The 57,076-nt window shown below is 46.7% G+C and carries 65 protein-coding genes, 1 tRNA gene, 1 other RNA gene and 2 pseudogenes (1 of these 69 cut by a window edge); 46 read left to right on the forward strand and 23 right to left on the reverse strand.

From position 1 onward, the window contains the following. The 3 genes and pseudogenes from prmA to mrcB all read right to left on the reverse strand — a co-directional run. On the reverse strand, positions 1-807 hold an 807-nt coding region (prmA, locus tag NK638_RS00005; RefSeq protein WP_274631412.1), incomplete at its 3' end, for a 50S ribosomal protein L11 methyltransferase. Between the two features lie 191 nt (positions 808-998). After that, on the reverse strand, positions 999-1,841 hold the full coding sequence (locus tag NK638_RS00010; protein ID WP_274631413.1) for a tetratricopeptide repeat protein: 843 nt from the start codon (positions 1,839-1,841) through the stop codon (positions 999-1,001). A 29-nt stretch (positions 1,842-1,870) separates the two neighbouring features. After that, positions 1,871-4,278: pseudogene (gene mrcB, locus NK638_RS00020) on the reverse strand (penicillin-binding protein 1B). Positions 4,279-4,672: 394 nt separating this feature from the next. Here mrcB and NK638_RS00025 point away from each other — a divergent pair. Then, the gene (locus NK638_RS00025; protein ID WP_274631416.1) at positions 4,673-7,459 is read left to right on the forward strand and encodes a heavy metal translocating P-type ATPase; all 2,787 of its coding nucleotides are present in this window, start codon (positions 4,673-4,675) and stop codon (positions 7,457-7,459) included. 78 nt (positions 7,460-7,537) lie between these two features. Here NK638_RS00025 and NK638_RS00030 read toward each other — a convergent pair whose 3' ends face one another. Continuing rightward, positions 7,538-8,260, reverse strand: a complete 723-nt coding sequence (locus NK638_RS00030) for a Bax inhibitor-1/YccA family protein (protein ID WP_075102647.1) — start codon at positions 8,258-8,260, stop codon at positions 7,538-7,540. A gap of 4 nt (positions 8,261-8,264) precedes the next feature. On the opposite strand from NK638_RS00030, the gene NK638_RS00035 reads away from it, so the two are divergent. The 3 genes from NK638_RS00035 to NK638_RS00045 all read left to right on the forward strand — a co-directional run bounded on the left by NK638_RS00035 (position 8,265) and on the right by NK638_RS00045 (position 9,959). Then, positions 8,265-8,486 (forward strand): hypothetical protein, encoded by a 222-nt coding sequence (locus NK638_RS00035; protein WP_274631417.1) that lies wholly within the window; start codon positions 8,265-8,267, stop codon positions 8,484-8,486. An 85-nt stretch (positions 8,487-8,571) separates the two neighbouring features. After that, the gene (locus NK638_RS00040; RefSeq protein ID WP_274631418.1) at positions 8,572-9,576 is read left to right on the forward strand and encodes an NAD(+) kinase; all 1,005 of its coding nucleotides are present in this window, start codon (positions 8,572-8,574) and stop codon (positions 9,574-9,576) included. 68 nt (positions 9,577-9,644) lie between these two features. Then, positions 9,645-9,959: a YeaC family protein gene (locus tag NK638_RS00045; protein WP_192994976.1), complete on the forward strand. Its 315-nt coding sequence runs from the start codon at positions 9,645-9,647 to the stop codon at positions 9,957-9,959. A gap of 140 nt (positions 9,960-10,099) precedes the next feature. On the opposite strand, the gene NK638_RS00050 is transcribed toward NK638_RS00045, so the two are convergent. From NK638_RS00050 to NK638_RS00075, 6 genes and pseudogenes are all read right to left on the reverse strand, one after another. Then, positions 10,100-10,474 carry a HopJ type III effector protein gene (locus NK638_RS00050; protein WP_075101716.1) on the reverse strand — a complete coding sequence of 125 codons (375 nt, stop codon included), beginning with the start codon at positions 10,472-10,474 and terminating at the stop codon, positions 10,100-10,102. A gap of 232 nt (positions 10,475-10,706) precedes the next feature. Beyond that, positions 10,707-10,874, reverse strand: a pseudogene (gene csrA, locus NK638_RS00055) (carbon storage regulator CsrA); the annotation flags it as partial. 398 nt (positions 10,875-11,272) lie between these two features. Beyond that, positions 11,273-12,559 (reverse strand): aspartate kinase, encoded by a 1,287-nt coding sequence (locus tag NK638_RS00060; protein WP_198336954.1) that lies wholly within the window; start codon positions 12,557-12,559, stop codon positions 11,273-11,275. Between the two features lie 361 nt (positions 12,560-12,920). Next, positions 12,921-15,593: an alanine--tRNA ligase gene (gene alaS, locus NK638_RS00065; RefSeq protein ID WP_274631419.1), complete on the reverse strand. Its 2,673-nt coding sequence runs from the start codon at positions 15,591-15,593 to the stop codon at positions 12,921-12,923. Positions 15,594-15,779: 186 nt separating this feature from the next. Continuing rightward, positions 15,780-16,874: a YkvI family membrane protein gene (locus NK638_RS00070; RefSeq protein ID WP_198336952.1), complete on the reverse strand. Its 1,095-nt coding sequence runs from the start codon at positions 16,872-16,874 to the stop codon at positions 15,780-15,782. Between the two features lie 222 nt (positions 16,875-17,096). Further along, on the reverse strand, positions 17,097-18,806 hold the full coding sequence (locus NK638_RS00075; RefSeq protein WP_274631420.1) for a TIGR00341 family protein: 1,710 nt from the start codon (positions 18,804-18,806) through the stop codon (positions 17,097-17,099). Positions 18,807-19,196: 390 nt separating this feature from the next. Between NK638_RS00075 and NK638_RS00080 the strand changes: the two genes are divergently transcribed. Continuing rightward, on the forward strand, positions 19,197-19,409 hold the full coding sequence (locus NK638_RS00080) for a hypothetical protein (RefSeq protein ID WP_192994967.1): 213 nt from the start codon (positions 19,197-19,199) through the stop codon (positions 19,407-19,409). 156 nt (positions 19,410-19,565) lie between these two features. Here the strand turns inward: NK638_RS00080 and NK638_RS00085 are convergent, their stop codons facing one another. Continuing rightward, positions 19,566-20,981, reverse strand: coding sequence for a L,D-transpeptidase family protein (locus tag NK638_RS00085; RefSeq protein WP_274631421.1), 1,416 nt, complete (start codon positions 20,979-20,981; stop codon positions 19,566-19,568). Positions 20,982-21,347: 366 nt separating this feature from the next. On the opposite strand from NK638_RS00085, the gene prmB reads away from it, so the two are divergent. Continuing rightward, the gene (prmB, locus tag NK638_RS00090; RefSeq protein ID WP_274631422.1) at positions 21,348-22,523 is read left to right on the forward strand and encodes a 50S ribosomal protein L3 N(5)-glutamine methyltransferase; all 1,176 of its coding nucleotides are present in this window, start codon (positions 21,348-21,350) and stop codon (positions 22,521-22,523) included. Positions 22,524-22,626: 103 nt separating this feature from the next. Then, positions 22,627-23,730 (forward strand): chorismate synthase, encoded by a 1,104-nt coding sequence (aroC, locus tag NK638_RS00095; RefSeq protein ID WP_274631423.1) that lies wholly within the window; start codon positions 22,627-22,629, stop codon positions 23,728-23,730. A 102-nt stretch (positions 23,731-23,832) separates the two neighbouring features. Here the strand turns inward: aroC and NK638_RS00100 are convergent, their stop codons facing one another. From NK638_RS00100 to NK638_RS00110, 3 genes are all read right to left on the reverse strand, one after another. Next, positions 23,833-24,033, reverse strand: a complete 201-nt coding sequence (locus NK638_RS00100; RefSeq protein ID WP_105243788.1) for a hypothetical protein — start codon at positions 24,031-24,033, stop codon at positions 23,833-23,835. Between the two features lie 116 nt (positions 24,034-24,149). Further along, a complete protein-coding gene (gene creC / locus NK638_RS00105) occupies positions 24,150-25,904 on the reverse strand; it encodes a two-component system sensor histidine kinase CreC (protein ID WP_274631424.1) in 1,755 nt (584 codons plus the stop codon). Between the two features lie 180 nt (positions 25,905-26,084). Further along, positions 26,085-26,900, reverse strand: coding sequence for a response regulator (locus NK638_RS00110; RefSeq protein WP_274631425.1), 816 nt, complete (start codon positions 26,898-26,900; stop codon positions 26,085-26,087). Positions 26,901-27,211: 311 nt separating this feature from the next. On the opposite strand from NK638_RS00110, the gene NK638_RS00115 reads away from it, so the two are divergent. After that, on the forward strand, positions 27,212-27,883 hold the full coding sequence (locus tag NK638_RS00115) for an alpha/beta hydrolase (protein WP_274631426.1): 672 nt from the start codon (positions 27,212-27,214) through the stop codon (positions 27,881-27,883). 196 nt (positions 27,884-28,079) lie between these two features. Then, positions 28,080-28,438: a transfer-messenger RNA gene (gene ssrA, locus NK638_RS00120) on the forward strand. Positions 28,439-28,510: 72 nt separating this feature from the next. Here ssrA and NK638_RS00125 read toward each other — a convergent pair. From NK638_RS00125 to NK638_RS00165, 9 genes are all read right to left on the reverse strand, one after another. After that, on the reverse strand, positions 28,511-28,822 hold the full coding sequence (locus NK638_RS00125; protein ID WP_274631427.1) for a hypothetical protein: 312 nt from the start codon (positions 28,820-28,822) through the stop codon (positions 28,511-28,513). A 10-nt stretch (positions 28,823-28,832) separates the two neighbouring features. After that, positions 28,833-29,927, reverse strand: coding sequence for a tyrosine-type recombinase/integrase (locus NK638_RS00130; protein WP_274631511.1), 1,095 nt, complete (start codon positions 29,925-29,927; stop codon positions 28,833-28,835). Continuing rightward, positions 29,822-30,190, reverse strand: a complete 369-nt coding sequence (locus NK638_RS00135; protein WP_274631513.1) for a hypothetical protein — start codon at positions 30,188-30,190, stop codon at positions 29,822-29,824. Before NK638_RS00135 ends, NK638_RS00130 begins: the two co-directional genes overlap by 106 nt. A gap of 164 nt (positions 30,191-30,354) precedes the next feature. Continuing rightward, a complete protein-coding gene (locus NK638_RS00140; protein WP_274631428.1) occupies positions 30,355-30,918 on the reverse strand; it encodes a hypothetical protein in 564 nt (187 codons plus the stop codon). A 17-nt stretch (positions 30,919-30,935) separates the two neighbouring features. Next, complete coding sequence (locus NK638_RS00145) at positions 30,936-31,157, reverse strand: TraR/DksA C4-type zinc finger protein (protein ID WP_342454217.1); 222 nt, start codon at positions 31,155-31,157, stop codon at positions 30,936-30,938. 84 nt (positions 31,158-31,241) lie between these two features. Further along, a complete protein-coding gene (locus tag NK638_RS00150; RefSeq protein WP_274631429.1) occupies positions 31,242-32,063 on the reverse strand; it encodes a DUF2303 family protein in 822 nt (273 codons plus the stop codon). Positions 32,064-32,109: 46 nt separating this feature from the next. Continuing rightward, entirely contained in the window at positions 32,110-32,448 is a 339-nt protein-coding gene (locus tag NK638_RS00155; RefSeq protein WP_274631430.1) for a hypothetical protein, read from the reverse strand. Positions 32,449-32,520: 72 nt separating this feature from the next. After that, the gene (locus NK638_RS00160; RefSeq protein ID WP_274631431.1) at positions 32,521-32,811 is read right to left on the reverse strand and encodes a hypothetical protein; all 291 of its coding nucleotides are present in this window, start codon (positions 32,809-32,811) and stop codon (positions 32,521-32,523) included. A 154-nt stretch (positions 32,812-32,965) separates the two neighbouring features. Further along, entirely contained in the window at positions 32,966-33,736 is a 771-nt protein-coding gene (locus NK638_RS00165) for a hypothetical protein (RefSeq protein ID WP_274631432.1), read from the reverse strand. A gap of 125 nt (positions 33,737-33,861) precedes the next feature. Here NK638_RS00165 and NK638_RS00170 point away from each other — a divergent pair, with 125 nt between their 5' ends. The 37 genes from NK638_RS00170 to NK638_RS00350 form a co-directional block, all read left to right on the forward strand. After that, entirely contained in the window at positions 33,862-34,122 is a 261-nt protein-coding gene (locus NK638_RS00170) for a transcriptional regulator (RefSeq protein ID WP_274631433.1), read from the forward strand. Positions 34,123-34,189: 67 nt separating this feature from the next. Beyond that, positions 34,190-34,642: a phage regulatory CII family protein gene (locus NK638_RS00175; RefSeq protein ID WP_274631434.1), complete on the forward strand. Its 453-nt coding sequence runs from the start codon at positions 34,190-34,192 to the stop codon at positions 34,640-34,642. Next, positions 34,635-34,895, forward strand: coding sequence for a hypothetical protein (locus tag NK638_RS00180; RefSeq protein ID WP_274631435.1), 261 nt, complete (start codon positions 34,635-34,637; stop codon positions 34,893-34,895). The genes NK638_RS00175 and NK638_RS00180 overlap by 8 nt, the downstream gene beginning before the upstream one ends. 41 nt (positions 34,896-34,936) lie before the next feature. After that, positions 34,937-35,638 (forward strand): phage antirepressor KilAC domain-containing protein, encoded by a 702-nt coding sequence (locus tag NK638_RS00185; RefSeq protein WP_274631436.1) that lies wholly within the window; start codon positions 34,937-34,939, stop codon positions 35,636-35,638. Next, the gene (locus NK638_RS00190; RefSeq protein ID WP_274631437.1) at positions 35,638-37,044 is read left to right on the forward strand and encodes a YdaU family protein; all 1,407 of its coding nucleotides are present in this window, start codon (positions 35,638-35,640) and stop codon (positions 37,042-37,044) included. Before NK638_RS00185 ends, NK638_RS00190 begins: the two co-directional genes overlap by 1 nt. Beyond that, positions 37,041-37,523 (forward strand): DNA adenine methylase, encoded by a 483-nt coding sequence (locus tag NK638_RS00195; RefSeq protein WP_274631438.1) that lies wholly within the window; start codon positions 37,041-37,043, stop codon positions 37,521-37,523. The genes NK638_RS00190 and NK638_RS00195 overlap by 4 nt, the downstream gene beginning before the upstream one ends. Continuing rightward, entirely contained in the window at positions 37,520-37,852 is a 333-nt protein-coding gene (locus tag NK638_RS00200) for a DNA adenine methylase (protein ID WP_274631439.1), read from the forward strand. The genes NK638_RS00195 and NK638_RS00200 overlap by 4 nt, the downstream gene beginning before the upstream one ends. Positions 37,853-37,985: 133 nt before the next feature. Continuing rightward, the gene (locus NK638_RS00205) at positions 37,986-38,378 is read left to right on the forward strand and encodes a beta-sandwich lipoprotein (protein ID WP_274631440.1); all 393 of its coding nucleotides are present in this window, start codon (positions 37,986-37,988) and stop codon (positions 38,376-38,378) included. Further along, positions 38,378-38,863 carry a hypothetical protein gene (locus tag NK638_RS00210; protein ID WP_105243771.1) on the forward strand — a complete coding sequence of 162 codons (486 nt, stop codon included), beginning with the start codon at positions 38,378-38,380 and terminating at the stop codon, positions 38,861-38,863. The genes NK638_RS00205 and NK638_RS00210 overlap by 1 nt, the downstream gene beginning before the upstream one ends. Before the next feature lie 2 nt (positions 38,864-38,865). Further along, positions 38,866-39,048 carry a hypothetical protein gene (locus NK638_RS00215; RefSeq protein WP_075101688.1) on the forward strand — a complete coding sequence of 61 codons (183 nt, stop codon included), beginning with the start codon at positions 38,866-38,868 and terminating at the stop codon, positions 39,046-39,048. Positions 39,049-39,064: 16 nt separating this feature from the next. Then, the gene (locus NK638_RS00220; protein ID WP_274631441.1) at positions 39,065-39,574 is read left to right on the forward strand and encodes a DUF6378 domain-containing protein; all 510 of its coding nucleotides are present in this window, start codon (positions 39,065-39,067) and stop codon (positions 39,572-39,574) included. After that, a complete protein-coding gene (locus tag NK638_RS00225; protein WP_274631442.1) occupies positions 39,571-40,395 on the forward strand; it encodes a hypothetical protein in 825 nt (274 codons plus the stop codon). The genes NK638_RS00220 and NK638_RS00225 overlap by 4 nt, the downstream gene beginning before the upstream one ends. 108 nt (positions 40,396-40,503) lie before the next feature. Continuing rightward, a complete protein-coding gene (locus tag NK638_RS00230) occupies positions 40,504-41,046 on the forward strand; it encodes a hypothetical protein (protein ID WP_274631443.1) in 543 nt (180 codons plus the stop codon). 29 nt (positions 41,047-41,075) lie between these two features. Further along, positions 41,076-41,252 carry a hypothetical protein gene (locus NK638_RS00235; protein WP_274631444.1) on the forward strand — a complete coding sequence of 59 codons (177 nt, stop codon included), beginning with the start codon at positions 41,076-41,078 and terminating at the stop codon, positions 41,250-41,252. Between the two features lie 415 nt (positions 41,253-41,667). Next, positions 41,668-41,740, forward strand: a tRNA-Ile gene (locus NK638_RS00240). Positions 41,741-41,809: 69 nt separating this feature from the next. Beyond that, positions 41,810-42,028: a hypothetical protein gene (locus NK638_RS00245; protein WP_274631445.1), complete on the forward strand. Its 219-nt coding sequence runs from the start codon at positions 41,810-41,812 to the stop codon at positions 42,026-42,028. Next, entirely contained in the window at positions 41,986-42,330 is a 345-nt protein-coding gene (locus NK638_RS00250) for an HNH endonuclease (RefSeq protein WP_274631446.1), read from the forward strand. Before NK638_RS00245 ends, NK638_RS00250 begins: the two co-directional genes overlap by 43 nt. 122 nt (positions 42,331-42,452) lie before the next feature. Next, positions 42,453-42,929, forward strand: coding sequence for a phage terminase small subunit P27 family (locus NK638_RS00255; RefSeq protein WP_274631447.1), 477 nt, complete (start codon positions 42,453-42,455; stop codon positions 42,927-42,929). A 38-nt stretch (positions 42,930-42,967) separates the two neighbouring features. Next, the gene (locus NK638_RS00260; RefSeq protein WP_274631448.1) at positions 42,968-43,255 is read left to right on the forward strand and encodes a hypothetical protein; all 288 of its coding nucleotides are present in this window, start codon (positions 42,968-42,970) and stop codon (positions 43,253-43,255) included. A 74-nt stretch (positions 43,256-43,329) separates the two neighbouring features. Continuing rightward, complete coding sequence (locus NK638_RS00265) at positions 43,330-45,033, forward strand: terminase large subunit (protein WP_274631449.1); 1,704 nt, start codon at positions 43,330-43,332, stop codon at positions 45,031-45,033. After that, a complete protein-coding gene (locus NK638_RS00270; protein ID WP_274631450.1) occupies positions 45,030-46,271 on the forward strand; it encodes a phage portal protein in 1,242 nt (413 codons plus the stop codon). The genes NK638_RS00265 and NK638_RS00270 overlap by 4 nt, the downstream gene beginning before the upstream one ends. Continuing rightward, positions 46,252-46,926 carry an HK97 family phage prohead protease gene (locus NK638_RS00275; protein WP_274631451.1) on the forward strand — a complete coding sequence of 225 codons (675 nt, stop codon included), beginning with the start codon at positions 46,252-46,254 and terminating at the stop codon, positions 46,924-46,926. Before NK638_RS00270 ends, NK638_RS00275 begins: the two co-directional genes overlap by 20 nt. 9 nt (positions 46,927-46,935) lie before the next feature. Beyond that, a complete protein-coding gene (locus NK638_RS00280; protein WP_274631452.1) occupies positions 46,936-48,135 on the forward strand; it encodes a phage major capsid protein in 1,200 nt (399 codons plus the stop codon). Positions 48,136-48,242: 107 nt separating this feature from the next. Then, entirely contained in the window at positions 48,243-48,476 is a 234-nt protein-coding gene (locus NK638_RS00285) for a hypothetical protein (protein WP_274631453.1), read from the forward strand. A 6-nt stretch (positions 48,477-48,482) separates the two neighbouring features. After that, positions 48,483-48,686, forward strand: coding sequence for a hypothetical protein (locus NK638_RS00290; RefSeq protein ID WP_274631454.1), 204 nt, complete (start codon positions 48,483-48,485; stop codon positions 48,684-48,686). Between the two features lie 2 nt (positions 48,687-48,688). Further along, complete coding sequence (locus NK638_RS00295) at positions 48,689-48,997, forward strand: head-tail connector protein (RefSeq protein ID WP_274631455.1); 309 nt, start codon at positions 48,689-48,691, stop codon at positions 48,995-48,997. A gap of 29 nt (positions 48,998-49,026) precedes the next feature. Continuing rightward, positions 49,027-49,257, forward strand: a complete 231-nt coding sequence (locus tag NK638_RS00300) for a hypothetical protein (RefSeq protein WP_274631456.1) — start codon at positions 49,027-49,029, stop codon at positions 49,255-49,257. 2 nt (positions 49,258-49,259) lie between these two features. After that, entirely contained in the window at positions 49,260-49,619 is a 360-nt protein-coding gene (locus tag NK638_RS00305) for a phage head closure protein (RefSeq protein ID WP_274631457.1), read from the forward strand. Positions 49,620-49,621: 2 nt separating this feature from the next. Continuing rightward, complete coding sequence (locus NK638_RS00310) at positions 49,622-50,074, forward strand: HK97-gp10 family putative phage morphogenesis protein (protein ID WP_274631458.1); 453 nt, start codon at positions 49,622-49,624, stop codon at positions 50,072-50,074. Further along, on the forward strand, positions 50,071-50,433 hold the full coding sequence (locus NK638_RS00315; RefSeq protein ID WP_274631459.1) for a DUF3168 domain-containing protein: 363 nt from the start codon (positions 50,071-50,073) through the stop codon (positions 50,431-50,433). The genes NK638_RS00310 and NK638_RS00315 overlap by 4 nt, the downstream gene beginning before the upstream one ends. A gap of 45 nt (positions 50,434-50,478) precedes the next feature. Then, a complete protein-coding gene (locus NK638_RS00320) occupies positions 50,479-50,964 on the forward strand; it encodes a phage tail tube protein (protein ID WP_274631460.1) in 486 nt (161 codons plus the stop codon). Between the two features lie 83 nt (positions 50,965-51,047). Continuing rightward, positions 51,048-51,404, forward strand: coding sequence for a phage tail assembly chaperone family protein, TAC (locus tag NK638_RS00325; RefSeq protein ID WP_274631461.1), 357 nt, complete (start codon positions 51,048-51,050; stop codon positions 51,402-51,404). 20 nt (positions 51,405-51,424) lie between these two features. Beyond that, entirely contained in the window at positions 51,425-51,691 is a 267-nt protein-coding gene (locus tag NK638_RS00330; protein ID WP_274631462.1) for a hypothetical protein, read from the forward strand. A gap of 73 nt (positions 51,692-51,764) precedes the next feature. Then, positions 51,765-52,466 carry a hypothetical protein gene (locus tag NK638_RS00335; protein WP_274631463.1) on the forward strand — a complete coding sequence of 234 codons (702 nt, stop codon included), beginning with the start codon at positions 51,765-51,767 and terminating at the stop codon, positions 52,464-52,466. A 145-nt stretch (positions 52,467-52,611) separates the two neighbouring features. Beyond that, positions 52,612-55,905: a hypothetical protein gene (locus NK638_RS00340; RefSeq protein ID WP_274631464.1), complete on the forward strand. Its 3,294-nt coding sequence runs from the start codon at positions 52,612-52,614 to the stop codon at positions 55,903-55,905. Then, the gene (locus NK638_RS00345) at positions 55,895-56,233 is read left to right on the forward strand and encodes a phage tail protein (RefSeq protein WP_274631465.1); all 339 of its coding nucleotides are present in this window, start codon (positions 55,895-55,897) and stop codon (positions 56,231-56,233) included. The genes NK638_RS00340 and NK638_RS00345 overlap by 11 nt, the downstream gene beginning before the upstream one ends. A 9-nt stretch (positions 56,234-56,242) precedes the next feature. Beyond that, positions 56,243-57,076, forward strand: partial view of a hypothetical protein gene (locus NK638_RS00350; protein WP_274631466.1) — the 5' portion only. Its footprint extends 93 nt past the window's final position; the window shows 834 of its 927 coding nt (coding positions 1-834); its start codon is at positions 56,243-56,245; its stop codon lies off the right edge, out of view.

A 57,076-nucleotide genomic window follows, 5' to 3' on the forward strand; every position in this document is an offset into this window, starting at 1 on the left:
TTCAATCAAGCCTGCCAGTACGATACGGCTGCTGGGTTTGACCAATGTAGCAAAGTACGGGGCTAAGCCGATCAGGGGTTTTGCCAAAATATTGGCGACCAGTACTTCGACTGGCACAACTTCATGCTCAGCACAGTATTCATTAAATGCTTCTGGCAAAAATGCTTGCAGACGATCACCAACTTGGTTGCGCTCTGCATTTTGATTGGTGGCCAGCACTGCTTGTGGATCGATATCGATAGCGTAGACTTTTCGTGCGCCTAGCAGCAAGGCGGCGATGCCCAAAATACCTGAGCCGCAGCCATAGTCAATCACTACCTTGTCTGTTAGGTCTTGCTCTGTGAGCCAGTCGAGGCATAAACGCGTGGTGGCATGATAGCCAGTACCAAACGCCAAACCTGGGTCCATAATGATGTTGGTCGCTTCAGGTCTCGGCGGCGTAAGCCAGTTGGGCACAATCCAAAGATCGTTGGCGCATTCTATCGGCTGGTAGTTGCTCATCCATTCGCGTTCCCAGTCTTTATCGTCGACAGCGGTCAGCCAAATGCGGCTGGCTTGTACTTGTGCGGCGATTTCGTGGCTTAGCTGCTCGACGGCCTGCCGACTGCCGTCATCAGTGCTCGCATCAAAGAGCCCAGTCAAAATAACCTCGTCCCAAAGTGGCGACTCACCAGGCAGAGGCTCAAACAAAGGTTGATCGCCTGCGTCATCGAGCGCGATTGAGAGCGCGCCTGCTTCTAATAGCAGCGCTTCGGCCAAATCAACGTTTGCCTTTTCGCATTGTAAATGTAGTTGTTGCCATGCCATAACGATACCCTTAAATAAAAGAAAAAAGTGAGAAAAATAAATACGTATTTTAACAAGAAACAGTAGTGAAAAAGCAGCTCATGTATTGCTACGATGGCTACTTGATATCTATTGAGATAGGTGGGCTTGACCTCATTTGCGATATTTTACGTGTGTGCTTTTAGCTGCTGAGGTCATACGCTGACGCCAGATTAACGCAGTGCTCGTTTTGCTTCGTTAATCACTCGCCCATTGCCCTGAGCTTGCCCTGATTGCAGGATGACTTGCCATAGCGCACGTCTACGACTGGCGTCTTGCGACACGCTAAGGCCGCGGCGCGCCATGGCTTCTGCTTTACGTGGTTGGTTCTTTTTTAGTGCAACTTGTGCCAGATAAAAATAGACGGCAGAGGATCTGGGTGCCAAGCGCTGGGCACGGGTAAAACTGTTTTCGGCATTGGTCAGGCTGCCAGCTTTGAGCTGACTGATGCCCGCTTGCATCAGATTGCGAAATGCAGGCAGGTCGCTGTTATTGCTGGTGGTACTCTGGCTGCGTTGTTGTGAGTTTTTTCTAGCGCGCTCTAGCAGCTCATTGTGTGAGGGTGCTGCAGGCTCAGAGATCATATAGTCTTCACGAGAAGGCGTGAGAATGACCACATCTGGCTGACTGACGATGGGATCTTGGCTGGGTAGGTGGGCCTGCGGCGTATCTTTTGTCAGTGGGTTTGCTGACTCAGAAGAGCCGTCCTTTGGGTAAGCACCAGCGCTGCCTGTGCCGTCTTGTTTGACAATGGGGGCTTGTGTCACCGGATAGGTCGTGTCATGTCGCGCGGGGTTGGCGGTGCTTGATGCCCCTGATGGCGTCTGTTTAGCTGAAGTGTGCGCACCAGCAGGCGTGCTGGGTACCGTTTGACAAGCGCTCAAACTCAGCATGCCTATCACAGCGCTAGAAAAAACCAAACGGCGAGTGGACTTGACGGTACTCAATGTGGTTTTTGCAGAGGTTGGCATCAGGCGATGGTTACCTAAGACAGTGTATTTGATCAATGACAGCATAGAGAGCCCCTTTATAAATTACCAAAATATTAAAACCATTCAACAGCGCGGTCATACCATGTATCTGCACGACTTTGTGCGTCATTGCTGTCAGCTTGATCCTCATCATTATCAGAATCGACCGCTTCGCCATTTGGAATATCCAAACCTTCGCGGCGACGTTGTTGATTGATGACGCCTTGCTGGCTTTGCCATTGCAGCTGCTCACGCGCTCGCTCTTGCTGGTATAATCCAAGGGCACAGGCACTGGCTTCTTTTGGTAGGTGCGCGGATAAGACAGGCAAATAGCGTGCATCGGCACAGCGCTCATCAGAGAGTTTGCCTGAGTTGTTTTCTAGCCAGAGTTCATGTAGTCAATCCAAACGGGTAGGGCGCCAGTACCACCGCTCAAGCCGATAGGTTTGTTGTCATCACGGCCAACCCATACCACGCTGACGTAGTTGCCACTATAGCCGGCAAACCAGGCGTCGCGATAGTTGTTGGTCGTACCTGTCTTGCCCGCCAGATTTAAGTGACTACCTAGCGACTGGGCGCGTCTGGCCGTACCGTTTGACACCACTTGTTGTAAGGCGTAATTGGTTAAAAAGTTGGTCTCAGGCGGGATGCTGCGCTCCGTGTTTAGCCCCGTACGCTGCAAAATCCGGCCACGATCGTCGATCACCGTACGAATACTATGAATGGGCGTACGAAAGCCGCCGGTGGCAAAGACTTGATAAACACCGAGCATATCCATGGGACTTAGATTGACAGAGCCCAATAATGCTGAAGGGTAAGGCGGGATTTTTTCTTGTACACCCAGACGACGCAGCTGTCTGGCAAAAGTGTCGACACCAAACTCCATGCCCAAACGTACCGTGCTTTGGTTATAAGACTTGGCAAGAGCGGTGGTCAAGGGGACATAGCCATGATCACGGTTTGAGTAGTTTTTGGGGCTCCACTTGGTGCCATCGCCTAGGGTGACGGTAATCGGCGAATCATCTACTGGACTTGCCAAGTTATAACGGCCACTTTCGAGCGCGGTCATATAAATGACTGGTTTTAATAAAGAGCCGACTTGACGTTTGGCATCGACCGCACGGTTAAAGCCTGTAAACTCACTGCCACTGCCCACCACAGAGACCAGCTCACCTGTTTCAGGGTTGGCACTGACCAGTGCACCTTGTAGATCTTTGGTTTTACTACTATTACGGCGCAGCTCGCTCAGTTTTTTGTCGACCGCCTTGTCAGCGGCCAACTGAGCAATAGGGTCTAAGGTGCTGATGATGATCAGACCTTCGTTTTTGAGATCATCAGCATAATAAACAGTATTTAGCTCACGCTTGACGATATCTAAAAAGTCAGGGAATTGGCTTTTGCCTTCAACTGGCTTATCCACCACGCCCAGCGGCTGCTCCAAAGCTTTTTCGTAGTCTTCTTGGCTCAAAGTACCCATTGCCAGCATGTTATTTAGCACGACGTCACGGCGCGCTTTTGAGTCGTTTGGATGACGGCGCGGATTATAGATACTAGGGCCTTTTGCCATACCGACCAGCATGGCTTGCTGATCTATACGTAGCTCTTTTAGGGGTTTGTCAAAATAAAACTGTGATGCCAATCCAAAGCCGTTAATAGAACGGTTGCCGTTTTGACCCAAATAAATCTCATTAAGATACGTCTGCAAAATCTCATCTTTGCTGTAGTGCAGCTCCAATAAAACCGCCATCAATGCTTCGTTGGCCTTACGTTTGAGCGTGCGATCTGAGTTGAGATAAAAGTTTTTGATAAGCTGCTGGGTGATGGTCGAGCCGCCTTGCATCGAGCCGCCAGAGAAGTTATTGAGCACGGCGCGCGCGATACCGCGTATCGAGACCCCTTTATGCTCATAAAACGCTCGATCTTCGGTGGCAATCAGCGCATCAATCAATGGCTGCGGCACTTCATCTAACGACACCACCAAGCGATCTTCGTTGCTGTCTGGATAGATACCGCCGATATTTACTGGCTCCAAACGAATGATGCCACTTTTGGCCGGCAGTGTGCTTTGAATAGACGCAACCTTATTGCCTGAGATGGTCATCTTAATGACTTGCTCGGCGTCTTTGTCATTGGCACTGTAGGTAAAGCCGCGCGTGTGAATAAAATAAGTATTGCCCGAGCGGTGATAAGTCCCTGTGCGATCATAGGATTTGTTGCTTTGATAATTGAGCAGCTCAAGCCAGGTCTTCATCGTTTCGCGATCGACATTTGCCCCTTGGTATAGCTCAAGCGGCTGCGAGTAGACTTTGGCCGGAATATCCCAGCGCTTACCCTCAAACTTATGAGTAATAGTGCGATCAAGTTTGATCAAATAGAGCGCCAACAACACCATGCCTGCGATGATAACAAGTAAAATACCGATAGCAGGTCTAGAAGACTGAGGCAAAGTGAGAGTAGATCGCTTAAAATTGGATTTTTGCACTGATGTCGCACCGTTTTGGGATAAAAAAACTGCCTCATAATGACGCAAATTGACAAATTTTTCAATCTATCATCGTCAACGACAGTATTCATGGGTATTTAGCGGTCAGTAGTTACCGCTGCTTGAGGGAGCTGCTTATAGTATAATCGATAGTCAAACTGCACAGTGATTCTAAGCTAATAAACACTAAGCTGATACAGGTCATACCCTCGTCACCAGCAGAATTTTACGGGCAGTCTAAAGAGCATGTCAGCTGCTAACACACGATAGCAGTTTGTCTAGGCGACCATGATGTAATTTTTATGAATCCGCGGCAGCGTGGCCTACTTATTTACAATGCAGACACGACCTAGTCAGTTTATGTAACGCAAATTTAAAGCAAATAAGGGCGATTATGTCTAGTGTTCCATCACAAACGGCATCTACCAGTCAACGCTATGAAGATAGCTCTATCACCGAAGGTTTGGTGTTGCCTCTTGCAGGCCACTGTTTTCACTGCGGAGACCCTGTGCCTGAGCCGCCATTTTATACTGAGATATTGGGCCAATCGCGTGAAATGTGCTGTATGGGGTGTCAGCTTGCTTCTGAGAGCATCGTAGAGGCTGGGCTTGAGCAGTATTATTTGGACCGCTCAGAGATCAACCGCACTGCCAGCCTACCTACGCAGCTGACGCGTCTTGAAGCCTATGATCATGAAGAGATCAAATCACAATTTGTCTACGCACAAGACGGTATGTCGGTGGCTGAGCTGTCGGTCAACAACCTGCGCTGCGCCGCCTGTACTTGGCTGATTGAGTCGCGCTTAGATGAGCTAGAGGGCATTAGCAAATGCCAAGTCAACTTGACCAACCAGCGCATGCGTGTGATCTGGAATGAAAGCCGCCTACCGATCAGCCGTATTTTGGCAGTCATCAACGAGATCGGCTACGAAGCCAGGCCATACCGTCAAGATACTCACGAGGCAATGCTGGCACGTCATAACAATCAAATGCTCCTGCGCTTGGGTATTGCAGCGCTGGGCTCGATGCAAGCGATGATGTATGCCGTTGCGATTTATTTTGGGGAATACAGCGATATGCTGATATTTCAGCGTGATTTTTTGCGCTGGGTGTCATTGTTTGTCAGTACGCCGGTTTTCTTTTATGCGGGTATTCCGTTTTTCACCTCGGCATGGTCTGCGGTTCGTGCCCGTCAGGTGAATATGGATGTGCCCGTCAGTATCGCACTGGTTGTCACTTTTTTTGCCAGTCTGTACGCCACCGTCACTGGACAAGGCGAGACATACTATGATTCGGTCAGTATGTTTATTTTCTTTTTATTGGCGGGGCGTTATATCGAGCATAATGCTCGCCTAAAAGCGGCGACCATGGCCAATGACTTGGTGGTGGTTGAGCCGGTATTGGTACAAAAAATTGCTGAAAACAAGGATGCCGCTGCACAGATATTACAGCATTTTGAGCAAAGCCCCTCGATACAAGATGGCGCGAAAAACCCCTCAAGTGCTGCTAAACTTGGTGACGCGAGCATAGCAGCGGCCCAAAAAGACACAGGCGGCGCATCAGAGGCCATCGCGGACTTTACCCAAAGTATGGATACCAGTCTGCAGCAGCTGACAGTGCGCATCGCGCAAGCGTGGCAAGCACAGCGCGCAAACGCTGCATACGATACAGAAGACAAGCAGATGGTCACCGCGCATAGCTTGCAAGTGGGCGATATTATTTTGGTAGAGGCAGGCTCTGAGATCATCAGTGATGGGATATTGCTCAGTCAGACAGCCACCGTCTCGCAGAGTTTGTTGACCGGTGAGGGCGATTTGATTCTCAAAACGCAAGGCGACTATATCGTCGGCGGCGCACAAAACGACAGTCAGCCGTTTGAGATGTTGATTACCGCCTTGCCAAAAGACAGCCAAATCGGCTTGATCGATAGACTGATGAACCGCGCCATGAGCGAAAAACCCAAGCTTGCTCAGCAGGCAGATAAGCTGGCACGCTGGTTTGTGGCGCGTATCTTAGTACTGTCGGTATTGGTGTTTGTCGGCTGGTATATCGTCGATCCTAGCCAAGCGATTTGGGCAACGGTCGCAGTACTAGTGGCGACTTGTCCTTGCGCGCTATCTTTGGCCACGCCTATTGCCTTGACGGTTTCGACCAACCGTTTGGCAAGCTATGGGTTTCTGACCACGCGTGGACATACGCTACAGACGCTTGCAGAGATTACTCATGTGGCGTTTGATAAAACAGGTACCCTAACGTACGGCAAGCCTAACTTATTAAATATTGAGCTGATGACTCTGTTGCCAGACAGTGAGCAAGCAGGGCAGACGCACGCTGAGCAAAAAGACAAAGTGCTGGCGATAGCCGCCGCCTTAGAAGTAGGTAGCCGTCACCCGATTGCCCATGCGCTATTGAATGCAGCGTATCAGTTGCATCTGCCTACCACTCAGTTGTTGCAGTACTATCCTGCAGGCGGCGTCGAGGCGGTGATTGATGATGTACGCTATCGTATTGGTCATGTGGATTTTGCCTTAGACAGTACAGATCATGGGCGACATATTGACTTGGTGGCTGAGCGAGCAAGCTCGGCGGTGGTGCTGTCTTGTCAGCAAAGTGCGGGTGCGTCATGGCAAGCGTTGGCCTGCTTTTATTTTAATGACAAAGTGCGTGATAGTGCCAAGCCGATGCTCGATGCGTTAAAGGATTTGGGTATCGAATCCGTCATGCTGACAGGTGACCCAAGCCCGCAAGCGCTGCGTATGGCTGAGAGTTTGGGCATGCAGGCCGCCTACAATGGTTTGTCGCCGACAGATAAGGTCGATCATATCCAAAGCCTACAGGCACAAGGGGCGGTGGTGCTGATGGTCGGAGATGGCATCAATGATGCGCCAGTGCTTGCTGCTGCCGATGTGTCAACCTCGATAGCAGGCGCGGCAGACTTAGCACAGGTATCGAGTGATAGTATTATTTTGGACGGTCAAATCGAAGCCATTACCGCAGCCAAGCGTATCGCTGATAAAACCGAACGCATCATCAAACAAAACTTTCGCTGGGCAATTATTTATAATGGCAGTGTGCTGATACCAGCGGCGCTCGGTTATGTACCGCCATGGTTAGCGGCCATTGGCATGTCGCTTAGCTCTTTGTTTGTGGTGTTAAACGCCCTGCGGCTAAAACGCGCGTAGCTGCCACCGAGTCACTGGGACTCTATCAGCTTATGCATAAAAAAACGTTTTGTTCACGGTGATAGCGGTATGTATCATTTAGTCTTGTAGGTAGCTTAATAAGCGCATAAACTCAATGTACATCCAGACTAGCGTGGCAAGAATGCCGATACTAAATAACCACTCGTAATCCTCTGATACGCCCATTGCCACACCGCGATCGATATTATCGAAGTCTAGTAGCAAGGTAAAAGAAGCAATGACGATGACAAATAAGCTAAAACCAATAGCGATAGCGCCGCCCTCAAACAAGAAAGGCAAGGTCGAGCCAAATACCAACGACAACACCCACTGCGCGACATAGACAAGCATAATGGCAATGACCGCTGAGGTGACGATAGAGCGGAACTTTTCAGTGACCTTTACCAGCCCTGAGCGGTATAGCCCCAGCATCACCGCTGCCGTCACAAACGTCGCACACATCGCCGTAACAGGCACGCTTGGGTACATGCGCATAAAAAACAGCGAGATACCGCCCAAAAACACACCCTCTAACAGAGCATAAGGGACAGCAAACGTCTTGGCTTTTTGTGGTTTAAAGGTGATAAAAATGGCAAGACCAAACGCGGCAAACATACTTACCATGGCGGCCATCGTGATAAAGCCTTGTGATAGGCCTGCCATCAGTGCATAAAAGAAAAAACCCACACCAGTGATGGCAGATAACCCGAGTAGCAGACTGGTCTTTTGAATCACGCCCTTGACCGTCATTGGGTTACCGCCGATCGCAAGTTCTGCGCGACTGACAATAGGATTGGCCATACATATGTCCTTAATTAAATATAAAAATAGTAATGTCAGCTACTTTAGCAAAACCGCCATCATTGTCAACTGTGTTTGCGTGATGAAAAGCAAGGCTGCGCGGCGTTATAAAGCGCTGATCTACACCCAGCAGTGGCGGCATTTTGGTAGCCAAACAAGCACAGCTACAAACTCATCTAGTGGTAGCGTGCACTGGTTTTTATCTGGGGTCGATTACGACTGTTAACAACGATAATGCATAAACATGCTAGTCTAAGCACGTATTTATCGCTATCATGAACTGGTATTTTACCGTTATACCGAGTCTTTTTATGGAAAACTCAGCGCAGTCTGCAAGATTGCCACATTTACACGAATCCGAGCTGTTCCACGCCATCAAAAACCCAGCTTTTCGGCGTATTGGCCTCATGGGGCGTGCCGGCAAGCGCAGTGTGACCCAAAGTCTGGTGCAAATTGCCCAAACCATCAATGATATGAACTTGACGTTGATCATGGATATGCAAACCGCCAACTTACCGACGTTAAACCTTACCGAAATCGAAAAAGTCAAAATCGTCAAACGCAGCTTGATCGGCGAGATTTGTGATTTGGTTATTGTCGTCGGTGGGGATGGCTCTATCCTGCATGCGGCCGAGGCGTTGGCACGCTACCGTGTGCCTGTTCTTGGGGTCAACCGCGGTCGCCTTGGGTTTTTGGCGGACGTAAAGCCGGACGAGGCGGCCTTTAAACTGCGCCAAGTACTGATGGGTAATTATCAGCTGGATCATCGGTTTTTATTGACCATGGAGATACGAGAAGGGCGCAACATCATTCATGAAGACATGGCACTCAACGACGTGGTGCTGCATGCCGGTAAGTCAGTCCATATGATCGACTTTCAGATGAAAATCGATGGTCAAGATGTCTATCGGCAGCATAGTGATGGCTTGATCGCGGCGACGCCGACCGGCTCTACAGCCTATGCGTTATCAGGCGGTGGCCCTATCATCCATCCAAGTATGGATGCCATTTGTCTGGTGCCCATGCATCCTCATACGCTCTCGAGCAGGCCGATTGTGGTGAGCGGAAACAGTGAGGTGTGTATTCGCATACATGAAGACAACCGCACCCAGCCGATGGTGAGCGCAGATGGCAAGCCAAGCGTACCCTTAGATCAAGAGCAGCGCCTATATATCCGTAAGCACCCCGACAAATTGACGCTACTGCACCCGCCAGGTTTTGATTTTTATGAGGCATGTCGCACCAAGCTACACTGGAACGTCCATGCTGAAGAATTCAGTCTGGATGTCGATGATGATATCATAGACGATGAATAAGCGTTTTTAAGACACAAATATCTTAGATGATAAAAAACACAGTCAGACATAGTGAGAGAGTAGGCACGATGGATAAAGAAACGATATTAGCGAGTTTGACGCCAGAGGTGGTCGATAAGTTTCGTATGGCGATTGAGCTGGGTAAATGGCCAGATGGTCGTAAGCTAAGCGCGGAGCAGCGCGAGACTTGCATGCAAGCGGTGATGGTATGGGAGCACGAGCATCTGCCGCCCTCTGAGCGTACCGGCTATATTCATAAGCCAGTAAAAGACGATGGCTCAGTCGTTGGGGCAGAGTGTGATGTCGAGCATGATCATCACTATCCAAACATGCCCAATCCCAAAGGCGCGGTACAGCCTGTGAAGTTTCGCAATAAGCAGTAAACTAAACAGACCGTGATAAGCAAAATAAGCGCTCAGTTGATTGTGTATTAAAGTTATCTTCGTATTGAGTTGACTGAGGAGCACACAGCAAAAAGTCCACGCTCATGAGCGTGGCTTTTTTTGGTTCGATAGATTAGGTTTTAAAGTGCAGTGGTATCCACACTAGGGCGAACCGTTAGTGGGTTTTTTTGCATCAAAAACCCTTGCCAGCCCCAATGTAAAAAGTTGCGAATATTGGCATGATCTGTGCCGTTAGGCGTCGCTAGGACTTTGGCATAATGCTCGCCAAACAGTTTTAGCGTGTCTAATTGGTTTAGGCCATGATGCTTGGCAAACCCAAAAATCTTGGCACTGCCTTCGTTTTCACCAGCAGCATTATGTACCATACCGTTGACAAAAGGCGCTGGCGCATAACGATAAAAATCATCAATAAAACTGATGACATCATTGAATCCAATGGCTTTTTTGTCCAAACCATTAAGTAGGGCCGATACATCTGATTGGCGGATACTCATAAATAAATGACCTCAGAGCAGATTAAAAAATAAACCTAGTTAGATTATATAGTTATAAAAACGACAGTACTTCTAAAAACACAGCGTATTTATAAAAACACACTTCTAATAGATGCTCAATGATTATTCGTGATTAATCGTTCAGTTTTATCGCTCAACGATTAAAATAGTCTTCGTCATCAAATGAAGGCGCAAAATTGCCTTGCTCAAGATGCTGCATTTGCGACTGTACAGAACGCTCATGCTGAATACGTTGGTAAATCTCTTCGCGGTGTACGGCAATATCTTTGGGTGCGTTTACACCGATACGTACTTGATTGCCTTTGACACCAAGGACAGTCACACTGACCTCATCACCAATCATTAGCGTTTCGCCCACGCGGCGTGTCAAAATTAACATGCGTCACACTCCTTATGTCGCATCAACAAATTATTACTCATCAGATTACTTCTCGATTGCAGGACATCGCCGCAGCACAAAACAAACCATGTGTTGATCACAACATAATGATTGTGCCAATAACGGCGATGATAGGTAGATTCATTTAGCCCAAATGAAGCCCCCATTATAGGGGGCATAACAGTTACTGTCACGGGTTTTCACAAAACTATTGGGTAAATACGCAGCCTAGTAATAATAAAAAATAAAAATAGGATCTAAAAAGACCCTATTTTATTAAATATATTAGACAAAGTAGTTGATACTGATTTAATTGATAACTGTTGATGCTAAGTTGATAGGTTTAATGGTTTAAAATCAATGACAGTTTCATCAATAATGGTGATATCAATTATGAATTATAGCCCAGCGACTTTGCTATCGCCATCGTCGCGGTCTAGACCGAACGCTGTATGCAATGATTTGACCGCTTTTTCTAGATGCTGATCTTGAATCAAGACAGAGACTTTGATTTCACTGGTCGAGATCATCTGAATGTTGATGTTGTGCTCGGCCAAGGTTTGGAACATCAGGCTTGCAACCCCTGCGTGTGAGCGCATGCCCACACCGACCAAAGATACTTTGACCACTTCACTGTTACCCAAAATTTCTTTGGCACCGATGTCGTCTTTGACCTCGTCATTTAGCACTTTCATGGCTTTGTCTAAGTCAGTACGGTTGACGGTAAAGGTGAAGTCAGTGGTGCCTTGATCCGACAGGTTTTGTACAATCATATCGATTTCGATATTGGCACGTCCAATCGGGCTTAAAATAGCAGAGGCAATACCAGGGTGATCAGGTACGCCGCGCACTACAATTTTTGCTTCGTCTCGGTTAAAGGCGATACCTGAGATGATTGCCTGTTCCATACTGTCTCCTTCGTCTATCGTAATTAGGGTGCCGACATTGTCTTGAAATTCTTGGTCAAAGCTACCGTCAGTATTTTCATCAAAGCTAGATAGCACACGCAGCGGCACGCCATATTTACCAGCAAACTCTACCGAACGAATCTGTAGGATTTTGGAGCCAAGGCTTGCCATCTCAAGCATTTCTTCAAAGGTAATTTTTTCAAGCTTTTTGGCTTTTGAGGTCACTCGTGGATCGGTGGTATAGACGCCATCGACGTCGGTATAGATTTGACACTCATCAGCGCCTAGTGCTGCTGCAATCGCCACGCCGGTAGTATCAGAGCCGCCGCGGCCTAGGGTGGTGGCGTTGCCTTCTGCGTCGATACCCTGAAAGCCTGCGACGATGACGACATTGCCAGCATCGAGCTGTTCGCGGATGTTTTCGTCATCGATGCTCTCGATACGGGCTTTGTTATACGCGTTATCGGTTTTAATCGCCACTTGGCGACCCGTCAATGAGCGCGCCCCCACGCCCAGCTCTTTTAGCGCCATCGCAAGCAATGAGATGGAGACTTGCTCTCCTGTTGAGACCATTTGGTCGTATTCACGTGGGTCAGGTTGGGTACTGATTTGGCGTGCCAAATCGATCAAACGGTTTGTTTCGCCGCTCATGGCTGAGACCACGACGACCACTTGGTGACCGTTATCATGCCAGCGTTTGACTCGTTTGGCGACGTTTTTTATGCGGTCGATACTACCCATCGAGGTGCCGCCATATTTTTGTACTATTAACGCCATAAAAATCTACCTATTATTCAATAATGGCCTTTTTTATCATCGCTGTGCATCTATGTGACGCCCAATCAATGTCTGCATAGATAAAGCCGATTATAAGAGTTGCGCCCTATGCTGTTTGCTATGTTGTGCTGCTGAACAAGTAAATGAACGATATGTTCAAACGTTGACCTTTATATCATATCTGCTAAGCAACGTTAAGTGCCAGCAGTGCTTAGATGCATGGCGATTGGTTATGAAAGCCATAACCAACCCGCATCATGCGATAAAGATTGCTCTATGACACTCTGATAGCATTTAGGCTGGATAGCATTTGGGTTAGGTAGCGCTTGGGTTTTCGTCCCAGCGCCATGCCCGAGATGCCCTAACCTAACTGCTCGGCAATCCAAGCGGGTAGTGCGTCGATGACGGCTTTTGCACTGTCAGACTTTGGTGCGCCGCCTTGCGCATAGTCAGGCTTGCCGCCGCCTTTACCGCCCAGCTCGCCTGCTAGATGACGAATAATATCGCCCGCCTTTATCTTGGGGGTGACAGATTTTGCCACACTGGCGGCCAATGCCAATTGCTCGTTTTTATCACCGATCAGGACAATGACGCTATCTGGCAGTTTGGATTTGATATCATCCATCAGGGTACGGATGGATTTGCCATCGATACCGCTTAGAGTGCTGATGAGTACAGGGGTGTCTGCGATGGTCTGTACTTCATCGAGTAGGTTAGCTGCTTGGGCACTGGCCATCTTTTGCTGCAAACGCTCAAGCTCTTTTTCTAGCTCGCGCTGCTTGTCGACCATCGTACGTACACGCTGTGCCACGTCAGGGCGCTTGGCTTTTAGCTGACTTGCCAGCTCGCTGAGTTGCTGCTCGCCTTGCTGTATGTTTTTGATGGCGTTCATGCCAGTGACGGCTTCAATACGGCGGATACCAGCGGCGATACCAGATTCGCTGGTGATTTTGAGTAGGCCTATATCACCGGTGCGCTGCACATGTAGACCGCCGCACAGCTCGATAGAGAAGGGCTTGCGCTGACCATCTACGATGCGCTCTGTGCCCATCGTCAATACACGGACGTCACTGCCATACTTTTCGCCAAACAGCGCCATCGCCCCTTGGTTCATGGCTTCATCGATGGACATATGCTCGATACGGGTCGGGGTGTTGGCTTGAATTTGCTCATTGACGAGGCGCTCAATACGGCTAATCTCATCGGGCGTGACAGGTTTGTCGTAAGCAAAGTCAAAACGCAAAACCTCACTGGATACCAATGAGCCTTTTTGGGTGACCGCATCGCCCAGCACTTCTCTTAGGGCTGCGTGCAGTAGGTGAGTGGCTGAGTGGTTTTTGGCACTCGCCGCGCGGATGCTTGAGAGCACTTGAGCATTGGCGGTTTGTTTGCTACAAATCTCGCCCATGGTCACGACGCCATGATGAATGATGGCTTGCCCAGATTTTTTGGTATCTTGTACGGCAAACACGCCCGTTGCAGTGTGGATTTCGCCCAGCTCACCGACTTGACCACCGCCTTCAGCATAAAACGGGGTGCGATCTAGGACCACGACGCCTTCCATCCCTTCAGCCAAACGCTCAACAGGGTTGCCATCTTGATAAAGGGCATCGATGTTCACGCCATCTTCTTCTAGCTGCTCATAACCAATAAATTCAGTAGGACTCTCAACTTGAATGACGCTGCTATAGTCCACATCAAACTTACCAGCATCACGAGCCCGCTCGCGCTGTGCTTGCATGTGCTCATCGAACTCAGCCTCATTGATGGCGATACCGCGCTCGCGTGTGATGTCAGCTGTCAAATCAAGCGGGAAGCCGTAGGTATCATAAAGCTTAAACGCCGCTTCGCCAGAGAGGATATCACCATCTTTTAGGCCTTCAAGCTCAGAGGCGAGCAGGCGCAGACCTTGCGCGAGTGTCTTAGCAAACTGCGCTTCTTCTTTTTGAATGGCGCTCTCAATCGCGCTTTGTTTGTCTTTTAGCTCGGGATAAGCGTCGCCCATCTCTGCCACTAAAGGCGCGACCATTTTATAGAAAAATTCACTATCAGCGCCCAGTTTGTTGCCATGACGTACCGCGCGGCGAATGACACGGCGCAGTACATAACCGCGGCCTTCGTTGCTTGGTGTGACGCCATCTGCAATCAAAAACGCTACTGCACGAATGTGGTCGGCGATGACTTTGAGTGATGCCTGCTGCTGATTGTCAATCTCTAAAATCTCAGCCGCTGCCTCCATGAGATGTACAAATAGATCTATCTCATAGTTGCTATGGACGCCTTGCATAATGGCGCTGATACGCTCAAGCCCCATGCCCGTATCGACACTTGGCGCAGGCAGCGGCAGCATGGTGCCGTCTTTTTGGCGATTAAACTGCATAAAGACGCAGTTCCAAATCTCGATATAGCGATCGCCGTCTTCTTCAGGCGTACCCGGTAGGCCGCCTTCGACATCGGCACCATGATCATAAAAGACCTCGGTACATGGGCCACAAGGACCGGTGTCGCCCATGGTCCAAAAGTTATCAGACGCATAAGGCGCGCCCTTATTATCACCAATACGGATAATACGGTCGCTTGGGATGCCGATGTCGTGGTGCCAAATATCAAACGCTTCATCATCCGTTTCGTAAATGGTCACATACAGACGGTCTTTATCAATGGCCAACCACTTATCTGAAGTCAAAAACTCCCAGATATATTCGATACCAGATTTTTTGAAGTAATCGCCAAACGAGAAGTTACCGAGCATCTCAAAAAATGTATGGTGGCGCGCGGTATAGCCCACATTGTCCAAATCATTGTGTTTGCCGCCAGCCCGTACGCATTTTTGCGAGGTCACCGCACGCGTATAGTCGCGCGTTTCCATGCCCAAAAAAGTTTCTTTAAACTGATTCATGCCCGCGTTGGTAAATAACAGTGTCGGGTCATTGTGCGGAATCAAGCTAGAGGATGGCACTTGGGTATGCTGCTTGCTGATAAAAAAATCGATAAAGGCTTGGCGAATATCGGCTGTTTGAGATGGCTGGCTCACAGCGGCTCCTTACTGACGGATAGAATTGAGTAAAATAATTTTGCAAGCGATTTTAGCACAAACGCCCAAGCTCTTGGTATAAGAGTTATCACTGTTGGGGTATTGTGAAGGTCAATGAGGCTTTCATTTACAAACAATCAGCGTGAACGGGTCTTACCGCAAATGACGGCATGAGTCGTTCAACTGCTAACTTGATGTTTGAGCTTGCGCTTGTATTGGCTGCTTGCGGTTGCGTACCCACACCCAAATAATAGCCACGATCATGATGAGACCAATAATGCCCAGCATGGGATACACGGTGCCAATGAGTGTGCTAAAACCGAGCTGGCTTAAACCAAGACCCACGATAGCAAAAAACGCGCTAAGTGCTTTGAAGCGGTTTGTCCCTGGTGTTGCAAAGCGGGTACTAAAAGCAAAAAACATACCCACGGCGGTGCTGTATATCATACAAATGAGCGTCGCTGACATGATGATCGCCAATACGGGTGAGATGTTTGAAGCCAGTCCTAGAGTAGGCATCTCAACACCGATGAGTGTGTCGATGTTAGCGAAAAGGCCAATATTGAGTAAAAATACTAACAAGCCCAAGCCGAGCCCGCCCATCGCGCCACCGCTGGCTGCTGTTTTTTCGGAGCGAGTCATACCGCCAATGACTGCCAGCATAGGAAAGCCAACTGCGATATTAAATGAGGCATAAAGCACCGCCCCAAAAAACCAATTTGAGATCGGCCAGTCTGAGCTGATAGTAGGTATTTCTTGCGCTACCTTATTTAGCGTCTCACTTGAGGCGGTGCTGTTAAAAAATGAGTAGGTGGTAATCGCCAATATCAATAGCAGCAGCACAGGCATGATGATACTGATTAGCCTGATAATGCCTTTTACTTTTAAGCAGAGTGTGGCGACGACCAGTACCGTCATAAAAACACTGCCTACCAGTGGTGGCCAACCGTACTGCTGCGTAAAGATGGAACCACTACCAGCCAGCATGACCACGCCCACACCAAATAAAAAGAATGATAACACCACATCCACAACCAACCCAGCGCGCGTACCAAATAAGCTATACAGTACTTTTTTGTGTGAGTTGGCCTGCATATTTGAGCTCATGCGCGCAATTTGCATACCCAAAAAAGCAAACAGCGCGGCACTAACCAGTGTGCCAATAACACTTGCCATCCCGTAGCCGGTAAAAAACTGAAGGACTTCTTGGCCAGAGGCAAAACCACCGCCAACGACTACTGACATATAGGCTGCGGCTATTTGCCAAGATTGTTTGTTCACTATGATGTACTCCTATCCCTGAAGTTTAGGTTGGTGAGGCTAATCTGCCTGAGTTGTTGCTGCGGCGCAAAGTATAGTATTCAATGCTTTATTGACAGACGACTGCGCGTCAGACAACAAGAGCATGGCAGTAAGGCTGTAAAAAAAGCCTAGATACTAACACGGCATTGGGAAGTCAGCAATCGAGTACAGCCGATACATTTGATTTACACGCCCTCAGCGTTAATTGGTCAAAATCGCGGCATCCGTTTCGTCGAGTTTGTCTTGTGTCAGCGGATTGGACTCAATGACCTGTACGGGCAGGTAACGCAGCTGGAGTTTTATCGGCAGATAATCAGGGAAGTTTTTTGCCATATCTTGGGTGATGTGGGTTTCTATTTGCTGCACGTCATAAGCGCTCGGTGTCGTCTCACCGCGGATGACAGCGCGGACCACTTGGTTTTGCTCAGTGCTATCAAACTGAGTGTTGGTCAGCACGTTGCCTTTATCGATAAAATAGCGATTGATGGCTTCTTTGACACTGCTTTCAAACACTTGCTGCTTGGCGTTGGTTTGTAGGTTGATGGTTAGATAGGTACCGAGGCCGCCTAACAATAACAACGTCACCGCGTTACGCTGCAAAAAAGTCAGGTAGTTGCTGGACTTGTAGTCGTCATCGACCAGTCGCCGAAACCCAAGCACCCACAGCACTAAGGCGTTGGTAAACTGAATCGCAATGATGTTGGTCACTGCCAGTAACAGCGCGCCAAAGCCTAGCTGCATCTCACCATTGGCAAACAAAATCCCGCTAGCGGCCAGTGGTGGTACCAAAGCAGTCGCCACTGCCACCCCAACAACGGCAACCGAAAGATGCGGGGATACCATGGCATAAGCGCCGGCTGTGCCACCTGCTAAGGCAATCATCAAATCCATAGAGGTCGGCTGCGTACGCGATAAAATCTCGGCGGTGAGAGGTTGGTCTTTGTGCAGCCAGCCGACGATGAAACCAACTATCAACACCAAAGTAATGCCCAAAAGTACCGTAATCAGCGACTTACGCAGCAGCGGCATCCGGTGATCGATAATGGCCAATGCCACGCCCGTGATGGGCCCGAGCATCATAGCCACCAGCATCGCACCAATCACCACCGCAGCTGAGTTGGTCACCAGCCCATAGCTGGCAATGATGGCTGAGAGGATATTCATGATAAAATACATCCTGCTGGGCAGGGCGTTGGCTTCTATCTTTACCCGTACCTCAGGATAGTCGACTTTTTGGTTGCTAAACTGCTCCGCTGCAAACTGCTTATAAGACTCTAGTTTGGCTTCTTTTTCTTCTTTTATCTCATCCTCTTGCTGGTCGCTATCATCTGTTGCTGGCTTGTCTGTTGTTTTGCTCGCTTTTAGCTGCTCTGCGTCGGTAGTTTTGGGTTGTTGCTCAGCATTCTCTGGGTTTTGCTGCTCCTCATTTACTTCGCTGTTATCGTGTCCTTGGTCATTTTCTTTATCATATTCTTGGTCAAGGGCATTAGTATCTGTCTGTTGCTGAGATACGGATGTAGAGGCTTGCTCGGCTGTTTGTGTCGGCGTTTGCTCAGCATCAGCATCAGGGTTTAAAGTCTCTGATTCTGAGGTTGGCTGGTCGTTTGCTGATGGTGCATCGGGGTCCGTGGTCTCTAAGGTCGCAACGACGACATCAGGTGCGATGGATTCCATGCTAATCTTAGACTCAGGAGGTTTGGCACATGCCATATCGTCATCTTTATCATCGTCATCACATCTACTGTTATCAGCGCTATTTTCTATTTCGGCGTCATCAGTGACAGTAGGTTCGACATCAGTGTCTGTCTTAGTCGTTGGCGTCTCTAAGCTTTCATCGGTGCGAGATGGTGCCGTTGTATCAGCGGTGTGGCTGGATGAGTGGTGAGCTTTTTGTTTATCAACAGACGTCATAATAGGTAGCTTTCTATCAAAAAAAGACACTCGTTATTGTAATGATAAATGGCCGCAGATGTGTGGGTTTTTTGCGAGTCATCATCGAGCAGCATCCGAGCAGGCAGCACCGAAGATAGTAATGGATGAGTGGTGGTCATGTAGCGCAATGTGGTTGACAACTATGAACTATGGACTCAGTCAGAGACGCGGCAATAAGAAAAATCGGTAGTATAAAAATGATGTAGCAATAATGATAAAGAGGTTTATTATAAAAACCTTAATAATAGCAAGGTCTTTACCCGTTATCAGTTGCTATAACTGGCCTGAGGGTTTGTGAGAAACACTTACTTTTTTTATGGATTTAGTGTATAAAGGAGTTATACCCACAAAAAAAGTAAGGAGTAATTCATGAATTGGCCATTATTCTCTGTTATTTACTCAATCGCTGCGACCGTGACAGTCGGTGTCTTTATCATTGGTGCTTTGGTGACAGGTTTTAATCAAATTTTGCATGTGCAAATCGCGGTCGTCGCCGGTCTTTTGCTCTCTATTCCTGCAGGTTTGTTTTTTACCAAAAAAGTCGGCAGCATCACGGGTAATGAGGAAGGCTATAATACGTAATCGCATCTTAGCTGAATGGGTGACTTTCTGTTTTTGGATTTGCACCAAACCTATACCTAGCCACTGCTTTAAGCCTCTTGTTTTATATACGCCAAAAAAAAGACCTTGCAAGCAAGGTCTTTTTTTTGGTTGCGCTATACAATACCAGTTAAACAGTTATTTTAACTCGACGGTTGCGCCATTTTCGATATTGGCATATACCTCGAGCACATCCCAGTTGGTCAGACGCACACAGCCTGCTGATGCTTGACGGCTGATGCCTTCAGGCTTTGGCGAGCCATGTAGACCATATGATGGCTTAGATAGACCCATCCATACGACGCCGACGGGGTTGTTTGGGCCTGGTGGCAGCATGTGTACTTTTTTCTGCGAGCCTTTACCGACAGTCGCTTTGTACCAAGGCATCTTGACCTTATTGATGATTTTGAAGGTACCTTGTGGAGACGGGGTGGCGTCACTACCTACGGTGGTCGGATAAGTGGCTACAAGCTTGTCACCATTATAAGCATACAGTGTTTTGTCGGCTTTGTTGGCGACCACGCGGTTGATACGTTGGTTGAGAGGGTCGCGGGTGTTTAGGACAGTGATGGTCTCGCCTGCTTTGTAGGTTTTGTTTTTATTGAGTTTGTCCAAGTAGCGAATGTCCATATGAAAGCGCTCAGCCAGCATCTCTTTGATGTCTTGGTAGTATAGGCCCTTCATTTTTGACTTGGCTTCTGAGCCTGCAGGTGTACTGGCAAAGTTGGTTTTGATGTCGTCATCAGTCAGTGTATAAGTCACCAGTACCGGCTTATTGGCGGGGATGTTTTTGGTTAAGGCATTCCACGTTTTTTGATCCATCCTGCCGGTGGCGGGCAAGCCTTTCATGGTTTGAAAGTTGATCAATGCTTTTTTGCTGTTCATGCCCCAGCCACCATCGATAGGACCAGGAGAGGCATGGTTCCAATCTAGCAGTGCCTGCATTTTTATCGTCATCGCTGAGTTGACTTTCATGTTCGGCGACCAAACGGCGTTGTTGACTTGTTTGGCATAGCTTGACAAGTTCAGCGTGGTATAGCGCTTACCGTTTTTGTCTTCGATGCTTTTGATGGTAGGGTCGTCGCTGAAGTCTTGGCGTTTTTCGTTGTCTGGTAGCTCAAAAGACAACGGATCAGAGGAGTCGATAGCATCGATATTGCTGGGGGCAGCAACGGCTTGGCCTTCACTGATGTCATCTGTGCGCTCAGACTGCTCATCCTTTAAAGTCAGATCGGCGGCACTCATATTATCAGCCGTGTTTGCCTTGGGGGCGGCATCTGAGGCTTGTTTTGAGTCAATCAGCTGCGTCATGCTATCGCTTGAGGCGGATTTGTTTGGCTTGACGCTGGACGTCGCCTCAGTCGCACGCGGCTCAATCGTGTGACTCCGGTTTTCTTGCACATCAAGACTGACTTTTTGGGCAAGACTTGGTAGGGTCTCAGCCGTACGTACTGGCAATGTGCGCGCGGTCTCATCGGGCGCGGCAAACGCGCTAACACTGGCGCTAATGATAGCGATTGAAATAGCGGTAATAAGTGGCTTTTTTTTCATCATATGACATTACTTGTGGTTGCTACTAATGGGGTTATTATGCGCATAATTGTGGCGCTTCGCAAACTTTTGATACATGTTTTTCTATCTTAAGACGTCTAAACGTCAACTGCTGACGTATTCACTACAGTTGGGCAATAATATAGTGAAAATGTGTAGATGGCCAAGTAAGCTACTGAGGCAATCTGATACATAAAAGTAAATTAGAAACAAAGATGAATGTGACAGTATAAATGCAAGTATTGGCGCAAGTTACGGTTTGCGTCTATAATGGTAAACGAGATTTTTATTTAGTAGATCGGCTTTTATTATCAGGCGATTTAATCCATCCGCATGCTATCCGTAAGCATGCAATCAGCAAGGTGCGATATGTCAGAAGAGCAAACAATGAGCGCAGAAGCGTTTCAAAATCAGTACTTCAATGAAGAGGGCGCGCAGGTCGCAGAAAGTGATATGGCGTATGATTTAGAGACCGGTCTGCTCGGTGAGCATGAGCAATTTGCCAATTTACATGCTGAGCTTGCAGAAGCACGTGAGCAGCTTGTGAGTATTCGTGATTTTATCCGTTTTTCGGTCACCCAGCTGCGCAATTATGATGTGGTCGTCGCTCAAGGCACCACGGATGAGTTTGCCGAAGCCTCTGCTATCGTCTTACATTCTTTGTCTTTGGACTGGTCGGCCAATGAGCAAATCCTCGATTGTCGCCTGACGTCTTCAGAAAAGCAGCTGGTGCTGAGCTTATTAGAAGAGCGTATCGCTGAGCGCAAACCGCTGAGCTACTTAATCAACTTATCGTACTTTTGTGATTTACCGTTTTATGTCGATGAGCGTGTGCTCATCCCGCGCTCGCCCATCGCCGAGCTGATTCGCCAGCAGTTTCATCCGTACTTTGAGGTCAATGAGCTGGCCAAACCGCTCGGCGTCGATGTCAATGAGCAAACCTCGGTATTTTATGACCATGGTTTGGACGTCAAACAGCTATCACAGCCTGAGCGTATCTTAGACCTATGTACAGGCTCTGGCTGTATTGCCATTGCGCTTGCGACCCGTTTTGTCGATGCGCTGGTCGATGCAGTTGATATCGATAAAGGGGCGCTAGAGGTGGCGATGGTCAACGTTGATCATCATGACCTTGGTCATCAAATCAATGTCATTGAGTCAGATTTGTTTGCCAAGATACCTGCTGAAAACCAGTACGAGCTAATCGTCACCAACCCGCCGTACGTCGATGCTGCCATCATGGCTGATTTGCCGCCTGAATTTTTATATGAGCCTGAGCATGCATTGGCAGCGGGTCAAGACGGTTTGGACTTGGTACATCGTATCTTATTTGAAGCGCCAGATTATTTGAGCCCTGAAGGCTTGCTGGTCTGCGAGGTAGGCGATAGTGAATGGGCGCTAAAACAAGCCTATCCTGATATCAGTTTTGACTGGTTAAAATTTGCTCGTGGTGGTCATGGAGTGTTTGCCATGACTTATGATGAGCTGGTGGCAAACCGCGAGCTGTTTGCCGCTTATGTGCAGTTATTGGATAGCGCGCAGTAGTCGTATGTAGGCGGTGCTGTTAGATGACAAATAAAAGCGGCGACCATGCGTCAATACCTCAATAGGATAGCGCGCAATAGATTTTACGGATTTAAGGACAGATATGGCAGGCAATAGTATTGGGCAGGTTTTTACCGTCACGACGTGCGGTGAGTCACATGGCGCCGGATTGATGGCCATTGTCGATGGCGTGCCACCTGGTTTGGCACTGTCGGCAGAGGATTTGCAGGTAGATCTGGATCGCCGCAAGCCAGGCACCTCTAAATACTCAACCCAGCGCCGTGAGGCCGATGAAGTCGAGATCCTCTCAGGCGTCTTTGAAGGTAAGACCACAGGCACTTCGATCGGGCTGCTGATTCGAAATACCAATCAAAAATCCAAAGATTATAGCGATATCAAAGATACCTTTCGTCCGGGTCATGCCGACTATACATATAGTATGAAATACGGTTTTCGCGATTATCGCGGTGGTGGACGCTCGTCAGCGCGTGAGACGGCGATGCGGGTAGCGGCTGGTGCTATTGCCAAAAAATACCTGCAAGATCGCTTGGGCGTGCAAATCCGTGGCCATGTAACGCAGCTAGGCGATCAATATAGCAGCGTCACTGATACTAGCCAAATTGATTGGGACTTTGTCAATAGCAATCCGTTTTTTACGGCGGATAAAGACGCTATTGGTCGGTTTGAGGCTTTGATAGACAGTCTGCGCCGCGAAGGAAGCAGCTGCGGCGCGCGTCTAGAAGTGATCGCCAGTGGGGTGCCTGTGGGTCTGGGCGAGCCGGTATTTGACCGTCTGGATGCGGATATCGCTCACGCCATGATGAGTATCAATGCGGTCAAAGGGGTGGAGATTGGCGATGGTATGGCGGTAGCAGGGCAGTTCGGTCATCGCTCTCGTGATGAGCTGACGCCAGAGGGTTTTACGGCCAATCATGCTGGTGGTATTTTGGGCGGTATTTCATCAGGACAAGATATCCGCGTGAGCATCGCCCTCAAGCCAACTTCTAGTATCACCACGGCTGGCAAGAGTATAAATACCCAAGGCGAAGCTGTCGACATGCTGACCAAAGGTCGTCATGATCCTTGCGTTGGGGTGCGTGCCACCCCGATCGCCGAGGCGATGCTAGCGATTGTGTTACTCGATCATTATCTGCGCCACCGTGGTCAAAACGCCGATGTCGAGCCGCCGGTCTCCTCAATTACGTAATATCGTGAGATAGCATCAGTTATCTAGCGTATCAGCCCTTTAGCGTCTTTAGTGTGCCATGACTAAAAATGCTAAAGGGCTTTTTTGTGAGTGGTCAATCGGTTACGCTGCCAGCGGATAGGTATCAATCGCCACGCACTGCTGATGCCGAAATATCAATAGTAGCTGCTGACTGGGTATGGCAAGCCAATGACCAAACGCGATACTATCTATCCCCTGGCCGGATAAAGTCTGAGCACAGCACTGACGGCTTTGCCCCACTAAGTTTTTGACAATAGACGGATGCATTGATAACTGTGGCATGCGGTCTCTACTCCTAAGATAATTGATGAATGTGTATAACGTCATCGTAAGACAAGCGAGTAGAAATCCTGTGCAGTTCTGATGAAAAATCGATGAATTGGTATAACGGGTGTGTTTTAAGCCAGCGGTAAGGTAATGCGTACGCTGACACCAGCGTTTGGAATTTTGTCATGTCTAGCAAAGGCTTGCTCTGTGCCGATATTACTGATCTTCACATGACCGCCATGGTGTTCGATTACTTGCTTGACTAAGGTGAGGCCCAGACCCGTGCCTTTTTTAAGCGCTGTATTAGCCTGATCAGGCGCAGTCTGATTGGTTTGATCGGGTGCTTGATAGATTGAGGGAGGGGTCTGCAGGCTTTGATGCGAGAGACTAAAATAGCGATCAAACGCTTTAGAGAGGGCGTATTCGGGCAGTGGTTTGCCATCATTAAAGATATCAATGGTCACGGTTTTGTCGCTACTATCGTGAGAGTGGCTATACACAGTAAGGGTGACCTCAGTGTTGGCAAAATAAATGGCATTATCTAACACATTTTGTAGCGCTTGTACCAACCAAAACGGATCAGCAAAGACATGCGGGTTTGTCAACGCATTGGCCCGTATTGGAGCCTCGGCGATGACCAAGTCAGTCACACACTTATCCTCACTATAAATATTGATAGGTGGTAGGTTTTGCTGTTGTAGTTTGGCGCTGTTGTTTTTTGTGAGGGTTTGCAATACTGGCAGTAGCGCTGTCAGTTGCCGATTGAGCTTAAAGGTAGGTTGCTCGACCTTGGCCAGTAGTAATAAACGATCAATCAGCTGCTGCATTTTGATGCTTTGTTCAGCGACCGAGTGGTTTAACATCTGCCGATCTTCTGCATCTAGTTGCTCATCTTCTAATAGCTCGCTACTAGCACGAATGGCGGTTAGCGGGCTTTTGAGTTCGTGAGTCAAGGTATGGACATAGTCGGTGACATAGGCGCGGTTTTCTAACCGATGTTTCATAGACTCGATCGTATCTGTCAAGCTGTTGAGCTCATGACCGAAATAAAAATAGGGTTTTTTGGTGTCTTCAGCTAAGGCATTGGTGTAGTGCGTGACCAAAGTAATGCTCTGTTTGAGCCACCATGCCACCAGTCCTGCGAGGATAAGAGCGGCAATGCTCATCAGCAGCGCGGTAATGAGCATGCGATTGCGGGTATTATCAAGATATGGCAGCACACTATCGACCGGTTTGCCAACACTGACGACACCGATCACGGCACCCCTGCTATCGATGATAGGCTGCGCGACATACATAATAGAGCTACCACGAGTGCTATTGATATCTGCCGTGCTCCTCGCGCCGTAGCGACCCTGCAGCGTAAGGTACACATCATTCCAGCGGCTATAGTCCTGGCCTTCGGCATTGAGCGGGGTAGGCAAAGAGTCATATATGACCACGCCATTCGCGTCTGTTACATAAACGCGAGAGTTGTTATTATTTGAGGATTCTTGGGTAGGCTCGAGGGTAGAGCGCGCGCCTGAAGTGTGCTTGAGCGTCGCATCAAGGGTGGCTTGATAAGTATCATCGTACAATTGCCCTGATGCCAATGGTAGCTGCAGCGTCGCAGCCAGCAGTTTACTGGTATCTAGCAACGTGTCTTCGATGACTTGTTGGGCGGTGGGTTTGACGTAGCCAAACAGCTGCGTGAAAGCGACCACACCGCAGATGCTTAGCACTAATGCGACTGCAAGCCAAATCCGAAAAAATATGCTCAAATTTAGCAGGCGTTTCGGACTGCGGGTTTGTTGCGCGGTTCCAATGGGGTGCAGTTTGGCATACCAATTGCTCTGATTAGCAGGTGTTTTGTCAAGGTGACGATGACTCTTATCAGGAGCGTTCATGTCTTTAGCACTTTAGTAATATTATAAATGAGTATATAGTCAGTTCAAATTAAAATTGTTATAAATCTAAACGCGCTACTGGTATAAATTTTACTTGCGTGCTGTTATCACAGAGGCTGCGCAAAATTCATCCCAGCAGCGCTATGTCATTTTTAGAGTGAATTGACTATAACGGATGCGCTAAGCCGGACATAAGGCATACCCCAAACCGCGATGCGTGTAGATAACATCGCGGCTAGGATCGACGATCGCCAGCTGCTTACGGATGGATTTGATATGACTGTCTATCGTCCGCGCGAGGCGATGATCAGGATAGTCGCTTACCGCATTTAGCAGCTGATCACGGCTAAAGACTTGGTTGGGCGCTTGTAATAAGGTTAATAAAATCTTACGCTCGGTATTACTCAGCTCCAGTTTTGTATCTTGCCACATCAAAGAGTAATTGAGCGGCTGGTAATGCCAGATGCCAGATTGACACTCAAAGCTCAAGGCTTGCCCTGATAGATGGTGAGCAGGAGTGCTGCCAGAGGAAAGGGCAGATACATCCTGATTGGCGTTCTCAGCCGCCTCAGTAACAGTCGCCGTGGCCGCTGATTGCTCAAAGAGCAGCTGCTCACGACGCCAAATGGCTTTTAGGCGTGCGACCAGCTCACGAGGACTAAAAGGCTTGGCGCAGTAGTCATCGCCGCCCATCTCTAGCCCCAAGATACGATCAACCTCATCGCTACGCGCGGTCAAAAACACCACAGGGATATCTTTTAATTGGCCTATATCCGGTGTATGGCGTATCTGCTGGCAGAGACTGAGCCCATCACCATCGGGCAGCCCAATATCTAGAATAATAGCCGATAAATCTTGCGCCTCATTACTGTGTAGCATCGGCAATACACTACTGGCGTTATCGAGCCACGTCATCTGCCAGCCCTCACGCTTGCAAGTAACTTTGAGCGACATAGCAATCGCCGGATCGTCTTCTACCAGTAAAATATGAGTCATAAACGTAATATCTTTATTAAAGGGTGCCTGCTATATAGGGCACTGGTGATATGAGATTGAAAAATATAAATAAGGCGTCATACAGTAGTGAGCGCAGTGTTTGATATCAGTCGTACTTGCTCTGCAGAAATTGGTATCAGTTGTAGCAGAGTCTATAATTATCGTAGCACAAAAGCGTGACTGGATTTTGTCAGTCAGTGCAAAACACTGTGAAAAATTGATGAAAATAATAGGGATAAAGGCGATACAAACGCCATCTCAGTTCTATATTTGATGCATATTTTATGCTTTATAAAAGGAAACTAGCGATAATGAGTAAGTATCTAGACGTGGTCACCGCCGAGCACAATCCGGCACAAAAAAAGATAGACAGAGCGGTCATTTGGTTACATGGCTTAGGGGCCAGCGGTCATGATTTTGAGCCTGTGGTGCCGCAGCTCGGACTGGCTGACGACATGGCAGTACGGTTTATCTTTCCGCATGCGCCCAAGCGTCCTGTCACGGTCAATGGTGGGATGGTGATGCCGGCTTGGTATGATATCTTGGAGATGAGTCTTGAGCGTAAAGTTGATGTGATACAAATTGAGGCATCCGCGCAGCAGATTCGCGATTTGATTGCCCGTGAAATTGAGCGCGGCGTCAAACCTGAACATATCGTTATCGCTGGGTTTTCGCAGGGCGGGGCGGTTGCTTATCATGTGGCGCTCAGTCATCCAGAGCGCTTGGCGGGTCTGATGACGCTCTCTACCTACTTAGCAACCAATGACAATATTGAGTATAGTGCTGCCAATAGAGACCTACCGATTTTGATTGAGCATGGTACGCATGATCCAGTCGTACCCGTGATGCTCGGCGAGCAGGCGCAGCAGTTATTGACAAATAAAGGCTACAACGTTGAATATCATACTTATCCGATGGCACATCAAGTCTGTATGCCGCAAATCCAGAATATCGGTAGATGGTTAAATAAGGTTTTAGCTTAACTTTTTCTTATAAATATTGCCTTATAAATAGTCTCTTAGCTATTGAACTTAGGTGAGTTGACCCTATATAGTAAGTAGAGTAATTAAAACAGATGGATAAGCTTTAAACGTAATAGCCAACCTGTAAATTAATGTAATAACTAACGGTTATAGGTTGAGTCAAAGCTTAAGTTAGTCTAAAATACTCAGTCTTATTGGGGATGTTCTGGCTTCGACGCTGGTGATGAAACTCAATGATGCATGTCGAGAGTGTATGTCCTCTCGTTAATCAAACATATATTGTTATAGTCGCAAACGACGAAACTTACGCTCTAGCAGCTTAAACCCTGCTTACTGCGCTGCCGATTACCTATAGTTGGTTAGCCCAGTTGAAGCGTCCGTATATAGGTTCGCCACAAGTGATTGTCTCAATCGCTTGGGTTCAAAAGTAGAGAATCGTCCAATCCATCCTGACTGTCGGATCGGTGCGGATTAAAACTAAAGACAGAAACTAAACATGTAGATTCATGAGCGTAATGCTGGCGGACGCGGGTTCAACTCCCGCCATCTCCACCAAATATTTTAAAGAAAGTCAGTCACTTAGGTGGCTGGCTTTTTTTATGACGTAGTTTTGACGTAAATTGTTTTTTATATATCTTGATATTTAAAAGGTGCTTTGTATCTTGGTATAGCAATTTCATCGGATTTAAATAAATTTATAGTTTCAGGTTTTGCTTCTATTTTTATATCGTATGGCTTTCCTAAATGATGGCATACTTCAATCGGCAATCCTTGCCAAGTTTGACAAACAGTAGAATGATTGCATCTAAAATAAGCGCGTTTTTCTAGTTCTATATAAAGTTCTGGTGAGACCTCTACTTTTAGAAGTTCTTGACTGTCCTGCTTAAGCAACCATAAAACTTCTATCTCTAAGTTTTCAATAACCTCATCTATTTTCATAGTGCAATCCTTAATCCGTATTCAATTTAGATACTTCAATCTTGTTCTGATCACCATGCAGCCAACGCCCATACCGCTTAATAAGCATTTGCAAACTATGGCCAAGCTGATTTGCTACAAACACTGGATTAACATCAGACATTAGTAACATCGTCGCATAGGTGTGTCTAGCATTATATGCTGGGCGACGCCTTACCCTTGTCGCCTTCATTGCTTCAATCAGCCGCATGCGGGCAGGCTTTTCATTATAAAATGGCTGGCTGGTCTCTGGGCATATCATCACATAGTCATCGCTGAGCTTCATAGCCTCTAGTGCCTCAAATGCACGCTTCGAGCGGTCATTCAAATATACTTCGCGCGCTGTATGGGTCTTAGTGACTTGCTTCTCAACGCCGCGCACACGGCTTTTATTAATGATAACTGACTCATTAAACCAGTCGATGTCCTTCCATCTCAAAGCATAAAGCTCGCTGGGGCGGCAGCCCGTCCAAAACGCGACTTCAAAATACCAATAATAAAAATGGTCCTTATCTGTCAAATTCTTATTCAGCCAATTTAATAGGGCATTCATCTCATCGCGCGTAAATGGGTCCGGTAACCCAGACTGCACTTTTTTATTCTTGATCATCGACATTGGGTTGTCTGCTGGCGTGATAAGACGTAATTCAATCGCTTTATCAAATACGCCGCGAAGTGGCACCAGACAGTTATTAAATGTCTTATCAGATTTAAATCCAATATCAGATATGATGTCGCGTATCAGGTCGGATGTTATGTCATGAATAGGTATCAGTGCCATGCGCGGCATCCAGTGCTTATTTAGCGCGCTGATATAGTCTTTTTTAGAGTCGGCATTGGCTTCACAGTGTTTCAGATATTTCTGGGCGACTTCTTGAAATAGAGCGCCATCTTCTACAACAACACTATTATCATTTACCCATTCGCCTCTGGCGGCGGCGAGGTCTGCTTCAGTCAGCACACCCCACTCCGCTTTAGTGATTAAGTCGCGTCTAATTCTAACCGCTGCACTGATACCCGCTGCAGTGACTGGGTGCGGGAGTGTGACTTGATACCTGGCACCGTTTCGTGCAAAGTGGATTTGGATGCTACCTGATCTAAGCCGCACGCCTTGCGGTAACGTATGTTTGCTTGTTTTGTCATCCACTTGTTATATCCTCTTATTGAGTAATATAGGTTACCACTCTGCTTCATCCAAACAACGTTTTCTGGCCACTCTCGCTTACGGTGAGTTAGCTTTTGCTCGGCAATGCCAGTCAGCGCAGCAAACTGCTTGGCATCTACCCAATCAAGGGGCGTTAGGCCCATCTGATGGAGTAGGTCGATTATGGCTTGAGTTTCATTTTTCATTTTCAGCTTCTCCACTTCTGTAATGATGTATGGCGCTACAGTTAGGGCATTTCTTACCACTTCCTGCCATTGAACGAACATACGCATTAAAGATTTTTTCGCAGAATGGACACTCAATACTTACTTGAGATCGTCCATTTGCCATAGGAAATTCGCCGACTATCTTATATTTTTTTCTCACAATCACTCTCCTTGTTCAACTTCATACCCATCACAACAAAAGACCTTTCGTCATCATTGGCATACATAAAGTTTTCGCCATCATTATTGGTGTGGGTGTGTAAAATAGTCTGGCCCTTGGTAGACATTCCAAAAGTTGCTTCAAGCACGTATATACGTTGAAAGGCGCTATTACCATCTTTTGCCACCAATTGACCATAGAAGCCGTTTTGCACGTAGAAGTCAGAGGCTGTTATTTCGTTGGCGGGGTTGAATGCTTTAGCCGCTTGCTTGATCATAACGACTTGCGGCTTAAATCCATCAGGTGTCTCGACATCGATCTTACTGTCGGGAGACTCTATTCCAAAATCTAGGCTCTCTGCAATTTCATAGCGACAATAAACTCCATCATATAGCTTGCAAGGCGCTACGTGCATACGGTGACCGTCTGTAGCGTAAGCATTGCCATTTGCAACATGGATATACTCTAGGTGAGGTCGCTCGCTACATTCTCCTTTTAATGCCAAACACAGCCAATTAAAATCACTTTCTTTAATAAATGCTTCCATAAGTATCTCCACCCTTATTACTTAAAACCGTGATTCCAAAATCTTACCGAGCTTTCATGGTGCTTTTGGCAGTCTAAGCAACGCCTTACGCCACCAATGGCGCGTCGCTTGCTTGGTATTTCTTCACCGCATGATATGCACTCAGGAAGCGAGGGTATATCGAATACCGGCAACACTCTAAGACGAGCAGTCATTTCAGCATCTATGCGCTCACCAGCGCGATCAATATCATCAGCCATTAGTTACCTACCTTACAAATTCGATTGATGCTTACCAGCACTGATGTATATGCTGGCAAGCCTTACCTTATAGACAATGATTGTTTACGGCGCGAATGTACCGGCATAGACAGGCAAGCCTTCAGGCACAACATCCTTAATTAGATCTATAAAGAAGTCAGCTGAGTCTTCTAGTAATTTGTGCTCACCCACGATACGGACACCAAAGCGAACGTTGTCATCATCTGTGATTACAGATAGACGCGCTGTTATGTCTACTACTGGTAAGTCGTCATATGCAGGCGCGTTCATAACAATAAAGCCTGGTAGTTTTGCTGCTGAATCTGCTTCGATATGTTCGAGCGCTGATTTGGTTGAGCTCATATCTCGCACATCACTGGTCATCTCACGCGCTGTCTTAATGGTCACGTTACGGAAAGCATTAATGGCAGTAGCAAGGCTCATTTTTTCAGCAACTTCACCATCTACTGATTCATGGAACGACAAGCAGTAAGCGTAATCTTGCACAAATTCGATAAGTTCTTTCTGGGTGAGTCGCTGATTTTTACGCAACGCAGCAAACTCATTTGTGATCTTTAATACTAGGTTGGCAGTATCGTCAGCGTGACCAGCTACTAATTCATCACCCAAATTGAAAATCGCTTGGCAGGACAGTTGATTGACACTGGTATTATCAACAAAGCACTTGTCCGCACTATCACGTTGACTTATATAGTCAGCAAACCCCTGTAGAGATGTGGTCGAAAACGTACCGCGAAAACGGTTGCGATACGCTTGGTTTGATTCGGTGTTTTTTAGCGTATAGCCTTCAGGGACACTCACTAGTGATTTCGCATCAGGGTTTTTTAGCCTCATATCCTGCTGCTGAACCAATTCGGCCACGATTTGCGCATTATTGTCTGACATTTTTGGTATTCCTTAATGATGGGTTTGGTTGGATTGACTGCTGCCGTTATTCGGCAGCAGTGTGATTGACGAACAGGTCATGCTGATTCTCAGGGTATGAGCTCAGACGACCACCTTTGTTGACATACATGAGCGTATCGCTTGGCGTTAGCTCTGCACGATGACCACGGCCAGCCTTGGGAGCCTTATAAGAGAGATCGCATTCCATCTCAACTTGATTTTCAGCCTTTGATGGTGCAAAACGTAGCTTGATGGTCACCTCACCTTTTTTACCGTGGCTAGCGACACTTTCAGCGACATCTGATAAGACATGGCCAAGTTGTTTGGCAAATACGCCGGCGTTAAGTTCGCCTACGAAGTTTTCTGCATTGGTTGGGGTAGTCATAGGACTGTCCTTTTTAGTTAAGTTATTTAGGTTGTTTGGACTGGCTCGCCAGCTGGCAAGACAGGGTTGGAGTTAATTGTCAGCGTAAGCATTAGAGATAAATAGATTGGCATGACGAGCGGTAGCTGCCTGCTCGGATGCCTCATAGACTTCTTCGTCAAAGCCATTCATAGGGTCGGTGACATAGTAGTCGTCATCGCTGGCTAGGTAGGCCTTGTGTTCTGCAATCATGGCGTCATGGCCTGCCTGCGAGCGGTCAAACGCTTGGTTGATGTGTTGCGCGCCAGCCGTTGCTGCTGTCATACCAAGCGCTAACAATGTGATGGTGCCGATGCTGGCTAGTAAATCTTTGATTGAGTTCATAACAGTTACTCTGTGTCGATGTGATGCATACTAATTTAGCATATGCTAAATAATTAGCAAGTGCTAAATGTAATATAATGTAATTTTTATGAATGCAACGAATTTTAGGCAATAAAAAACCGCCATACAGGCGGTATCAAAAAAGGGGAGGGTGTTAAGAAGGGTTTACTTTAAATGTCAAGGATTCAGGATGCATCAGGCTACGCAAGGAAGCCATTTCGTCAATTTCATTCGACAAAAAAGAATCTCTTTTATCTGAGTTTAACGATTCAAAGAAAAGCCTATCACCTTTAGAGTATAAATATTCTTTCAACAAATGAGTTCCATCCTTCAAGACAATATGTGTTAAGTCGCCACTGTCATTTCCACAGGCTGGATCAAAGACTCCAATCCAGCCTGCCCTTATCACAGGAAAGAACTCATCAGTTTCAAACAAAACAGCATAAGCTGATACAGAAACACTGCTGCTAATAACAATTAAATTCTCTCTATAGCTCTCTTGAGCCTCTCTGCAGTCTTCCCATTGCCCTTGTTCTGATTTAGAGATATAAATCACATCCGCAATAAAATACATAGGAAACTCTGCTTCCATATCCTCCAATCCTTTATTAGTTTCCTCCATCAATTCAGGACTGCTGAGCCTAGAAATTGCATCTAAATGGCTCAGGCGATCATCGGATTGAATAGTTTTTTTAAGCTGATCAAAGTAAGGCTCAAAATAAAATGGTTCTAAATCCAACGCTTGCTCTAAGTTTCGGGCAGCATCTTCACCAAACCCACGATGTTTATTTTTAAGTTGAGAAATAAAACTGGGATCAACTGGATACTCTTTTGCTAGCCGAGCCACACTTTTACCCTGCTTTTTAAAATCCTTTAATAGCGTAACCAATCTAGCCCGCCTGTGCTCTTGTACATCTGTAGACATAACACCCTCCTGATTTTAGAGGTATCTTGACGATATCTAGCGCTTTGTAAATTACCGATTGCTAATTAAAAATTGCTTAAAAAGTTAGCATATGCTAAATTAATGACTTTATAAGGAGCAAATCAATGGCTAAGCATATCTCTAGTCTGAAAAAATTTATTAGTTCTATGGGCAGTGAGAAAGAAAGAGCAGATTTCGCCAAAAAATGTGGCTCGACCTTAGGTCATTTGCGTCAGATATATTATGGCAACCGCACTTGCGATGCTGGCTTGGCGATTGAGATTGAAAAGAACGCCAATCAAGCCGTCAAGTGTGAAGACCTAAGAAAAGATATTGATTTCTCATATCTACGGAGCTTACCAGTCGAAACAACCGAAGATTCTTAATTGCCTGTAGTAAATACTACAACCAACCACTCATCAACAAAACGTTTTTATAAATAGGTAGGACACGATGGACGTAATCGACGCAGCACACAAGACAGTACACAACCCTAAGCATGGCGGCTCAACAGCTATTGCCGCGCGCATGGGTATGTCGAGCACTGTATTAAACAATAAGGTTAATCCAAATACTGACACGCATCATCTACGTTTAGATGAAGCGCTCACTATCATGGAATACACCAACGACACGAGCATCATTCAAGCGATGGCCCAGCGTCTTGGTGGTGTGTTTTGTAAGGTTGATGGTGAAGCGACGCAGGCAAGTATCATCATGACCGCATTATCTACGTCAGCCTGCCAGGGCGACATCATGAGTGAGATGCAACAAGCGCTAGAAGATGGCCGTATCGATTGCAAAGAACATGACGCGCTACAGACAAAGATTCAAGATGCCATGGTCGCGCTGCGCACACTCAGCGTTCAAATCGCTAATCATTGTGAGGGTAATAATCATGTGTAATACGACTATCAATAAATGTAAGACCTGCCATCTAAGAGAAGCAACGGAAGTGACTGGCGATGATGCAGACATCAAACGTGAGTTTGACCGTATTGATAAGGCGCGTCCACTTGCCAGCATCATCAATACCAATATCAGATTGATAAAAGCTTATGAGAAGTTCAAGAAAATAGCCGAAGATCTCGATGTCAGTATCGAAGATATTATCAACGCGCAAACAAAAACCCCATCAGCGGGAACTGATGGGGTTTAGGCGTTTCTGTAAAGCAAAACACTTGATAAAGGAATACTACTATGAATATTCAGACTTTGCAAACAAATAATAAAAAACGTATGTCTAGCCGTGAAATGGCAGACCTATGCAACAAGCCTCATGACAATGTATTAAAGCTAATACGCTCTTTGGTCGAAAAGGGTATCGTAAAAAATACGACACCCCATCAGTACACGCATGAGCAAAACGGCCAGCAATACACTCACTTTTTATCAGACCAGCGAGACAGCCTTGTAATTGTCGCTCGCTTATCACCTGAGTTTACCGCTGCAGTTATTGACCGCTGGCAAGAGCTAGAAGCACAAGCCAGCGCACCAGTCATCCCTGCCACCTTATCTGAAGCATTACGCCTTGCCGCTGATCAGGCTGAGCTTATCGAGAATCAGCAGTCACGCTTAGCACTTACTGAGCCTAAAGCTGCAGCATTGGATGTTATCGACTGCGCCATGGGTAGCTTAAACGTTCGAGACACTGCTAAAGCGCTTGGTATTCCACAAAACAAGTTTGTTAATTGGTGCCTGGGCCATGATTGGATGTACCGCGACAAGCGCAACAAGCTAAAGATGAGCAGCATTCGCATGAAGCAAGGCTTTATGGAAGAGCGTGCAGTGACGTATCAAGGCAACAGCAACGAGCGAGTCGCAACCACTCAGCCGCTATTCACGCCAAAAGGCCTTACGCATCTTGCTAAGACTTTTGCCATCGTTCATGAGGTGGCCTAATGCATTTCTATAACTTCAATATTGCTGACTTTAATAACTCAACACGTCATCTGTCATTGCCTGAGCGCGCTATCTATCGTGACTTGATAGATATGTACTATCACAACGAACAAGCCATCGATTCGTCAGATATGAATAAGCTGGCACGTCGTCTGCTATGTACTACGCCTGAATATCTTGAAATGCTCGAATACATCCTTGATGAATATTTTGTCAAACGTGGCAAGCGTCATCATCATCACCGTATCGATAAAGAGCTTAAGAATTACAAATTCAAAAACGGTAACGCTGATAGTAACGGCAAGCGTAACGCTGTAACGAATGATGTAACGCAAGGTGTAACGCCAAGTAACGATGGGTGTAACGTTACGTGTAACGATGATGATGCGCCTATGACAGCTGCAGAACGTACTCGCAAGTCTCGTCAAGACAAGCGCAATATGATTAACGACCTTACTGATATAGGCGTGTCTGTCGATAAGGGTATTGGTACTGCTGCTTTAAGGGAATTACATGCTAAGCATATCGATGCTATCAAACAGTGTCACGCTAGTAACGTTGCAAACGATGTAACGCAAACTGTAACTCCAAGTAACGATGACTGTAACGCTGGTAACGCTAAAAACGCTGCTATAACTAGTAACCATGAACCAGAAACCAATAACCATAAACCATTAGAGAGAGAGGCGCACACACACGCGGGCGAGGCGGTTGTGGATAATTTTAATCATGGCTCTGTGGATAACTCTACTGACAACAATCAATCATCAGCCAACCAGCCAGCACCAGTTGCACCAGCACAGCCAACTCAGTCAACAGCTAATCAGCAACCGACCAAGGCTGAATTAATCCGCAGTCAACACGCAGACAGCATCGAAAACTGGGAAGCGCCAACCATTGACGAAATGCGCGGTGAGTTATTCAAAGCGGGTAAGATGATACAGCTGACCGATGATCAGTATCAGTTTGAGGTCTCAGCATTCAAAGGTCATTACGCTGAGCAAGCGCTCAAAGGCAATCCACTGATCACAGAGTCTTATCGCAAAGTTAAGCTCGTAAAGTGGCTGATACGCGAAGCAAACAATCAAAAAGCCGATCAAGCGCGTCAGGAAAAAGCCAAGGGCCGTTTTAATATCGACAATGAAGATTGGAGCAACAGCGCTGGCAAGCCGTCTAACGGTTATGACAGCGACTTACCTGATGTGTTTCATCCAAGCCATAGCCAGCCAGTACAGGCCAAGATAGACCCGAGCAAGTGCTGCATATTTAACGGTCTACGCAAAGAGCCGCTGCCAAACATGGATGTCGCTGCAACATACGAGCATATCAAGCAACAGAAGCTGCCAGGCGAGTCAGCAGATGAAACCTATGACAGAGTATTAAACCAGTTGCAGGAGGCGGTATGAGCATCAAACCCTTAATGCGGTACCACGGCGCGAAATGGCGCTTAGCCCCTTGGATTATCAGCCACTTCCCACAGCATCATTGTTATGTCGAGCCATTCGGTGGCTCAGCAGCCGTACTGATAAGTAAAGAGCCATCAAGTCGTGAAGTTTATAACGACAAGAATTTTGAGATCGTCAATCTATTTAATGTCATTCGTGACGACCAAATGCGCACCGAGCTTTTGCGACTACTTGTTATGACACCTTATAGCCGTACTGAGTTTGAATTTGCAAAAGAAGTTGGCCAAAACGATACGCCAGTGATGACCGCGCTTAAATTGCTGGTACGCGCTCAAATGGGTTTTGGTTCAGCTGGCGCGACTCGCGGTAAGACGGGGTTTAGGTTAGATACAGCGCGTGGTGGCACATCTCTACAGTCGCTTTGGTCAGAATTGCCCACAAACGTATTAGAAGTCACTGAGCCGACGCTTACAACGTGATTAAGCAACATGACCGCAGCAACACGCTGTTTTATCTTGATCCTCCTTATACGCTAGACACGCGCACGAACAAAGACAGTTACGGCAAGTTTGAAATGCGCGAGTTTGAACATACTCGTTTACTCGAGCTGACTCTAAAATCAAAGGGTATGTTTGTAATCAGTGGTTACGACAACGAGTTATACAACGACACACTGGCTGGCTGGACTAAGTCGTCAAGACAGACAGCTATCAGTAGTCACAACGGTAGTGGCAAGCGCACCGAAGTGCTTTGGATATCGCCTAATTGTGAGCAGCAGCAACCTGATATTTTTGGAGATATAGCATGAAAACATCTACAACAACAAGCAGATACAAAAACAGGAATGGATTAAGACCAATACTGTTGTCATCACATACACAGACGGCACTAAAGAAACCATGAGCCGCCAGACGTTTAATCAAATTATTAAGGGGTAAGAGATGATCAGAAATAAATTAATAGTGTTGGCTGTACTGTCTTCTTTAGTTTTAACTGGCTGTGAAGGTGACGCTAAGATTGCATCAAAAAACGTTAGTAAAGATGCTGATAATTTTGAAGTGTTACGCCGTGTTGTGTTCTATAACGCCATACGTGGCGAATATATTTTAGAAATGACCGGTTATTGTTCAATTTATGCTGACAGTGCAGATAGACAGCTTGAGGCAATATGTAAGACTGGCAAAGATAAATATCAAAAACATTTTTTGGGTTATAGCGACAATGTGACATACACAGTTGAGCAGCTCGACCACACGACAGCATCAAAGTATCACTATAAGATAATCTTTAAACCTGAAAGTATTCTGCCATTTCAAAATGTCGAGGTTCGCTAATGATCTTAATCGGTATCGATACAGGCGTCAAAACAGGTTTTGCTCATAGCATCGACGGTGTACTGCAAGAAGTGTCTACTCAAAGCATTCTAAGCGCCCAAGATAAGGTTTTAGCGATTAGAGATGAGGCGGCGCAGTCAGACGTTGATTTGGTCGTCTGCATCGAGGATGTCCGCAAGCGCACATGGGTGGATGACAGTATAGGCCGTGAGCGTATTAAAGGCGTTGGGTCTGTCACACGCGATTGCAGCATCTGGCAAGAGTTTTGTGAGCGTAACGGTCTTCGCCATATTTTAGTTGCACCCGCTAATATTGACACCAAGCGCAATGCTAAAGACTTCAAGATGATCACTGGCTGGGCAGGTCGCACATCTGGGCATGGCCGTGACGCTGGCATGATGATTTATAAATACCACAGACTAATTAATAAAGGCGTGGTCGACGTACCAGCGCCAAAGCCGATTAAAACTAAAAAGGGGAAGTAGCTATGGACTGGAAATATTGGCCAGAGTGTTTTCATGCGCTGCTAGCGATGATTTATAACGTGGTATTGGTGTTGGCTGTGTCATTCACTGTGCTTGAGCTATATAAGCTATCAGGCTCGCTTTTATCGTTACTTGGGTTCGTAGCGCTGTTGATGGTTATGAAGCCAGGGTTTAAACGGGATTAATTGATAAGGGGTTTTTATGAAAAGCGTTGATGTAGTGGGTAGCACGTGGATTGATATCGATGGTATGGAGGTGAAGGTCAAAAACGTTAATGCTTATATCGTTTACTTTGAGTGGCTCAATAATCCGTTGTTTGATTCAGACATTGCCAATGACCGTATGAGCATCACTGGGTTTGAGGCGCGTTTTAAGCGAAAGCCAGCAACCGCCAAGACCTTTAATCCACTACCATCAGCCACGCTACCACCCAAAGCCGTGCAGATACTCACCGAAGCAGTTGAAGTTATGGCAGAGCGTGGCAAGTCCTACGATAAGTCAGGCGGTCAGGCTGAGCGGTCAATGCCAAAGATTGTTGCGATGTTTAACGCGCTAACAGGGCATGAATTGACACCAGAGCAGGGCTGGAAGTTTATGGCATGCCTTAAGCTCGCCCGCTCAGAACAAGGCGAACATCGTGAAGATAACTACTTAGATGGCGCTGCTTACTTTGCGCTGGCAGGTGAAGAAGCTGGGGAGAATGTCAAGTGAGTACGGAAATTGAGAAAGATAGCGAATGGGTCGATAAGGCAGGCGAGGTGATGAAAGTGCTGCATGTCGATTATGACAAAGGCGAACTTAAGTTTAAATGGCTTAATAATCCAAACCGCAAAAAAGAGAGAGTTATATCTATAGATAAGTTCCTCCGTTACGCTGTGCCAGTTGTCCGAGCGCAAGAAGTATCAAATAAGCCTGAGCCAGCAAAGAAAAAGTCTAAGCATGGACAGTATGCCTACGCACTGATTGACGAGCTGCATAACAGCTTTGGCCAATCACCAAATCTGCAGCTATCAAACCAAGACTGGCTTGAGCAAGGCATGCATGCTAAGACCGTTAAGTTTAACATCGGCGCTGGCGGTCTGCCTCCTGAAGTAAATTGGGAGGACCACTGCGCTGCTATTGCAATGATTGATGACGCGCCAGCCAAGGCGCTGGCAAGTATATTGCTTTGGGGTAGTGATACTAACTGGGATTGGTCACGTCATTTCGATGAAGTCGTGCAGTATCTGGCAGCCAATATGATTGAGCGCTGTAATAAAGATAAGCGCGCTGCACCGCAGGCATGTACTCACAGTCTGCCTGAGCTGGCACGACTGATGGCGCGCATGGTACTGCATTTTGAGTTGTATGAGTTGTGGGATGTATATACAGTCAAAGGTCGGTTGAAGTTCTCAGGCATACATATTAATGATCGGACATACAGCAATCATTTTTTATGTTATCAACGGCTAATGCTTGATGATATACAAAAATTGGTTTCCGCTGCCGATAGTTCGATTAGTAATTATCGAGATGCATTAAAGATATGGTAATTTACAATAGTATATTGTATAGTTACCACTATAATGTATTGACAGGGCTGTCAATAGTTGAAACTTCTTAAATAACAACCATATAAGAAAAGAGAAGGGTACGTTTTAATGTACAGTTTAAAAAATCTTGATGCTAAATCTATCAAATCTATTGAGGCTGATTGGATTGAACAAATCAACATAAACGATGATAGCAATCTTGAATTAACAGTTTCTAACTTTGATCATATCATTAGCAGTAATTCTTTTGGAGATCTACTCCAAAGGTCAAATCTAGCAACATATATTGCGGTAATTGACTCAGAGGCTGATAAAGTAATCGCTATTACCGAAGTTATCTTTGCCCGGCAGGGAGCAAAAACCATATGTAAGATTATGGAGGTATTTCATGCGCCTTCCATTAGTGCTTTGGAGGATGAAGAATATCAAGCTGAAAGTGCTAAAATATTAATTTCTATTTTGGGTTACATGTTAGAAATTAACAAATCGACTAATCACGGCATAACAAAAATCTTTGCACGAGATGATGCCGCTCAATACACTATTAAGAAGTTCCACGATCACGCAGATAAGCAATCTTTTAGAGACTTATTAGGTTTCGAAGTAAGGCTACAAGGTCACCAATGGCTTGAGTTTAAAAAGATTTCTTAATGCGTTTAAACTACTAACGGGGTAAAACAATGAAAAGTATTAATGAGATAAGTGTTAGTTCAAGGACATTTGAAGCTTTGAATAATGCGCTACATCAACCTTATATTAACGCTTTAAACGCTGCATCAGCTAAAGGCTATGATATGCGACAGGTTTTGACAACTGATATCTCTAAAGTAAGCCTTTCTGTTAGTGCCGCCGCCTAATTGACTTTCTAAAATATATAGCTAAAACAAACCCCGCCTCTAAGGTGGGGTTTTTGCGTATGATTTTGTAGTTTGGCAGGCGTTATTAACCACTTGACCCACGCCGCACTGTGAGGTATGATTTTGTCATACTGGCTTAAGTAGTAGGTAAGGCCAGTTAAACCAAAAGACGATAGCTTAATTGCTCTCGTCTTTTTTTATGCCTGCGATTTGGCGAGGTTGTTATGTGATTGAGCACAGGCTTTGATATGCGCCTAAACGCAAACCACCGAGATACTACCTAACCGATTTAGCCACGGACAGCACATGCCATAGAGACACCCACTAGCAGGTGGCAACTGCGAATTGAATGAGAGCTGCCGTTATTTAACAATCATTGCATGTGATGATTGCTAAATAACAGTGGCGATGCTGCGTGCCTGTAGCTCAGCGGTTAGAGCAGAAGACTCATAATCTTTTGGTCGTAGGTTCGAATCCTGCCGGGCGCACTATCACTTACCCACGTTAGAAATAGCGTGGGCTTTTTTATGCCTAACGTTTGGTAAGGTGTGATACCCATGAGATATGAATGCACAAGCGAGACGTTGTATATCAAGTATCGCACAGGTGAAACGCTAGAGTATAGACAATCAAACCTAAGACTGCTTATAGATAGAGCTAACAACGGCAACAGCGAAGCCAAGAAGTATATGGCTTTGATTGAGCCTGATAATAAGAAATGGAATCCGAAGTTATGCCGTCCACACCATGCCGCCAATACCGCTGTCCAAACCTAGTTAAACGTAAAGACAAAGGATACTGTGATGAACATGCAGACCAGCGCAGCAACTGGACCAAGCGCCCAGACCGCAGCGGTAGCACAACCAAGCGCGGTTACGGACACGCTTGGCGTAAGCTTCGCACGCAAGTACTTAATCGTGATGGTCATCTGTGCATGGCTTGCAAGCGCGCAGGCAGATACGTGCCAGCCACCGACGTTGATCACATAATCAATAAGGCGAGCGGCGGTACCGACGAGCTCAGCAATCTACAATCGCTTTGTCGTAAGTGCCATAGATCAAAGACAGCTAACGAGTAAAGGGGGAGGGCGGGAAAATTGTTCAGCCGGAAGCCCCGAATGACCGCCTGCCTCCACACATTTTTACGACCGCGAAATTAAAAACTTAGGTCAAGGCAAAAACTACAGATTTGGAGATTGAAATGGCCGGCGTTGCAACGGTACCTGGGCGCGGCCGAAAGCCAAAACCCACGAAGCAGAAACAGCTGGCGGGTAACCCCGGTAAGCGTGCACTAAACAATAACGAGCCTGAATTTACCAAACTGACCAAGGTTGACCCGCCCGAATGGATGCCAGAGATTGCAATCGGTATGTGGGAAACCATCGTTCCAGATTTATTGGCCAATGATGTTTTGACGGTACCAGATTTGCATAATGTCGAATCGTTCTGCATGGCGTATTGCCGTTGGCGTGAAGCTGAGCAAGATATTAATGAGAATGGTATTACCATCCATACTGAGAAGACCGTGATTAAGAACCCAGCGGTAACGGTGGTCAATGAAGCTAAGCGGCAGATGGTGCAGTTTGGAAGTTTGCTTGGGCTTGATCCATCGAGCAGACAGCGTTTAATAGGTCCAAAGCCAAACGAAAACCAAGGCAATCCATTTGCAGATTTGTGATAATATTAATCATACAACAAACTTGATAGGTTTTAGTTATGGCTGATATAGATATTGACCGAAGTGAAAATATAAAAGAAGTGTTATCAAACAGCCTTCCTGGAATGGAGGTTGTGGTTGCCAAGGATGTATATTCTGGTTGTTATAGGGTGAAGGTTATAGACAGGTTTTTTGCCAAAAACGCATGGCGTACAGCCTGTGTAGAAGTAGGGGTATCCTCTGATCCAACAGCCGGCGGTAATGATTTAAATCATCTTAATTTTACAAATAAACAAGCGTTGGATTATATCAATCAAGAACTAAGAAGAGTTGCTCAAAGTATTTAAAAATAAAAAGCAAGACATCACAGCCACCTTCATGGTGGTTTTTTTACGCCTAATAAAAGACAAGAAACTATGAAATGGCCCGTACTAAATACACCAATGTTGCGAAAGCTGAAAAGTACGCTCGTGACGTTGTTGCGGGCAAAATTATCGCGTGTAAGTGGGTAAAACTTGCATGTCAGCGCCATCTTGACGACAAAAAAGCCAGTCGTTCAAAGGATTTTCCATACAAATTTGACCCCGCTAAAGCTGAAAAAATAGCCAAATTCATCCAGTTATTGCCGCATACCAAGGGCAAGTGGGCGCAAAAACGCCTAAAAATTACGCTTGAGCCATGGCAGTTGTTTAGCATTTGCATTCCGTTTGGCTGGATTAATAAAAAGAATAAGCTGCGCCGCTATTCGCGCATGATTATCTTTGTACCGCGTAAGAACGGCAAATCTATTATCGCTGCAGGAATCGGCTTGTACATGTTTGTCGCTGATGATGAGTTCGGCGCTGAAGTTTACAGCGGGGCCACCACAGAGAAGCAAGCGTGGGAGGTATTTCGCCCCGCTAAGCAAATGGTTGATCGCACACCAGAACTCAAAGAGTTTTACGGTGTGGAATCCAATGCGTCCAACATGAACGTGTCGCGTGATGGCAGTCGATTTGAGCCCATCATTGGTACCCCAGGTGACGGCTCAAGTCCGTCATGCGCCTTGGTCGATGAATACCATGAGCATAAAGACAGCACGCTATACGACACAATGGAAACGGGTATGGGTTCGCGTGAGCAGCCGATGATGGTTGTTATTACCACTGCCGGTAGCGGTATCGGTGGGCCCTGCTACATGCTCGTACGTGATGCGCAAAAGATGCTCGAAGGTGTCATGGATATGCCTGACATGTGGGCGATGATTTATACCAAAGACGAAGAAGATGACTGGACAAGCGAGCTGGCGCTACGTAAGGCCAACCCAAACTATGATATATCGGTCGGCGGTGAGTTTTTGGCCGCTCGTTGCCGTGATGCGGTGCAGTCAGCTCGCAAGCAAAACACGTTTAGAACCAAGCACGTCAATGAGTTTGTCGGTGCCAAGTCTGCTTGGATGAATATGTCTAAGTGGGGCCTTGCGCCAGAGCGGCTGTCTCTTGATGAGCTACAAGGCAGGCCATGCTATATCGGGCTTGATTTGGCAACCAAAATCGATATTGTCGCCAAGGTGATGGTGTTCCCGCCGTATGGCGATGACCCTAATTATCACATACACGCAAAATACTATATCCCTGAGGCGCGCCTTTATGAAGAAGGTGAGGTTAATAGTGAGCGGTACCAAGAGTGGGACAAGCTTGGATTGCTGACGGTGACCGATGGCGAGGTGATTAATTTCGCCACTATCGAAGAGGATATCGCTGACGATATGGCCACTCACGACGTTCGTGAGGTTGCTTATGATCCATGGCAGGCGGCGCAGCTGGCGCAAAACTTGTCAGATGATGGCGTGACCATGGTTGAGATACGCCATACCGTGCAAAATATATCTGAACCCATGAAAGAGATGGAAGCACTGGTGCTATCGCAGCGATGGGCGCACGGTGATTGTCCAATTATGACGTGGATGATATCGAACGTCGTGGCTACTCTTGACAAGAAAGACAATATCTATCCCAACAAAGAGCGCTCAGAAAACAAGATTGATGGCCCAGTGGCTGCAATCATGGCGCTGGCGCGTGCGGTCGTGCATAACCAAGACGATGGCAGCTTAGACGACTTTTTACAGGACCCTATAATTGCATGAGTACATTAAATGACGTCGGCTGGTGGTCACGCTTTCGCGGCGCATGGCGCTCAGGCACTAACCGGTTAGATAAAGACAGCGAATCACTACCTTGGAACGGCAATAGCACCGAGTCGGGCAACCGTGTCAGCGCAGATACATCATTGCGACTGGCGACGGTATGGGCATGTGTACGCTTGCGTAGTGAGACTATTGCCTCCTTGCCGCTGCATCTGCGTGACAGTGATAAAAACATAGCGGTCAATCATCCGCTTTATCGTATTTTGCACGACCAGCCAAATGCTGATATGACGGCCAGCGAGTTTTGGGAAGCGATGATTGCCAGTCTTGACCTCTGGGGCAATGCTTATGCGCTCATCCATCGCAACATCAAAGGCGATGTAATCTCTCTCGATATCTTGGACCCTGAGTGCATGACGGTGCGCCGCAGCAAAACGGGTACGATTGATTATATCTATGACAAGAAGTCTGACGATGGCAAATACCACGAAGACGATATCTTGCATATCAAGGGTTTTACGCTTGATGGTTTGGTGGGGTTGTCGCCCATACGGTACCAGTCGGATGTGATTGGCGCACAGGTTGATGCCAATAATGCAGCCGGCGCTGAGTTTAAAAACAATCTCAAAGCGGGTGGGTTTTTAAAGACTGGCGAAAAAATACTAAACAAAGAGCAGCGCGACCGGCTAAAAGAAAACCTAGGGGTGTTTAGTCGCCCTGAAAACGCTGGCAAGTGGATGGTGCTGGAGGCGGGCATGGAGCCTGCTAGTGCCGCCCACATCCGTATCAATCCCGCCGACGCTCAGCTGCTTGAGTCTCGCAATTTTGGTGTTGAAGAGATTTGCCGCACATTTAAGACACCGCCGCAGCTTATCTATCACTTAGACAAAGCATCGAGCTGGGCATCTAGTCTTGAGCAGATGAATCAGGGTTATTTGACTTACTCGCTACAGCCGACACTGGTGCGCATCGAGCAGACCATCGCTCGCAAGCTATTGTCACCAGCTGACCGCGCTAAATACCGTCCTAAGTTTTCGGTCGAGGGTTTGCTGCGAGCAGACAGCCAAGGCCGTGCTAGTTTTTACAGCACATTGGTGCAAAACGGCATCATGACGCGTAACGATGTGCGTGCGCTTGAGGATCTACCAGCGCATGCCGGTGCCGATCAGCTAACTGTACAACTTAACTTAACACCTATCGAGCTATTGGGGCGCAATGATGAGCAAACTAAAGACTAAAGCCATTGATTTCAACGTAAAAGCCATCGATGACGATGGCTTTTTTAGTGGCTACTGCAGCGTATTTGATGTTGAAGACAGTTATGGCGATGTCGTCAAGGCAGGCGCGTACACAGAAACTATCAAAGCATGGGCTGACAAAGGCAAGATGCCGCCGATTCTGTGGCAGCACAGCCGTAGCGATGTCATCGGTGTATGGACCAAGCTTGTCGAAGATGAAAAAGGCTTGTACGGCGAAGGTCGATTACTGGTCAAAGATGTGGCCAAGGCGCGTGAAGCACATGCGCTGATGAAGGCGGGCGCGATTGATGGCCTATCTATCGGCTACCGTGTGCAGAAATGGTCATATAACGAAGACGATGATGTGCTTGAGCTGCTAGCGATTGATTTAAAAGAAGTCAGTGTCGTGACGTTCCCCGCTAACGATGAAAGCCTTGTCGATAACATTAAATCTAAATTAGAAAAGGGCGATTTGCCCACATTACCAGAATTTGAGAAGTTCCTGCGTGACGCTGGTGGCTTTTCGAAATCGCAAGCGACTGCTATAGCTGGGCACGGTTTGCGATCACTGACTCAGGGCGAGCCTGAAGATACCAAAGCAGCTGACACCGATATGAGCGATGCGCTCGATATCTTAAAAAGTATCAATGTATAAGGATTGGTTATGAAACCAGAAGATCAAGTTAAAGAGCTCGCCGCTGAGTTTAAAAAAGCGACTGACAAAGTAAACGGCCTTGGCACAGAGCTGACAGGTCGCATGGAAAAGGGTGAAAAAGGCCTCAACGATCTAAAAGATCAGGTCGATGAAGCTTTAACAGCCATGAATGAAACCAAGACGCGTCTTGACGACATGGAGCAAAAACAAGCACGCCGCGGCAATGATGAGCCGGAGCAACAAAAGTCACTGGGCCGTCAGTTATATGACAGTGATCAGTTTAAGTCATTTGTTGAAAACCCTCGTGCTGGCGGGCGCGCCACTTTGCAAGTTAAGGCCGACCTGACCAGTGCCACGACAGAGGCGCCCGGCTCTGCTGGTGCATTGACTACCGCTCAACGCCAGCCCGGTATTATCGCGCCACCTAATCAGGTATTGCGTATTCGTGATCTGATTGCCCCAGGCAGAACTGATAGCAACTCTATCGAGTATGTACGCGAAACTGGCTTTACCAACAATGCTGCCGCGCAATCGGCTGAAGGTGCGCTAAAGGCGCAGTCCGACTTGCAATTTGATGACGAAACGGTACCAGTCCGTACGCTGGCGCACTTTATCAAAGCATCTCGCCAAATCTTAGATGATGCGTCACAGCTTGAGTCTTACATCGGCCAGCGTCTATTGTATGGTTTGAAGCTAGTCGAAGACCGCCAGTTGCTAAACGGTGATGGCTTAACAGGTAATCTAAAAGGCATTATCCCGCAAGCGACCGCGTTTGCCGACCCTGCGACACTTGCTACTTACACAATCATGGATCAGCTGCGCTTGGCAATGCTGCAAGCGGTACTCGCTGAATACCCTGCCAGTGGTCACGTATTAAACCCAATCGACTGGACCAAGATTGAGCTGACTAAAGACAACGATGGTCGCTATATCATTGGTCAGCCGCAAGGCACAGCCAGCCCAACTTTATGGGGTCTGCCTGTCGTCACCACACAAGCAATGGGTGCGGGTAAATTCTTGACTGGCGCATTTGACATGGCGGCTCAAGTGTTTGATCGTCAGCAGTCGTCAGTGGCGGTGGCAACTCAGAACGAAGATGACTTTGTGAAAAACAAAGTAACCATTCTTTGTGAAGAGCGATTAGCGCTGGCTGTCTATCGTCCAGAAGCGTTCATTACTGGAACGTTATTGGCCAAAACCACGCCATAATCTTAATCGAAATCACTTAACAAGGCCCTGCCATATATTGGTGGGGCTTTTTATTAAGCCAAAGCCAGTTTATGAAGTTGATTTTGTCTTACTAAAAGGAGTACGTCATGGAATATAAGGTCACTAAGCAACATTGGGGCGACAAGCAATACTTCGAAGGCTCAACGCGCGAAGTAAAAAATGATTCAGATGCTAAAGAGCTTATGCGAATGGGTCTGATTGAAGACCCAAAAGAAGCTGAAGCTGCAAAAAAGGCGGATGCTGATGCTGAAAAAGAAACTAAGGCTGCGCCAAAACCCAAAAACAAGGCTGAAAAAGAGCCTGCTAACAAGGCTGAGTAATAAACCATGAAAATCAAAACATTAAAACGAATGATGATTGATCGCACGATTGCACAAAAGAACGAAGTGCTAACCGTAACCGTCAAAGCAGGCAAAGAGCTGATTGATAAAGGTCATGCTGTCGAAGTCGAATCACCTAAATCGACTCCATCAAAAACAGAAACAACCAAAAAGGCCGATAGCAAGGCTAAAGACGACAAGGCAGATTAACGATGGTGACTCTTGAGCAGGTAAAGTTCCAATGCCGCATCGACCACGATGATGAAGATGCTTTATTGCTTGGATATGTGGCAGCCGCTCGAGATCATATTCAGATGTATCTTGATCGTACTATTTATGAGTTGGCGATACCAAGCGAAGATCCAGATGGCGTGCTAGATAATGCGTCTATTGATCAAGCTACATTGATGATAGTGGCGCATTGGTACGCTCATCGTGAGTCAGTTAGCGATTCGTCAATGGTTGAGGTGCCTATGGGGGCCTATCATGTACTGCAACCGTACCGCCGCATGGGGGTTTAATATGAACTGTAAAGGATGTGAGGCGCGCCGTGAGTGGATTAAAGACAGAACCAGCGAAGCCAAGCGAAGAGCCAAGCTGCTCTTGCAAAGACTTAATAGCACTGATGACAAAGGTAGTCGAACAAAACACGATACTGATTCAGCAAGCCAGTGAGCGCGAAGCGTTGATCATGCAGCTTATTGAACAGAATGACGAGATACTCTCTGAGCTCATCGAGCAAGAAGACGATGCAGGCTCGACATTTTTAGATATGGATTAATTATGGCAGTCAAGGCAGGCGAGTTACGTCATAGAGTCACTATTCAGCAGTACGATAAGGGCGAGCGTAATGATGACGGCTTTTACTTACAGCCCGGCGGCTGGACCACTCTAAAAACCGTATGGGCCAAGATAACGCCGCTCTCTACTAAAGACTTACTGACCGCTCAAGCAGCACAATCAGAAATCACCGCTCGCATGAAGGTGCGCTATCGCACTGGCAAGGGTATTGATACGACTATGCGCGTAATATGGCAGGGCCGTACTTATGCCATTGATAGTCAAGGCATGGAAGATAGCGATACTGGGCTTGAGTATATGACTTTTGCTTTGAGTAAAGGTGTCGAAAAATTTAAGGACTGATCATGGCAAATGATATAACCGGCCTTGATGAAGTCCAAGCTAAACTACGACAGCTCGGTAATAAGCGCAAGGCCAAAAATGCAGCGACTCGTGCGTCTCGCAAAGCTATGAATATCGTCAAAAAAGCGGCGCGTGAGAATGCCAAACGTATCGATGATAAAGATAGTCCTGAGAAGATATGGAAAAATATCGTTACTAAGCCTGCTCGAACGAAAGGCGCTGGTCTTGTTGTAATGCGAGTGGGTGTAAAGGGTGGCGCCAAGAAACGCGCTCAATCAGGAAAGCCAAACTCTGGTGGTGATACTTGGTACTTTCGCCTAGTTGAGTATGGCAGCTCAACCAATAGCGCCAGTCCTTTTATGAGGCCTGCGCTTAATAATAATATGAATGCCGTACAAGCGGAATTCACCCGCGCTTATAGCGCTGAGCTTGATAAAGAGATTGCCAAACTATGAGCTTTTTACCTATTAATGCCACGCTTAAAGCTGACGACGCATTGGCGGCGCTGTTCAATGTTAATGAGCGCGTCTTTGAGGATGTGGCCCCGCATGGTACTCCTGCGCCTTATATTGTCTGGCAGACCATTAGCGGACAAGCAAATAATCATTTAGATGCACCAGCTAACTTCGATGATGTGCAATTTCAGATTATGGTTTATGCCACGCATGTCCATCGCGCTTATGAGATACGCGAAGCGGTACGCCAAGCGTTAGAAGATAGGGTATGGGTGCTTAATCCACAAATCAACAACTACGAAACAGACACCAAGCTTTATGCGCGCGGGTTCGATGCTAATTGGATCTTAGCGCGTTAAAGAAATCAAAACCAACCGATTTACAACCACATAGGAATTAGCATCATGGCTAAAGTCGAAAAAGGCGTACTATCACAAGGTACGCAAGTATGGATTAAGCATGGCGATACGCCTGAGCTTACTAAGATGATTTGCATCACAGGTATTACACTCGGCGATGATAGTGTCAATGATATTGACGATACATGCCTAGAAGAAGAGGATACCACTACATCGGTACCAGGACTTACTACGCCCGGTGAAGGCTCTATCTCTATTAACACTGACCCCAAAAATGAGACGCATATGACGCTACTGCAGTTGGCTGATGAACGCGCGACTATCGAGGTCTTTATTGGTTGGTCGGACAGTAAAGAGCCGCCAGTGCTTGAGACTGGTTCTGTAACGCTACCACCGACTCGTACTTGGACTTCGTTCGTAACCCAATTGAAAGACACTAACCCTACGTTTGAACCAAACTCACTGGTTAAGCACTCAGTGCCGATGAAGCGTCAGTCCAAGGCTATCACGGCGTATAAGACAAATCCGTAAGCTTTATAAAAGATACGGATGGATTAGTTGGTTAAACCAAAAGCCCCTTTATTGGGGCTTTACTTATTTATAGGATTACAAAAATGGCAAAGATACTATTGTCAGATGTGAAAGCGGGTAGCTTGGTTGATGAAATACATTCAGAAAAGGTTGAGTTTTATCACAAAGGCGAGCTTTGTGAAGTCGATATTATGTTCAAGACCCTTCCTTTTGCCATAAGCGATGATCTGCACAACCGTATGAACAATAAGGAAGATGTAGCCGCTGAATGGATTAGCAAGGCACTAGTTGATGAAGACGGTAAGTTACAATTCACCAAAAAACAAGTCGAAGATAATTTTATTCAGCCACTGGCGAACGCTGTCTTTAATAAGGTATGGGGGCTTGATAATATAAAAAAGGCGGTAGAGAAGCAGGCGCCGAAGAAGAAAAAGGAATAATCGCCGGCGAGCATGAGCTGTTGTTTGAATTGGCTCTCAACGGTATAGGTGGTAATAGTGTTCATCAAGTAAAAACCAATCTAACGATGGTTGAGATTAAGCAGTGGGCGGAATACCGCTATCGCCGTGGTAGTCTAAATGTGGGTAGGCGTGTTGAGCAGGCAGTGGCCAATATGATGGCTATCTATATCAACTCTCAAGGGGGTGATATAGAAGCGCTTGAGCTCATGCCACATGAAGATGATGTGATCGTCAGCTTTGAAGGTCAGATTGAGGACACAAGCTAACAAATGTTGCTGAATTGTTTTTGATGATTTATAGTAATGCTTTTATCGCAAAAAAAGTCATTAAGGACAGAGTATGGCGAAGCTCGTTAATTGTAAAAATTGCGGTGGTTTTATCGCTAAAAATGCAGATTCCTGCCCCAGTTGTGGTGCTAGAGTTAATCGCACGTCAGTCCTTACATGGATTGCAGTGGTATTTATTGGATTTATGGTGCTTTCGGCTTTAATGGCCGGCATGTCTGACAATCCTTCACCGGGCGTAGCAGACAATAGCAGCGCTGGCGAAGTTAGCAATAATATTGCAGAAACTGACGCTACCCAATTGAACGAAGTTACTGAGGTTCAGGCAGTCCCTAACTGGATGTATGGTGAATCAGTAGATAAAATGCGTGATACTACGACATATACTGCTATAACTACATCTAGAAATAATGTTCATTTAAGTTCACCCTATAGTGGTGGTACTGACTTAAGTATTATTATTAGGCATACCGATGAACTAAATAATGAGGTCTTGTTTGTTACAAATAATGGTCAGTTATGGTGTGAATACCGAAATTGCACCATGACAGTGAAGTTTGATGATAATAGTATTGAGCAATATTCTTTATCTAGGGCTGCTGGCGGCTCAAGTGAAGCGATGTTCTTGGATGGCTCTGAAGAACTTTTTATAAACAAACTAAAAGATTCCAAAATAATGATGCTTGAAATAGGGTTTTACAATAACGGTAATCAACAGTTTACGTTCGATACTGCTGAGCTGGATTGGCAGTATTAATACGTTACGATGCTATCTAGTGTGTTTAAGAGCCTGAAAACCCAAAATGCTAGAATGGTAAAGTAATTTAGCAAACTAAAATATTTAAAGAAACCTCAGTCAGCAATGATTGGGGTTTTTTATTATCCAAAAAAAGGTGTTTATCATGGCAACAAACTCACTTGGTAGATTGACACTTGATTTGGCGGTACGCCTAAGTGAGTTTACAGATGGCTTGACCCGCGCAGAACGCGAAACCCGTGACCGTACCGAGAATATGGGTAAGTCAGTATCTAAGTTTAAAGATCAGTTGATTGAGGACCTCAGTGGCACGCCTATCGGTGGTGCTATTGACTCTCTTAACGAGCAACTTGATTCTATTTCTGATGCTTTTGGCAAAGGTGGATTAGCGGGCGCAGCGGCGGTGGGTGCTGCTTCTGTTGTAGCGTCAGTGGCGGTCATGGGTGCAAGCTTAGTAACTTTAGCACTACAGACCGCCGAAGCGGATGAGCAATTAGTAAGATTAGCAACAAGAGCGAACACGTCTACTCAAAATCTACAGGTACTAACAGCCGCTACTAAAAGTTACGGCTTAGAGATGGAAGGTGTTGGCGATATATTGGCTGACGCCCAAGAAAAGCTTGGTGAGTTTAGTGCTACCGGTGGCGGCGGCTTGGTTGACACCTTAGAGCTTATGCAAGAAGCCACTAATAAAACTGACGCGGAGCTTGAGATATTCGGTAAAAGCTTGTCAACAATGGATAGTGTCGATGCTATCCAAGCCGTCGTAGATGAAATGGAGCTGGCAGGGGCAACCACGCAAGAGGTTAGATTTGTCACTGAGTCTTTGGCTAGTGGCCTTGGCGATATCATACCTTTGTGGGATAACAACGGCGAAGCGCTCAGAAACTATGAGCGCGATCTTAATGAAGCTGGCGTCATCAGAACCAAAGAGTCTATAGAGCAATCTAAGATCTTAGCCAATGAAGTCGAAGGGCTAAAGATTAATTTTGAGGGCGTACGCAATGAGCTGGTTACTGAGGCTCTCCCGGCCATGGCGACGCTAATAGAGTACTTTAAGGAAGGCACGAAACAAGGCGGTAGCTTTAAAGACGAAGTTAGCGGCGTTGGACAAGCTATAAACATAGCCGCCGCTTCAGTAGTTGGGATAGCGGCGGGTATCGGGCAGCTCATCAATGCTTTTTCAGCAGTCGGTATGCAGATGCGCAATATTGGCCAAACCGCTGAGAACTTCTTCAGCGCAGATACTTTAGCGGATAAAGGTAAGGCTCTATTTACCGGGTTCTTCAGCGCTGGCGCTTTAGCGAGTGGCAGTATGTTGGATATATCTAGCCAGTGGGCTAGGGATATGGAAACTATAGACAAGCTATTGGATGGCGCGTCTAGCAAAATGAATAGAATCAATACACAGCGCCCTGCAATCAATAATTCATTCGGGAGTGTGTTAGGCGCAAGCGGCTCCAATGTGGCTTTTCCTTATAACAATAATGGGGTCCCTTATAGAAATGGTGCGGTAGATGCGGAGATAAAAGCTACTAGGGCCTTGGCTGATGCCGCTGAAAAAGAGGCTAAGGCTAGAGAAAGAACTGCTAAAGCAACCGCTGATGCTTCTAAATATATCCAATACGCAAACAAAGGCGCAACTCGAAATCAACGCTTAAATCCCGAGCTCGAGCAAGCATTATCTTTTTTACAAGAAGAAGGGATAGTTTTCAAAGTGAATTCAGGCGGTCAGCCTGGTAAAGGATCAGGTGGTAAGCGAGTTGGCTCTACTGCGCATGACCATGGCTATGCCGCTGATGGTGATCTATATAAGGGTGGTAAAAAACTAGACTGGAATAACTCTAAAGATTTACCACTGCTAAAAGCTATCGTTGAAGAGGCCGCCGCACGTGGCATCAACGGTATCGGTGCTGGTAATGATTATATGGGCGCTGGGCGCTTTCACTTTGGTATTCAGCAAAACGCAGCGGCTTGGGGCAAAGATGGCAAAGGGGTCAATGCGCCAGGATGGCTAAAGGCGGCGCATAGCGCTGGCATGTCTCGTAAATCTTCAGGTACGTTTTATGGCAAAGCTTTAGCGCAAGATGCCAAGATTGCTGAACAAGCTCAGCGCGAACAAGCAAGACTCGCTGCAGAAGCATTGCGCCAGCAAGAAGCGATTGAACGCGCTCAACTCTCTATCGTCAATCAATACGCAAGTGATAAAGAGAAAATCGAGCTTGATCATATCGCTCGTGTTGAAAGTATAGAAGAAGCTTACGCCGAAGGCTCTGCTGAGCGAGCTAAGTATTTGGCACGCGAAGAAGAACGCTACGCTAAAGAAAAAAACGCAGCAGCTCTATCTATCATGGAGAGATACCAAGGCGAGGAGCAGCGCATCCATGCCAGGCATCAAAAAGCACTCAAAGAAATCGAAGCCGCCAACATCAAAGATGATAGCGTGCGTCAAATGTATGTTGATATGCAGAACGCGGCTTATCAAAAGGACTTAGATAACTTTAAGTTTGCATCAGAGGCCAAGGCTCGTGCTCAGGACAAAATGTATCAATCCATTGCTGATAGCGCCCGTGCAGGCGGTATAAACGCGCTAAGCACTGGCAAAGATAGCATGATGCAGCGCACATTAAACGATGAAGAGTATCAAGAGTGGCGCTTGAATCAAGATTATGTAGAGGGTTTTGACTCTATTAATAATCAGTATAAATCCCGCGAAAGTGAGATTAACGCTGTCGATGAGCGTGGCAATTATGCGCTGCCTGAGCTTGAGCGCTTTGAGTTATTGGAGATTGCCAAGCAAGAGCATCTAGATAAGATGTGGGCGCTAGAGCAGGAGTATGCGTTAAGAGATAAGACACTAGCAGAACAGCAGGCAGCACACCGCGTTTCTCTTTATCAAGGGTTGTTCAGCGGACTTGCTGGCTTAACCAAGGCTTTTTTTGGAGAGCAGTCAGCGGCTTATCGGGCTATGTTTGCGATTGAAAAAGGCTTTGCTATTGCGAGTGCAGCACTAAGCATACAAGAATCTATAGGTAAGGCAATGGCAGCGGGAGTAACGCCAGTTGATAAAGCTGCCTATGTTGCTGAGGCTGTAGCTTCAGGTACCACACTAATGAGTAACATCGCAAGTATTGCTGCTCCTGCAGGTATCGCCCACGGCGGGCTAGATTATGTGCCAAAAGAATCTACTTACTTACTCGATAAGGGTGAGCGCGTATTATCGCCTAAGCAAAATAAAGACTTTACCGACTTCATGAAAAGCAGTCAAAAAAATGCCAGTGAGTTAAATATCAATGTCATGGTTGATGCAAAGGGCAATAGCTCAATACAAGGCGATAATGAGCGTATAGGGCGCGATATGGCTAACGGTATCAAAGCCGTAGTCATGGACGTTATGCGTAAAGAAAAACGTCAGGGAGGTATGCTGTATGGCACTTAGAACGTTTGACTGGTGTGTTGATGCAGGAGCAACACGCACCACCGCATTAAAAACTAATACCGTGCAATTTGGTGATGGTTACGATCAGGTATCGAGCTTTGGTATCAACAATGTGCGCGAAACATGGCAGGTCACAAAGACTGCCTACAAATCTGAGATTGATGCCATTCATAACTTTTTGATTGAACACAAGGGCGTTACGCCGTTTTATGCAACGATTGCAGGTGATACTAAGACGTATCGAACTGAGGGCGAGCCAAGCACGGCGCACATAGGCGGCAAAGTATGGCGAATATCCTTTAATCTAAAACAAGTATTTATACCGTAGGAGTATATCATGGCAGTACAAATACCAGACCCTGGCACCGGCAACGGACAAACAGGCGATAACGAGTATGTGTTTCGCAAAAAAGTGCGAGATAACTTTAGCGACCAGAATAATGCGGCTAGTCGAGAGGTTGGTACAACAAGCGGCACAGTGCCAATAATTACAAATGAGGCAGGTATTGGTGGTAGCGGCTGGGGTGTGCCTCGTCCAAGAGGTGGCTCTTGGGATGCAAGTAAAACACTTGCTGAGCAAATCCAAGAAAAACAAATCCGCGTCTTTTCTTATAACGACACAACTTCTGACACGCAAAAACTAAAAGACATAACAGGCAAAAATCAAGTTGCGGGGACATTTTTGTCACTTGGCTATGATGCGACTCACCCAAAAGTGATGTTTTTTAACTATTTGACGCATGATATGTTTATCGGTGACTCAGGCTCAAGCGCGACCGATTTACAATGGAAACAAATTGTCGTCAATGGCGCAAACTCAATATACGCGCAGACGACAGCATCTGGCGCAAATGTGGTTGTTGACAATACCGGTAAAATCATGCGCTCAACATCATCTGAGCGCTACAAAAACATTATTGCCGACCTAGAGCTTGATGACGCAGCGTATGACAACGCAATGCAACTAGCACCGATCATCTATCGCTCAACTGCCGATGCGGACAACCCTAACTATCATTACTACTCATTTAGTGCTGAGGCGTTGGGTGCGTATGACCCAGCATTTACGCTATGGCGCGATACTGAGACTGTCACAGATGCGGATGGCAATGTAACTGAGCAGATGCTTGACGAGCGAGTGGCCGAGGGCATTAACTTAAACGCTATCGTT

It is taken from the genome of Psychrobacter sp. A3, from assembly GCF_028823565.1.
Lineage (GTDB): Bacteria > Pseudomonadota > Gammaproteobacteria > Pseudomonadales > Moraxellaceae > Psychrobacter > Psychrobacter celer.

Coding starts and splice junctions, on each gene's coding strand:
- NK638_RS00290 (WP_274631454.1), top strand. CDS start 48,483: ATGAAAATCAAAACATTAAAACGAATGATGATTGATCGCACGATTGCA.
- NK638_RS00275 (WP_274631451.1), top strand. CDS start 46,252: ATGAGCAAACTAAAGACTAAAGCCATTGATTTCAACGTAAAAGCCATC.
- NK638_RS00325 (WP_274631461.1), top strand. CDS start 51,048: ATGGCAAAGATACTATTGTCAGATGTGAAAGCGGGTAGCTTGGTTGAT.
- NK638_RS00010 (WP_274631413.1), bottom strand. CDS start 1,841: ATGCTGTCATTGATCAAATACACTGTCTTAGGTAACCATCGCCTGATG.
- NK638_RS00060 (WP_198336954.1), bottom strand. CDS start 12,559: ATGGCGTTAATAGTACAAAAATATGGCGGCACCTCGATGGGTAGTATC.
- NK638_RS00285 (WP_274631453.1), top strand. CDS start 48,243: ATGGAATATAAGGTCACTAAGCAACATTGGGGCGACAAGCAATACTTC.
- NK638_RS00280 (WP_274631452.1), top strand. CDS start 46,936: ATGAAACCAGAAGATCAAGTTAAAGAGCTCGCCGCTGAGTTTAAAAAA.
- NK638_RS00345 (WP_274631465.1), top strand. CDS start 55,895: ATGGCACTTAGAACGTTTGACTGGTGTGTTGATGCAGGAGCAACACGC.
- NK638_RS00185 (WP_274631436.1), top strand. CDS start 34,937: ATGAATATTCAGACTTTGCAAACAAATAATAAAAAACGTATGTCTAGC.
- NK638_RS00140 (WP_274631428.1), bottom strand. CDS start 30,918: ATGGAAGCATTTATTAAAGAAAGTGATTTTAATTGGCTGTGTTTGGCA.
- NK638_RS00295 (WP_274631455.1), top strand. CDS start 48,689: ATGGTGACTCTTGAGCAGGTAAAGTTCCAATGCCGCATCGACCACGAT.
- NK638_RS00150 (WP_274631429.1), bottom strand. CDS start 32,063: ATGTCAGACAATAATGCGCAAATCGTGGCCGAATTGGTTCAGCAGCAG.
- NK638_RS00025 (WP_274631416.1), top strand. CDS start 4,673: ATGTCTAGTGTTCCATCACAAACGGCATCTACCAGTCAACGCTATGAA.
- NK638_RS00030 (WP_075102647.1), bottom strand. CDS start 8,260: ATGGCCAATCCTATTGTCAGTCGCGCAGAACTTGCGATCGGCGGTAAC.
- NK638_RS00205 (WP_274631440.1), top strand. CDS start 37,986: ATGATCAGAAATAAATTAATAGTGTTGGCTGTACTGTCTTCTTTAGTT.
- NK638_RS00265 (WP_274631449.1), top strand. CDS start 43,330: ATGGCCCGTACTAAATACACCAATGTTGCGAAAGCTGAAAAGTACGCT.
- NK638_RS00305 (WP_274631457.1), top strand. CDS start 49,260: ATGGCAGTCAAGGCAGGCGAGTTACGTCATAGAGTCACTATTCAGCAG.
- aroC (WP_274631423.1), top strand. CDS start 22,627: ATGGCAGGCAATAGTATTGGGCAGGTTTTTACCGTCACGACGTGCGGT.
- NK638_RS00320 (WP_274631460.1), top strand. CDS start 50,479: ATGGCTAAAGTCGAAAAAGGCGTACTATCACAAGGTACGCAAGTATGG.
- NK638_RS00155 (WP_274631430.1), bottom strand. CDS start 32,448: ATGACTACCCCAACCAATGCAGAAAACTTCGTAGGCGAACTTAACGCC.
- NK638_RS00125 (WP_274631427.1), bottom strand. CDS start 28,822: ATGAAAATAGATGAGGTTATTGAAAACTTAGAGATAGAAGTTTTATGG.
- NK638_RS00175 (WP_274631434.1), top strand. CDS start 34,190: ATGGACGTAATCGACGCAGCACACAAGACAGTACACAACCCTAAGCAT.
- NK638_RS00085 (WP_274631421.1), bottom strand. CDS start 20,981: ATGATGAAAAAAAAGCCACTTATTACCGCTATTTCAATCGCTATCATT.
- NK638_RS00135 (WP_274631513.1), bottom strand. CDS start 30,190: ATGAAAAATGAAACTCAAGCCATAATCGACCTACTCCATCAGATGGGC.
- creC (WP_274631424.1), bottom strand. CDS start 25,904: ATGAACGCTCCTGATAAGAGTCATCGTCACCTTGACAAAACACCTGCT.
- NK638_RS00195 (WP_274631438.1), top strand. CDS start 37,041: ATGAGCATCAAACCCTTAATGCGGTACCACGGCGCGAAATGGCGCTTA.
- NK638_RS00080 (WP_192994967.1), top strand. CDS start 19,197: ATGAATTGGCCATTATTCTCTGTTATTTACTCAATCGCTGCGACCGTG.
- NK638_RS00110 (WP_274631425.1), bottom strand. CDS start 26,900: ATGACTCATATTTTACTGGTAGAAGACGATCCGGCGATTGCTATGTCG.
- NK638_RS00310 (WP_274631458.1), top strand. CDS start 49,622: ATGGCAAATGATATAACCGGCCTTGATGAAGTCCAAGCTAAACTACGA.
- NK638_RS00165 (WP_274631432.1), bottom strand. CDS start 33,736: ATGTCTACAGATGTACAAGAGCACAGGCGGGCTAGATTGGTTACGCTA.
- NK638_RS00045 (WP_192994976.1), top strand. CDS start 9,645: ATGGATAAAGAAACGATATTAGCGAGTTTGACGCCAGAGGTGGTCGAT.
- NK638_RS00170 (WP_274631433.1), top strand. CDS start 33,862: ATGGCTAAGCATATCTCTAGTCTGAAAAAATTTATTAGTTCTATGGGC.
- NK638_RS00235 (WP_274631444.1), top strand. CDS start 41,076: ATGAAAAGTATTAATGAGATAAGTGTTAGTTCAAGGACATTTGAAGCT.
- NK638_RS00115 (WP_274631426.1), top strand. CDS start 27,212: ATGAGTAAGTATCTAGACGTGGTCACCGCCGAGCACAATCCGGCACAA.
- NK638_RS00250 (WP_274631446.1), top strand. CDS start 41,986: ATGCCGTCCACACCATGCCGCCAATACCGCTGTCCAAACCTAGTTAAA.
- NK638_RS00100 (WP_105243788.1), bottom strand. CDS start 24,033: ATGCCACAGTTATCAATGCATCCGTCTATTGTCAAAAACTTAGTGGGG.
- NK638_RS00315 (WP_274631459.1), top strand. CDS start 50,071: ATGAGCTTTTTACCTATTAATGCCACGCTTAAAGCTGACGACGCATTG.
- NK638_RS00230 (WP_274631443.1), top strand. CDS start 40,504: ATGTACAGTTTAAAAAATCTTGATGCTAAATCTATCAAATCTATTGAG.
- NK638_RS00145 (WP_342454217.1), bottom strand. CDS start 31,157: ATGGCTGATGATATTGATCGCGCTGGTGAGCGCATAGATGCTGAAATG.
- NK638_RS00180 (WP_274631435.1), top strand. CDS start 34,635: ATGTGTAATACGACTATCAATAAATGTAAGACCTGCCATCTAAGAGAA.
- NK638_RS00210 (WP_105243771.1), top strand. CDS start 38,378: ATGATCTTAATCGGTATCGATACAGGCGTCAAAACAGGTTTTGCTCAT.
- NK638_RS00215 (WP_075101688.1), top strand. CDS start 38,866: ATGGACTGGAAATATTGGCCAGAGTGTTTTCATGCGCTGCTAGCGATG.
- NK638_RS00190 (WP_274631437.1), top strand. CDS start 35,638: ATGCATTTCTATAACTTCAATATTGCTGACTTTAATAACTCAACACGT.
- NK638_RS00075 (WP_274631420.1), bottom strand. CDS start 18,806: ATGACGTCTGTTGATAAACAAAAAGCTCACCACTCATCCAGCCACACC.
- NK638_RS00260 (WP_274631448.1), top strand. CDS start 42,968: ATGGCTGATATAGATATTGACCGAAGTGAAAATATAAAAGAAGTGTTA.
- NK638_RS00245 (WP_274631445.1), top strand. CDS start 41,810: ATGAGATATGAATGCACAAGCGAGACGTTGTATATCAAGTATCGCACA.
- NK638_RS00040 (WP_274631418.1), top strand. CDS start 8,572: ATGGAAAACTCAGCGCAGTCTGCAAGATTGCCACATTTACACGAATCC.
- NK638_RS00340 (WP_274631464.1), top strand. CDS start 52,612: ATGGCAACAAACTCACTTGGTAGATTGACACTTGATTTGGCGGTACGC.
- NK638_RS00035 (WP_274631417.1), top strand. CDS start 8,265: ATGTCCTTAATTAAATATAAAAATAGTAATGTCAGCTACTTTAGCAAA.
- NK638_RS00050 (WP_075101716.1), bottom strand. CDS start 10,474: ATGAGTATCCGCCAATCAGATGTATCGGCCCTACTTAATGGTTTGGAC.
- NK638_RS00255 (WP_274631447.1), top strand. CDS start 42,453: ATGGCCGGCGTTGCAACGGTACCTGGGCGCGGCCGAAAGCCAAAACCC.
- NK638_RS00220 (WP_274631441.1), top strand. CDS start 39,065: ATGAAAAGCGTTGATGTAGTGGGTAGCACGTGGATTGATATCGATGGT.
- NK638_RS00160 (WP_274631431.1), bottom strand. CDS start 32,811: ATGAACTCAATCAAAGATTTACTAGCCAGCATCGGCACCATCACATTG.
- NK638_RS00335 (WP_274631463.1), top strand. CDS start 51,765: ATGGCGAAGCTCGTTAATTGTAAAAATTGCGGTGGTTTTATCGCTAAA.
- NK638_RS00270 (WP_274631450.1), top strand. CDS start 45,030: ATGAGTACATTAAATGACGTCGGCTGGTGGTCACGCTTTCGCGGCGCA.
- prmB (WP_274631422.1), top strand. CDS start 21,348: ATGTCAGAAGAGCAAACAATGAGCGCAGAAGCGTTTCAAAATCAGTAC.